Genomic DNA, 57,671 nt, shown 5'->3' on the forward strand with positions numbered 1-57,671 from the left:
AGCACGGGCACCTACATGGTTGGCTAAACGCAAACCCATTCCATTCTTTTTTAAATGGCAATGCACTCATACAATTCTAGACAGGTGAACATATCACCTTTAGCACGGGCACCTATATGGTTGGTTAAACGCAAACCCATTCCATTCTTTTTTAAATGGCAATGCACTCATACAATTCTAGACAGGCGAGCATATCGCTTTTAGCATGAGCTCCTACATGGTTGGTTAAACGCAAACCCATTCCATTCCTTTTTAAATGGCAATGCACTCATACAATTCTAGACAGGCGAGCATATCGCTTTTGGCACGGGCACTTATATGGTTGGTTAATCATTAACTCTGAGAATACTTCGTCTTTGCTTCAGGCTTAAATGGCTAGTTAGATTTATAAACTATATTCAAACGTATAAGCATGTGCACCGCCACTTTGTGTGATTGCTAATGTGCCAGTGATCCCTTCAAGTGCTCCGCTACCAGAGCCTTCAACAATCATAATGTTTAACTCTTGAGAAGATGCTGACATTTGCCCGGTATGAAACAATGAAAAGCTACCCTGTTTGCCATTTACCTTACCTTCAAACTCTTCTATAGCCGCATAAACTGATGCACCTGCCTCTGTTCTTTTGCTTAGCATTTGTCCAATACCCACTCCCTCAAGACCGCCTGAGTATTGTTTATTAATCAACATTCTACCCGCTGGGGACTGTTCATCTTGCTGCGGCTCAAGTGTAATTTCAAAACTTCCTGACAACTGCATAATATTTTCCTTTTAGCTTTATTTATTACATTACTTATTTAAGTAATATCCCATGTTTTTGTCACTTTAAAAACTATATAACTACTATTTCATGGCTAATAATAGCAAACAGTTTTCATGCACATAATTATGAATAGCTAAGATAACGTTACACTTTAGGTGAGTAGACTTTACAGTAATTGCTAAATTTCATTTATCCACAATACTTAGCTAACGTTTTCTCATGTTATAATGATTATCCATTCACTTAAACACGAACTTCTGCATGAATTCAGCGCAAAGCAAGCCCAACAATACAGAATCAAAATCTGGTATCTTTAATGCGTTAGGTGCTTACTTTCTCTGGGGCTTTGCCCCTATTTATTTTAAATTACTCACCGACATTGCTGCCGGTGAAATTTTAATGCATCGTGTCATTTGGTCGAGTGTTTTCTTATTGCTGATGATTTTAGCCATGAAGAAATCATCAGCCTTGCTGACTGTATTAAAACAACCTAAAGTCATTGCAAATCTGACCTTGTCAGCAAGTTTCCTTGCCGTTAATTGGTTTATTTTTATTTGGGCTGTCAATAATGATCACCTATTAGACGCCAGTCTTGGTTATTACATTAATCCGCTGTTTAACGTTGCCCTTGGCATGATTTTCTTTCATGAAAGATTAAGGAAAAACCAAGCCATTGCTGTCGGCTTAGCCACCCTTGGTGTTTTGATTCAAGTGATCACATTAGGTGAATTACCTGTGATTTCATTGGCTCTTGCAGGCTCATTCGGTATTTACGGTTTATTGAGAAAAAAGCTGCATGTTGATTCGTTTATCGGTTTATTTATTGAATCATTACTCATGCTGCCCATTGCGCTTATATATTGGTTTTTATTTGTCGAAAGTGAAACGGCTAACATGCTCGCCAATGAAACTAGCCTCAATATCACCTTGATCATGGCGGGGATTGTTACCACGGCTCCGCTTTTATGTTTCACTGCCGCAGCTAAACGATTAACCCTGTCTACCTTAGGTTTTTTCCAGTATTTAGGGCCAAGTATCATGTTCTTATTAGCCACTTTTTATTATCAGGAAACGATGAAATTAGCTGAATTGGTCACTTTTATTTTTATTTGGGCAGCTTTAGTAATATACAGTTTAGATTCTTTAAAGCATAAAAAAGCGAAGAAAGCTTAGCCTTCTTCGCTTTTTTGATTTGTCAGAGGTTATCCGTGAGGGTTGTAATTAGTGCTCTTCCGCGCCAAATACAACCACTTGATTTCGGCCATTTTCTTTCGCTGAATACAAAGCACTATCCGCTTCACTCATCTGTTTAGATAATGGCTCATGGCTACTAAATACTACACCTAAACTGATACTTGTAGATAAATGATGTTCACCCACAGGGATCGTCGCTATGGCAATTTCCCGTCTGAAGTCATCTAATTTATTGTAAAGGTTATCTGTATCAATGCCATGCATCAAAATGGCAAATTCTTCACCACCTAACCTAGCCGTTAAACCTGAGCCAAAATGCTTACGCATATAAAGTGCTAGTACTTTTAATACTTGATCACCACAGTCATGACCATATTGATCATTAATACGCTTAAAGTGGTCAATATCAATCATAGCCAAACAATAAGGCACCTGCTTTTTAATGTAACCTTGTATTCTTTGTTCTGCACTTCTAAAAAAGGCTCGCCTGTTTGCTAAATCAGTTAAATAATCGGTATTCGCTGCATGTTGAATTTTGGCGATATTATTCAAGCTTTCAATATTTTGCGTAATTCGACAGTAAAACTCTTCTGGGCAGAACGGTTTACGTAAGAAGTCATCAGCACCATTTTTGATAAAACGTGCAGAATGAATACCATTAGATGCGCCTGAAATACCGATAACCGCAAGCTGCTCTCTAGAATAGATTTTTCGAATCTCATTAGTCAGTTCAATACCATCCATTTCAGGCATTTCGAGATCAGTAATAACCATTTTAATATTCTTTTGCTGCTTGAGCTTTTCTAATGCTTGCACACCATTATTAGCGGTAAACACAGTAAAGTTTCTTCGCTTTAATAGCTCAACAACATGATTACGTGCAGAGGACGAGTCATCTACCACAAGAATCGCGTTGTCTTTATTGGTAATTTGCCAGCTTAAAATACGCTTCAAATAAAGAAAGGCTTGGCTATTTTCTTTAGGAATATAATCAATGACAGGTTGTGCTAAAATTTTCTGTCGTGTTTCATCATCCATCTTACCCGTAATAACCACGCCTGGAATACCATGAGATAACACACAAGCAATGGCTTCACCATCAAGAGCGTCAGGTAATGCAAAATCAATTGTGGCAGCAAAAAAGTCATTATCGGTTGATAAAAGGTTTTCGACCTCTGCCAAACTGGTGGTTATAACAACTTCATACTTTAACGATTGTGCTATTTGCTTAATAACCGTTGCTATGGGTTTACTGTCTTCAACCACCAATAATCGTTTTGTCATACCTTCACCTTTTATCTAATAAAACCTGCTATATTGCCGTTAGGTTCGCATATTCAACTACTAACCACTTAGTGCCAACATCAGCAAAATTCACTTGAATTCTACTCTGTGCTCCCGAGCCTTCATAATTAAGTACCACCCCTTCGCCAAACTTAGCATGAACAACGCCTTGACCCAAGCTAAAACCAGTATTTTCAAAGGTTTCCATTGTAATCGTTGAAGAAAACCGACCCTTATTTGCAGGTCGAGAAACTTGATTCTGCATACGTATTTCTTCAATGCAATCTTCAGGTAGCTCTCTGAGGAATCGACTCGCTTTATGAAACTTTTCTTGCCCATACAAGCGCCGACTTTCTGCATGGCATAAGTATAGCTTATGCATCGCTCTTGTCATGCCCACATAACAAAGTCGTCGTTCCTCTTCTAAACGCCCTATTTCTTCAACTGACTGCTGCGAAGGGAACATGCCTTCTTCAAGACCAGCAATAAAGACTAAAGGAAACTCTAATCCTTTAGCAGAGTGCATGGTCATGAGTTGCACTGCTGGTTCATAATCATCAGCTTGTGATTCGCCCGACTCTAATGCCGCATGGGTTAAAAATGCTGTCAGGGGCGTTTGCTCTTCTTCTAACTCAGGATCACTTTCAAAGGTTTGGCAGGCTGTGACTAATTCATTTAAGTTTTCAATACGTTGCGCTGCTCTTTCACCTTTTTCAGCTTGGTACATCGCTTTTAATCCGCTGTGCTGAATAATAAAGTTCGCTTGTTGATCTAAGTCTAAATTGCTTGAGTCATCTTCAAGTTGCTCAATTAATTCGATAAAGGCTTTAATGGTTTTTGCGCTGCGTCCTTTTAGTAAGTTCTCTTGCAGCATATGCTGACACGCTTGCCATAAAGTAATTTCTGAACCGCGAGCGGCATCTCTCACTAACGCGATGGTTTGATTGCCAATGCCACGTGTTGGTGTATTAATAATCCTTTCAAATGCAGCATCATCATCTCGATTGTTAATTAAGCGCATGTACGCCAGCGCATCTTTAATTTCTTGACGCTCGAAGAATCGTTGTCCGCCATAGATTCTATATGGCAACTGGCCTTGCAGTAAGGCTTCCTCGAGTAAGCGCGATTGGGCATTAGATCGATATAAAATCGCCACTTCATCTAAACTTTTTCCGTCTTCACGCCACTGTTTAATTCTACCGCTGATAAATCTCGCTTCATCTATTTCATTAAAAGCCGTGTAAATGGCAATTTTTTCGCCAGCATCATCATTAGTCCAAAGCTCTTTACCCATACGATTATTATTGTTGCTAATGAGTTGGTTGGCAGCATTGAGGATATTGCCCGTTGAACGATAGTTCTGCTCTAAGCGAATGGTTTGGGCATCTTGATATTCTGTTAAAAAACGCTCTATATTTTCAATTTTTGCGCCACGCCAGCCATAAATTGATTGATCATCATCACCAACAATCATCACTTTACTGCGCGCCTTACCTAGCATGGTTAACCAAGCATATTGAATGGCATTGGTATCTTGAAATTCATCGACCAATATTTGACTAAAGCGCTGCTGATAATGTGATAGCAATTCAGGATTATTTAGCCACAGCTCATGGGCACGTAATAACAACTCAGCAAAATCGACTAGCCCTGCGCGATCACAGGTTTCTTGATAAGCTTTATATACTTTGACAAAAACCGCTTCACTTGGGTCAAATTGTGCATCAATGTGCTGTGGTCTTAGCCCTTCATCTTTTTTGCCATTGATGTACCAAACAAATTGTTTTGGTGGCCATTTTTTCTCATCCAACTCCAGTGAACGCACAATTCTTTTCACCAAACGCACTTGATCGTCACTATCAAGCACCTGAAAGCTTTGCGGCAAATTAGCCTCTTGAAAATGCATGCGCAGTAGTCGATGAGCTAAGCCATGGAAAGTACCAATCCACATGCCATGAGTATTACCATCAACCGTTTGCTCTACACGAGCACGCATTTCAGCGGCCGCTTTATTGGTAAAAGTTACCGCTAAAATACTATGGGGAGAAACCTGTTCAACTTTCATTAGCCATGCAATACGTTGTACCAAAACACGTGTTTTACCTGAGCCAGCACCCGCAAGTACCAACATATTTTGTTTAGGTGCAGCAACCGCTTCACGTTGTTTATCATTCAAAGAATTAAGTAGTTCAGAGACATCCATAGGAGGTAAGCCTTAATCGGTAGCTTAAATAGGGTAATGAAAAAGCGATGGCTTACCCATATAACCGGGAGCATCACTCAAAAATAATACTAACTATGTGCAAAAAGTAGTATTCACTTGTTGATTGCCCATAGTACAAGGCTGTTATTATATACAGTAGATTATGTTCTGTAAATCAGCGTAAAAATTTGCAACTAGAGCAAACGTAATAGCTCATTAACTTCGTTCAATTCAATATGAGGTAGAACTTTTATGGCTTTACCTACACCATATTTAGGTAACCAAGCGGTTTGACAGCCCGCATTTATTGCCCCAAAAATATCAGCGTTACCACAATCACCCACATGCAACAATTCTTCAGGCTTAATATGTAATTGTTCGCAGGCAACATGAAACATATCATGGCGAGGCTTTTGTTTAAAAAGGCTACCTTGAGCAAGGGTTGATGTATGATTAACTTGAAAGCCCGCATGATATATAGCAGAAAAATAAGGTGCAATACCTATTGCATTAGCGTCCACATTGCCATTAGTTATCGCTACTATAGGTAACTGCTCACTTAACTTTGCTAACAAGTGATGACTTACCTCAGGCACAGTAAAGTCACTGCGTAAACTAATGAAGTAATCCAATGCTGCTTGTGCTTCTGTGCAGGCAACAACTTCGCTGTAGTTTAACGACAGTAAGCCTAATCGATAGCATTCAAAACGCACCGCCACCACATCATGAGCTAAATCACCATGCTGCTGAATAGCTTGTTGGCGAAATGGCCACCAAAATTTCACATCAAAAACCTGAGCTTGCTTTGGCATTAACTGTGCAAAATATTGCACCATCTTTATATCAATGGCAGCCATAATTGGGCCATTGCTATATAAGGTATCATCTAAATCAAAGCTAATGGCCTTAAACGGCTTCAAGCGTCGATGAAACTTCACTGACGTGGTTCCTTTTACTTAACCTTTAACTGTTGGCTAATTAATTTTGCAGTTAAGCGTTTGAATTGACTTAATAATAAAGTATCCATACGAGGATCAAAATGGTGAGCATCTTGACTGCTGATTGCAAGAAAACCAAGTTCAACGTCATCATGCTCCAACTTAACTAGCACCACTGAACCTGAACATTGCTGAGCAAAGATCAATTCTTGCTCTGTGCCTTGTAATCGACCGAAATAATAGTCTTCATTTGATAATCGATTTTGCATTACTCCAGCACAGTCATTTTCTGAAATACTTTTATGGGAGCTTACCGCTTCGTTAAGTAAATCCGGCTTTAACCAAACCTTAAATGCCGATAAAGATAGCAATTCTGTTGTTGTTTGGTGCAAACAATCTAGCAATTCTTGCGCCGATTGACAGTCAATTAACCTAAGGTATAAATCGCTATATAAGGTGAATAATTCTTCATTATGATTTGCAACAGAAATTAACTGGGTTATTTCATCTTCAAGTGATTGCACTTTTAAGCGCAGTTGCTGTTGTTGACGCTCAACCAACGATACAGTGCCTCGTTGCTTATCGGCAAGTCGTAAGTTAGCGACTAACGCTTCATTACGCTGAAAAAACTCTGGATTATCTTGGAGAAATGTCACGATAACTTCGTCTTCCAAAGGAATTTCATCACGGTTGATGCTTTCTTGAATTTCATTCATTTTATTGGGGTCTTTTTTATTCATTAAATTGATAACTGGCCATCAAATACGTGTACGGCAGGTCCTGACATTTTTACTGGGTGTCCAGGCCCCTTCCAAAAGATTCTTAATTTTCCACCGGGTAACTCAACGGTGACTTGTCTTGCTAATTTTTTTTGCATTTGCCCAATAACAACAGCGGCACAAGCACCACTTCCACATGCTAACGTTTCGGCAGCTCCACGTTCATAAACGCGCAGTTTTATTTGATTATCAGCAACCACTTCCATAAAGCCAACATTGGCTTGCTTTGGAAAGCGTTCGTGCTCAGATAATTCTTTCCCCAACACATCAACATCAGCCGTAGCAACATCATCTACAGTTACCACGCAATGAGGATTGCCCATTGAAACAACGCCACATAACACCGTTTCAGATTCACTACGTAGAATATAAGTACCTTCTGTTTTTTGTGCGGTAAAAGGAATTTTACTTGGTTCGAACTGAGGTACGGGCATATTAACCGACACATTACCGTCTCGCTCAATAAATAAGGTCATTTTTCCAGTGCTGGTTGATACCTTAATTTTATTTTTTGTACATAAACCTTTCATGCGTACAAAACGAGCAAAACAACGTGCGCCATTACCACACTGACCTACCTCACTACCGTCAGCATTATAAATACGATAATGAAAATCCAAATCCGGATCGTATGGCGGTTCAACAACCAATAATTGATCAAAACCTACACCAAAATTTCGGTTTGCTAATTGCGCTATTTGCTCATTTGATAAATAAACATTTTGGGTAACATTATCTAATACTAAAAAGTCATTACCTAAACCGTGCATTTTGGAAAAGTTTACTAACATTTAATTTGTTGTCTCATTTGGTGAGTTACTTTGGCTGCCCTTTTCTTTATCAGGCTGTGCTTTTTCCGTTTGTTCAACTTCAGGCTTAGCGGGCTCTTGTGTTTGATACAAGTCACCTTTAACACCACAAGCCGACATAACCACCGCAGTGATTAAGCACAGTATTATTTGAGCAATTGAGGTAGAACCGTGTCGAGTTAGTTGCATAATTACAGTTTTTGCTATGAAAGTCGTTCAAATCAAGCTTTTTAACTTAACTTAACCACTTAGAGTCTATATTTATTTTGTCTGATTGCTATTATACTCACATCTACCTAGCCAAGTGAATTACTTAGAAGATATTATCTGCTCAACTAATCGTAGAGCACATGACAAAGGATAGAGAATGAACGATAGCCAATACAACTTAATCGCAGATGAGCTACTACTTGCCGTTGAAGAAGCGATTGAAGACTGTGGTGTCGATATAGATTATGAAGGAGTTGGCGGTTTACTCACGCTGACCTTTAAAAACGCCAGCAAAATAATTATTAATAAACAAGCACCATTGCATGAGATATGGGTCGCCACTAAATTTAATGGTCACCACTTTATTTATGAAAATGAGACTTGGCATGATAAGCGTGCTGGCGATGAATTTTGGCAGTTTTTATCACAAGCCGTTAGCCAGCAAGCTGATACTGAGATAAAACTTAGCGCCGAATAACCATTATTTAGAAATTGGATACGTAAATGAACAATAAAACTGTACGCATTGCGACGCGTAAAAGTGCATTAGCCTTATGGCAAGCTGAATATGTAAAAGCCCAACTTGAGCACTTTCACGCTGATATCAACGTTGAACTAGTCCCAATGACAACTAAAGGCGATATCATTTTAGATACCCCGTTGGCAAAAGTTGGCGGTAAAGGCTTATTTGTGAAAGAGCTTGAAGTTGCCATGTTAGAGAATCGCGCCGACATCGCAGTGCATTCAATGAAAGACGTACCCGTAGATTTTCCTGAAGGTCTTGGCTTAGAAGTTATTTGCCCTCGTGAAGATCCACGTGATGCCTTTGTTTCAAATACTTATAAAGCACTTGCTGACTTACCTGAAGGTGCCATTGTAGGTACTTCAAGTTTACGTCGCCAATGCCAATTAAAAGCAAAACGCCCTGATCTTGATATTCGTGACTTGCGCGGCAATGTCAATACACGTTTAAGAAAATTAGATGATGGTGAATATGATGCCATTATTCTCGCCTCAGCTGGCCTTATTCGATTAAAAATGAGTGATCGTATTGCTCAATTTATCGAGCCAGAAGAGATGCTTCCAGCCAATGGCCAAGGTGCTGTAGGTATTGAATGCCGTACTGACGATGAAAATATTAAAGCTTTATTAGCGCCATTAGAATGTAAAACCACACGCGTGCGTGTTTTAGCAGAGCGAGCCATGAATAAGGCCCTTGAAGGCGGTTGCCAAGTACCTATTGGTAGTTATGGTGTTATTTCTGAAGATGGTAAAGACGTATACCTTAGAGGTTTAGTCGGTGCTGTTGATGGCAGCGAAATGATTGAAAGTGAAATCACAGGCCCTATAGAGCAAGGTGAAGCCCTTGGTGATGCATTAGCACAAGAATTATTAAGCCGTGGCGCTGATAAAATCTTAAAGCAAGTGTATAGTGACTCTGCTAACGACTAATAGGTAAGCCATTGCTAACCCAACCAGCAAATGTACTTGTGACAAGACCTGAGCCAAAAGCTCAGGTTTTAGTTTCTTATCTACAACAACAAAGTATCACGGCCAGTAGCCAACCTTTGTTTGATTACCAAAACTTTACTGACAGTCAAACAGTAAGCCATGCATTAAATACCAGCGACTCCATTATATTTGTTAGTGTTGCCGCGGTTGAGTTTGCTCATCGTAACTTTCCTTTAGTACAAGCTGCTAAACAATCCTTTTTTGCTGTTGGCAAAGCAACACAACAAGCTCTACTTAAGCTTGGCATCAATCGGGTTAAATCACCTAGCATTGAAAATAGTGAAGGCTTATTAGCCCTTGATGAGCTACTTAAGGTAAAAGACAAAAGAATCACGATATTTCGCGGTGATGGTGGTCGAGAACATTTAGCGCAAACACTTACCAAGCGTGGTGCAAGGGTAAACTATGTTGAAAGTTATCAACGTGTATGGCGAACATTCCCAAAAAGTATTGCAAAACAATGGCAAGCACAGCAAATTAATTGTATTGTCGTTACCAGTAACGCTATATTAACTAAGCTAGTAGACATTATTGACGCACTCTACAATGCCAATGAAGCGACAAATGATGATGCCTGCTCCCATGAGTACTGGCGAAAAAAATGTATTTGGCTCGTTGCTAGCCAAAGAATTGCTGATAATGCCCTATCATTAGGGTTACAACACGTCATCAATATGAATGGCGCTAGTGATAGCATAATTAGCCAACAAATAAAGCAACTTTAATTTTGCCATAATTGGAACAGAGCAATGTCGAAAAAGAAGATACCTCAGAGCAAAACTAATATGACTAAGAAAGACACCACAAATACTGATGCTGAGCATTCATCAACCGATACCGCATCACCTGTACCTGACAATAGCAATTCATTAGCCGCCAGTATTGAAACCAATAAGATGACCTCTGAAAAAGACGCAAACAAAACTCATGATACTCAAACAGAAGATGACAAACTAGCATCGTTAGAAAAAGAGCTCAGTGATGTTAAAAAACCTGAACCTGCAAACAATAAGGCAACGAGTAAGAATAAAACGAAAACGAATAGCAAAAGCAAAGTAAATAGTGAAATAAAAAACACTGCGGTTAATACCACAACGGCGAAGGCGAAAGGCAGTAATACGCTTTCAGCTATCGCATTAGTTATAGCTTGCTTAAGTATTGCAGCAAGTGCTGGTCATTACTTTTGGCAGCAACAGCAATCTACACAAACATTGAGTGACTTTAAAGCACAAAACGACTCAGTTATTGCAACAAGTGAACATAAAATAAAACAAGCCGTTACCACCCAATTAAAGCAAGCATTATTACAGCAGCAACAAGCATTTTCTGCTGAATTACAGCAAAAAACCGCACAAGCAGATAAAGCTAGCCAGCAAGAAATAGCTAAATTAACCCAAGAAATTAACCAACTAGAAACTCGTTTAGCCAACCGCCAACCAAGTGATTGGTTAATACATGAAGCAGAATACTTAATTCGCATTGCTGCTCGCACTATGTGGCTTGAGAAAGACACTAAAGCAGCCGTTGGCCTGCTTAATGATGCCGACAAACGTTTAAACGAATTAGATAATCCCGCATTTTTACCCGTTCGCGAGTTAATCCACCAAGATATTAAACGCCTTGAATTAATGCCAACATTGCAAACGCAAGAAGCGGTACTGTCACTCATGGCACTTAATAAGCAAAGTAGTGACTTACCCTTAGCGGGTGTTGATTTGGGTGAATCACTTACCCAAGAGCAGAACTTTGAATTGAGTGATGACATTAATGACTGGCAAGAAAACCTGAAAAAAACCTATCAAAAGTTCTTGAGTGACTTTATTACCGTCCGTCGTAGAACCGGTATGGTTGAGCCATTAATGGCACCAGAACAGCAGCAACACTTAAAGCAAAATCTTAGCTTAAAAGTTCAGCTAGCACTTTGGGCTGCAAGTCAGAAAAAAACAGAGATTTATCAACAAACCTTGTCAGATATTCAACTGTGGTTGAATGAATTTTTCGACATGCAAGCGCCTATCAATCAGAAATTTAGTGAAGCATTAACTCAGTTAAAAACTCACACTATTCATTATGATTACCCAAATAATTTGGCATCGTTATCAGCATTAACCATACTGATTAATGAACAAAATAGTTCTACATTACCCGCAGTTAAACAAGAAGAAGCAACACCAGTCATTGAGGCAAGTGGAGATGAGTTATGATTAGACTCATCTTAATTGCAATTGCTTTTTTTGCCGTACTTGCTTTTAGCCCAATGCTTATTGGTGAAAAAGGCTATATCTTAATCGCCATAGGTGAGACAACGATTGAGTCTACGGTTTTATCAGCGATCATCATGTTGATAATCGCCTTTATCGTTTGCTTTGTTGCATTTAAAGTGATTAAAGGCGGCTTTAAATTTAGTTTTGCTGCATGGAATACCGTGGTGTTTGCCAGCCAGCGACGCGGCATTGCTAACTTTAACAAAGCTCTAGCTGCGTATATGCTTGAAGATTATAGCCAAGCCGAGCAGTTGTTTGCTAAAAGTGCCATCCCCTCTAAACGCAAACAAAGCGCCTATTTAATGGCGGCATCAGCGTCAGCTAAATTAGCCCTTGATGATAACACCAATCACTATCTTGCCTTACTTGAACAAGAAACCAGTAAAGAAAAAGAACTAAACCTTGAAAGTGTCATCATTAAAGTTAAATTATTAATGAATCAGGATAATGAAGCCTCATATGCTAAAGCGCGCGAAATTATCGATGAGCACCATAAGCAAATTGGTCATGATGCTAGGTTATTATCACTAGAAATTGACTTGTGCCTGATTGAACACCGTTATCAAACAGCCATTGATTACTTACCCGCTGCCCGTAAAGAAAAAGCCTTGAGTGAGCAAACGATCATAGCTTGGGAGAATAGCGCTTTTTATGGCACCTTTAATCAAATTATCCAGCAAAAAGATAAGGATAGCTTACATGGCTATTGGCAGAGTATCGCACGTAAACTTAAGCACCGTGAAAATATCTTATTAGCCTACTGCACGGTACTTGCTGAACAAGATATTACCGAACCATTAAACAAACTATTAGTGCCGTTAATTAAGAAATCACCAAGTGAGCAATTTTTAAAGAGCATTCGCTCGTTACCTATCAAGCAAGCTGATGAACTCATAAGCATTGTACAAAAGCACCTTCATAACAATATGCAAAGTGCGAAATGGTTAAGCTGCTTAGGCCACCTTGCGGTGAATGCAGCACAATGGTCAATGGCTGAAAAAGCATTTGGCAGCTTGATAAAACTAGAAGGCGAACAATATGATCGCCAAGATTTAGTCGCATTAGCCATTGCTCTCACAAACGATAAGCGTACTGAAGATGCGAATAGGATCTGGCTTAAGGTCCATCAACTATAAAGCAATATGCCCCGTTAAAATAAAATAGTACTTAGGAAGAAATAATTCGTTACTAAGTATTATTTTACATTCTGTTAACACTGGCTATAGTATACAATTACTATTTTATCATGTCAGGAGAACAGCCTTGAAATACTGGAACATTTCACTCTTGGTTGTGCTGCTCACTGCTTGCCAGCAGAGCAATACCATTAGCCAACAAAATACATCAATCAATAACATTGCAACCTCCCCCCTTGAGCAAACCACCATTGTAAAAAGCAATAAAGATAGTCGTCAGTACAAGGCTATTGTGCTAGAAAATGAGCTTGAAGTTATGCTGGTATCAGATCCCTCTATAGAGAAGTCGGCTGCTGCATTGAGTGTTGCTGTCGGTTCATTGCAAGAGCCTGAAGAGTTTGGTGGCTTAGCGCATTATTTAGAACATATGCTATTTCTAGGCACAAAAACCTACCCTGATGTTAACGAATATAACGAGTTTATCAGTCGCAATGGCGGTAGTGAAAATGCTTATACGGAATTAGATCACACCAACTATATGGTGTCAGTGAATAATGATGCTTATGATGAAGCACTAAAGCGCTTTAGCCGCTTTTTCTATGAGTCATTGTTAGATGAGAAATATGCCGATAAAGAGCGTAATGCTGTACATTCAGAGTGGAGTCAAAAAGGGCCAAATGACTGGGTTATTATGGGTCAGCTTGACGGTTACACTCTTAACCCAGATCACCCTATATCACAGTTTAACTGGGGTAATTTAGAGTCACTATCTGACAAAGAAAATCAAAAGCTGCAAGATTTACTGGTTGCTTTTTATGACAAATATTACTCAGCAAACTTAATGAAAGCAGTCATGATCAGCCATTTACCTTTAGCTGACATGCAGAAATTAGCGAAAGAGCATTTTGGCAAGATTACCAATAAAAACACGCCAAAACCCATAATAAATACCCCTGTTGCTAATGAAGAACATTTACAAAAACTCGTTCATTACGTGCCACAAACTGATATGAAACAGTTACAGGTAAAATTTGTTATCGACGATAATTCTGAGCAATTTGCAGTAAAACCTAATTTCTACTTACGTTATTTGTTAGGTAATGAAATGCCTGGCACATTAGCATCAACTCTTCGAGAATTAGGCTATACCGAAAATTTATGGGCTAGTAGCAATGCTAGTGAGTATGGCAACGCGGGTAGCTTCACTATATATGCGATGTTAACAGAAACAGGGCTGAAAAATCGTGATGCCGTTGTTGGAGCTATCTTTGATTATCTTGCGTTAATTAAAGAAAAAGGCATTGATGCTAAATACTTTAAAGAGATTAAGCAGTCGTTAAGCAACTCTTTTCAGTTTAAAGAAAAAATTGATGACTACTCTTATGCCATGCAAATTGCTGCTAACCTGCAAGATACTCCGGCTAGTTATGTCTTAAGTAGCAACTACGAATACCAACGCTTTAATAGCGCTGCGATTAATGCAGTACTCGAGCAGCTTACCCTTGAAAATGCACGTGTTTTCTATATAGATAAAGCCCAACCAACTAATACAGAAATGGATTTTTTTGTTGGCAAATATCAAGTTGAACCTATTAGCAAAGAATTACGCCAGCAATGGCAAAAAGCTAGTGTAGAAATTAGCTTATCTCTACCGACACCGAATACCTTAATGCCTGAGAATTTCGATATTGTTACAGCGCAACATACTGAAAAACCAAAAACATTAATCAATGAAACAGGGTTAAACGTTTACCTTGCCCATTCTAAACACTTTACCCAACCTAAAGGCAGTTTTTCAGCAAACTTTAATAGTGGCTTTGACAAAGAGTCTGCACGTAATCATGTGCTAGCCGCGCTACTTTCAGATGGCTTACGTATGAATTTAACCACATTAAGCTCTGAAGCCTCGGCTGCAGGTATGCGCCTAAACGTAGGTAGTTATAATGGCTTGTATTTAACGGCAAGTGGTTTTACGAATAAGCAGCAACAACTATTATCTAACGCCTATCAAAGCATTTTAGATTATCAAGTCAGTACCGCTCAATTAGATAATTTAAAAGCTTCATTTGTTTCTGGCATTGAAAGCAAACAAAAACATATGCTTTTAAATCAGCTTTTCCCTCAGTTTAATAAGATTGTTAACTTAGATGAATTTTCAGATGAGTCATTATTAGCTGAAGTTGCTAGCATTACGCCAGCAGAGTTACATGCCTTTAGAGATCAATTACTCAATAAAGCGAAGTTAAATATTTTTGCCTTTGGTAATTACAGTGAACAACAAGTAGTAAAAACGGCTAAATATTTGGAGAGTTTATTACCTAAATCTCGACAAGTTTTAGAGATTTATTTCACCAAAACATTCAAACCTCAAACGGGTAAAACTTTTAATTGGCAACAAGATGTCGATATGAATGATATTGCGGTGGGTGATTTCTATATGGCACCTTTTGATATTAATCAATATGCCGCTGCCAAAGTGCTACAAAAGGTTTTAAAGCCTGCGTTATTTAATCAAATACGTACTGAAGAGCAACTTGCCTACTCTGTTGGTTTCTTCAGCCAAGCTTTACGCGAGCAAATATTGCTTGGGTTTTATATCCAGTCACCAGCGAAAGGACCTGCTGCCGTTATTGAACGTATCGCAGCATTTCGCGACTCGTTCACAGCTGAGTTAGCTGAACTGACTGCAGAAGAGTTTAATACTATACGTAAAAGTGTTTTAATCTCTTTAACTCAACCACCTAAAAACTTAGCAGAAGAATCATCTGCCTTTATCAGTGACTGGCGTAAAAACAAACTTAGTTTTGACAGTAAAGCCAAGCTGATTAAAGCGATTGAGGCGCTAGAGTTGACCGACATTAAAGATTTATATAAGCAGCTAAATCAAACCGAAGCTTTTGGTCGAGTGATGGTACAAATGCGCGGCAAAAACTTTAAAGAGCAACCTTTTGTTGAAACAAATAATGCTAAGCAAATAACTGATGTAAATGACTTTCATCAGTCTGTATCACAATCGCATTGAGAAAATAGAATAGACTACATGGCCAGTTTATCTGGCCATTTTTATTTCACAGGCAATAACATGAAACCTAATATCTATATAATTACCGGAGCAGGCAGCGGCATAGGTGCAGCGATCAGTTTGCAGTTGGCAACTAAGCACAGTGTACTTATCTTGCATACCAAGCAAAATAAGGCTGGTTTAGCAGAGGTTGCCAAGGCATGTGAAAACAAAGGCGCAACTGTACATTGTCATTTTGGTGACCTTGCTAATGAGCAAACGATACAAGCGATTAAAACAACTTTATCTAATCTTACCAGCCACCTTAGCGGCCTGATTTGTAATGCAGGCTTTCCTGTTTGGCGAAACTTTGATGAGTTAGATGAACAGGGCCTGTTGCATTCATATCAAGTAATAGTGCAAGCAAGCTTTAATTTATTAACTCAAACTACACCTTGGTTACTCAAAACAAAAGATATCACAGGACAAGCAGGTAAAGTTGTCGCGGTTAGCTCTTTTTTAGCACATAAATTTATTGTAGGAAGCAGTATTGTACCCGCTTGTTCAGTGGCCAAAGCAGCCCTTGAATCCCTAATAAAATCCTATGCTGGGCAATATGCTAGCCAAGGTATTACCGCTAATATTATTGTACCGGGTTATATTAAGAAAAATTCACCTGACCACCAGCCATTATCTGAGCAATCTATACAGAATATTTTAAACAGAATTCCTGCTTCACGTTTAGGTCAGCCTGATGAAGTCGCAGATTTATGCCATTTTTTATTAAGCGATAAAGCGCAATATATTACTGGGCAACTTATTCATATTGATGGCGGCTTACTACTATAACCTCAACTCGAGATAAGAAATTAGCTAGCTATTTGAAGTGTATGTAAATTTAGATTTATCATCATTCTAGCTTGGCGGTAAAGTAAGAAAACTCAACTTGCTCATCAAAAAAAGCCGCTAGTGTTTACTAGCGGCTTTTCATGTTATGAACCCATTAAATAAGCTGAGCTTGGCTTAAATAAATGCGAAAGCATCAGCATACATATGCTCTAATAATGCGCCATGTTCAACAAAATCACTTCTTACTGCACCAACCATTTCAAAACGACCAGCAAGATAAATATCATAAGGTTCTAGGCTAATAATGTCATGCATGACCGCTTGGTGAACTAAGCCTGTTTTTCCTTGCCAATCAGCCGTAGGGTTTTCTACAACCGGAATAAAATTAGCATGGGGTAGCGACGCAATAATCTCGGCTGTTTCTTCAAGCTCATAACAAGCACTTGCCTCTCTTACTCCCCAATAGACCATGATATGACGTTCAGATTTTTGCTCTGCAAGGTACTCGAACATTGACTTAATGTAAGAGAAGCCCGTACCACCAGCTAATAATAACAGCGGTCGTTCACTACCTTCTCTCAACTGAGCTTGGCCTAGTGGCATTTCTATCGTTACTGGCTCTCCGCTTTCTTGGCAAGCTTTGATACGATCTATCACTTGCATCGGATAACTGTCAGCAACAAAAGCACCAATTTGTAGTTCAATTAACTCACTATTGGGTGAACTTGCAATAGAAAATGGTCGCTTATCCTCGTCACTCATAACAAAGTTTAAGTATTGGCCTGGGGCAAATGACACTTGCTCGCTCGGCTTTAATAAAACCTTATAAACGTGCTGCGTTAACGATGTTAACGATTGTATCTGACAACTAACTGTCTTCATTCAATTAACCTTCATCTTTTGTTGGTGACAGAATATCAAGATCATTCCAAATATCATCAACATATTGTTTAACTTCTGGGGTCATTTCTATCGGAACCCCCCACTCTCTATCCGTTTCACCCGGCCATTTATTAGTAGCATCTAAACCCATTTTAGAACCTAATCCCGACACTGGCGAGGCAAAGTCTAAATAATCAATGGGAGTATTATCAATTAATACCGTATCTCGTGTTGGGTCCATTCGGGTAGTCATTGCCCAAATAACGTCATTCCAATCACGGGCATTTACATCGTCATCACAGACAATAACAAACTTGGTATACATGAATTGTCGTAAGAATGACCACACCCCCATCATGACTCTTTTTGCATGACCAGCATATTGCTTTTTAATGGTAACTACCGCTAAGCGGTAAGAACAACCTTCTGGAGGCAAATAAAAGTCTTGGATCTCTGGAAACTGCTTTTGCAAAATAGGAATAAATACTTCATTTAAAGCAACGCCTAATATTGCAGGTTCATCAGGTGGACGGCCAGTATATGTGCTATGATAGATCGCTTCCTTTCGCATAGTCACATGAGTCACGGTAAATACAGGGAAATCATCAACTTCATTGTAATACCCAGTATGATCACCATAAGGTCCTTCTGGCGCCAACTCATCTGGTGCTAAATAACCTTCTAGAATAATTTCTGCTGTTGCAGGTACTTCAAGATCGTTACTTACTGATTTACAAACTTCTGTTTTCGCGCCACGAAGTAAACCAGCAAAGGCATACTCAGATAAGGTATCAGGTACAGGTGTTACCGCGCCCAAAATGGTAGCTGGATCAGCACCTAGGGCGACAGATACCGGGTAATTTTCCCCTGGATTATTCTTTTTAAACTCTTGGAAATCTAAAGCACCACCGCGATGTGATAACCATCGCATGATAACTTTATTTTTAGCTAATACTTGCTGACGGTAAATACCAAGATTTTGTCTTTCTTTAAATGGCCCTTTGGTAATGGTTAAACCCCAAGTAATTAGAGGTGCAACATCGCCAGGCCAACAACTTTGAATAGGAAGTTTAGTTAAATCAACGTCATCACCTGAAAGTACAATTTCTTGACATGGTGCTTTTTTTACCCTTTTAACCGGCATATTAAGTACTTGCTTAAATATCGGTAATTTATCAAGTGCATCACGAAAACCTTTCGGTGGTTCAGGCTCTTTTAACGTTGCCAAAAGTTTACCAACTTCTCTTAAAGCGCTAATTTCTGTTTGACCCATACCCAAGGCGACCCGTTCTGGTGTGCCGAAAAGGTTAGTCAGTACAGGCATATCAAAAGGATTGCCATGCTCATCAACAGCATTTTCAAACAATAAGGCAGGACCTTTAGCTCTAAGGGTACGATCGCTAATCTCAGTCATCGCTAAATGCGTAGAAATAGGCTGCTTAATACGCTTAAGCTGACCCTGCGCTTCTAATTGCTGTATAAAATCTCTTAAATCTTTGTATTTCATCGTGTTAAAGACTATTTAATTGAAATTAATATAACGGTTTTTAACCTTTTCCAAACAAAAAAACCAGCCATAACGACTGGTTTTTTTCTCTATTAGCTTTACTACTTACGCTTCATCGAATCAAAAAATTCATTATTCGTTTTCGTCATAGCTAACTTATCAATCAAGAACTCTATTGCGCCTACTTCATCCATCTCATGAACGATCTTACGAAGTATCCACATTTTTTGTAATTCATCTGGTTTAGTGATTAGCTCTTCACGACGAGTACCACTGCGATTAATATGAATTGCTGGGAATACGCGTTTTTCTGACACTTTACGCGATAAATGTAATTCCATATTACCAGTACCTTTAAACTCTTCGTAGATTACTTCATCCATCTTCGAGCCAGTTTCAATAAGTGCTGTCGCAATAATCGTTAAGCTACCGCCTTCTTCAATGTTACGTGCTGCACCAAAGAAACGCTTTGGTCTATGCAGTGCGTTAGCATCAACACCACCAGTTAAGATCTTACCAGAAGATGGGATTACCGTATTATATGCACGTGCTAAACGAGTAATTGAATCAAGAAGGATAATGACGTCTTTCTTATGTTCAACAAGACGCTTCGCTTTCTCTATCACCATTTCAGCAACTTGAACATGTCGACTAGCTGGTTCATCAAATGTTGACGCAACAACTTCACCTTTTACTAAGCGTTGCATCTCAGTAACTTCTTCTGGGCGCTCGTCAATAAGCAATACCATAAGCTCAGCTTCAGGGTGATTATGGGCAATACTTTGAGCAATATTTTGTAGTAATAAGGTTTTACCTGCTTTTGGTGGCGCAACGATTAAGCCACGTTGGCCTTTACCAATAGGAGATGCTAAGTCTAATACTCGAGCAGTAATATCTTCGGTAGAGCCATTACCACGTTCCATGGTAATACGATCTGTTGGATGAATTGGCGTTAAATTTTCAAATAAAATCTTATTGCGAGAATTATCTGGGCGATCAAAGTTAACTTCATTGACTTTTAATAACGCAAAATAGCGTTCGCCATCTTTTGGTGGACGAATTTTACCGTGAATCGTATCACCCGTTCGCATACTGAATCGACGAATTTGGCTTGGAGATACATAGATGTCATCAGGCCCAGCTAAGTAAGAAGAATCGGCTGATCTTAAGAAACCAAACCCATCTTGAAGTATTTCTAATACCCCACCACCAAAAATATCTTCACCTTTTTTAGCATGCGATTTTAAGATGGCAAATATGATGTCTTGTTTGCGACTGCGAGCAAGGTGTTCTAGCTTCATAGATTCAGCTAAGCTAACTAAGTCGCTTATGGATTTTTCTTTCAGTTCAGTAAGGTTCATAGTGGATTTTCTTAAACTATTTTAAGTGAATATGTTTCGGCGATTGCCAACATCTGTATTGTTAATTTTTTAAAAATTAGAATAGGGGTAGAGATATGTATTTTTTACTCAGGTTTTAAATTTAGCATTAAATGCTGAAGAGGTAAAGGCAGCATTAAAAATGTAAGCAAATATTTTAATCTTTCGCTTCTCAACAGTACGGTATTTCATTATCCGTAATAAAAAAGCCCAACTAAGAAGTTGGGCTTTTCTTTGAGTGCTATAGGTTTTTATCTAAAAACTCTTTTAACTGAGTTTTTGATAAAGCACCTACTTTAGTATCAACCATTTCGCCATCTTTAAATAATAATAACGTTGGGATACCACGTACACCATACTTTGGTGGTGTACCTGAGTTCTGATCGATGTTTAGCTTACCAATAGTAACCTTGCCTTCATATTCATCAGCAATGTCATCTAGTACTGGTGCTATCATTTTACATGGGCCACACCATTCAGCCCAAAAATCAACTAATACCAAACCTGATGCTTGTAGAACATCTGTTTCAAAACCGTCATCAGTTAGCTGAACAATTTTATCGCTCATTTCTTTCTCCGTAACTTATGGCACATGGCCTAAATATTCTTAAATTAACAATAGTATACCCATTAGGATATTTATTGCCTATGTTTTCCAGCGTGTTTTTTAGCTTACTAGCCGATTAATTGGTTATTAATTAGTTATTAACTAACTAAGATGTTAAGCTAGCGCTATGAAAAAAACACATTTAACTCAAACAAAATTCGCTGACCTAAATCTTGCCCCGCAAGTAGTGACCGGATTAGAGGCCATGGGCTTCGAATATTGTACGTCTATTCAGGCAAAATCTTTACCTGTACTTGTCCAAGGCACTGATATTGCTGGCCAAGCACAAACAGGTGAAGGCAAAACAATTGCTTTTTTAGCCGCCACTTTCCATCAATTATTACAAAAAGAAGCACCTAATCATAATCAACCTCGTGCTTTGATCATGGCACCTACACGTGAATTAGCTATTCAAATTCATCGTGATGCGCTAGAAATGGCTAAAAGCACAGGCTTACGCCTTGGTATTGTATATGGGGGCGAAGGTTATGAAAGTCAACGTCTAGAATTAGAACAAGGTGTAGATATTCTTATTGGCACTTGTGGTCGACTCATAGACTACATGAAACAAGGCGTTTATAACTTAAAAAATATTGAAGTCATTGTGCTCGATGAAGCAGATCGCATGTTCGATTTAGGCTTTATTAAAGACATTCGTTATATGTTCAATAAAATGCCACCAGCCACTGAACGTTTAAGCATGTTGTTCTCAGCAACATTGTCATTCCGCGTTAAAGAGCTTGCTTTTGAGCACATGAATGAACCAACCAGTGTTGAAGTAGAGCCTGAACAAAAAACCAATACACGTATCACTGAAGAACTTTTCTATCCTTCAAACGAAGATAAAATGGCACTTTTACAAACCTTGATTGAAGAAGAGTGGCCTGAAAAAGCAATTATTTTTGCTAATACTAAACATACTTGTGAAAAGTTATATGATCACCTAATCGCCGATAAAATTCGTGTTGGCCTATTAACCGGTGATGTTGCCCAGAAAAAGCGTTTAAAAATACTAGAACAGTTCACCGAAGGCCATTTAGATATTTTGGTGGCTACAGATGTTGCTGCCCGAGGTCTACATATCCCAGCGGTTACTCATGTATTCAATTACGATTTACCGGATGATTGTGAAGATTATGTACACCGAATTGGTCGTACTGGTCGTGCAGGTGCAACAGGTCATGCCATAAGCTTAGCTTGTGAAGGTTATGTATTTAATTTGCCTGCCATTGAACAATATATTGAGCACCCTCTTCCTGTAAGTAAATACGATCATGACGCTTTACTCACTGATTTACCAAAACCTAAGCCAAGACAGCGTCGTCATAGACCAAATGGCCAACGAGGCGGTAACCAAAATAGAAGAAGCGGTAGTAATCATCGACCTCGACATAACTAAGTCCTTATAGAGTAACGGTAATAGGTAAAAGCAGTGACTGTAGATAGTAATATTCCACAATACGGTGATGATCATTATGCTGTGGTTGATTTAGGCTCTAATAGCTTTCATTTACTTATTACCCAACTCATTAATGATGAAGTTTATATTGTTAATAAAGTTAAACAGAAGGTACGTTTAGCTTCAGGTCTAGATCATCAAAATTTTTTAAACCAAGAAGCAATAAATCGTGGGCTTAAATGCCTCAGTTTATTTGCTAAACATTTAGCCAGCATTCCAAAAGACAATATTAAAATTGTTGCAACCGCGACATTACGAATAGCCACTAATGCTGAAGACTTCTTGCAGACAGCTAATAACATTTTGCCTTTACCTATAAATATACTTTCTGGCATTCAGGAAGCTCATACTATTTATGCTGGCGCATCTTGTACAAGTGCTGCGGGCTGCTCTTTAGACAATCGTTTAGTGCTAGATATTGGCGGTGCAAGTACAGAACTAATTGTCGGTAAAGGATGTTCTGCAACACAGGCTGTAAGCCTTAATATTGGCTGTGTTAGTTACAAAAGCCATCACTTCAGCGATAATTTACTCAACGAAGAAAACTTCAGTAAGGCTATTGCCGCAGCATCATTTGAAATTAATACTGTTGCTCAATTATATATTCAACAAGGTTGGCAAATTGCCATGGGTAGCTCAGGTACCATGCAGGCTTTAGTTGAAATATTATCTCACCAGAACAAAGAACCCGTTATTTCCTTAAGCGTTCTTGAAGACGTTAAAAACCAATTGTTAGGTTGTCAGCAGATGGATAAAATTTCGATTGCGGGTTTAAGAGCTGACAGAATACCGGTATTAGCCAGTGGTTTGAGTATTTTAATTGCCCTATTTAATTGCCTCAACATTACAGAATTAGTTCTCTCTACAGGCGCTTTACGTGAAGGCTTGCTGTTCTCTATTCTACCTGAAAGGCATTCGTTAACGTTGCTTAAAAAATAACTTTCTAAAGTAGAATAATGCAACGGGTATTTCTAATAACGCATAACTAAGCAAGGTAAACCAAAACCAATTCACCTCAATAATCAACAAGTTAAATGTCTGTCCTGTTCCCCAGTACTTATAACCCACAATGACTAATGCCAGACATGATGCCAAGGTATCTAACCAAGCCACTTTATTCATATTCAGGCCTGCCACTTTAGGATATACCGAAAAGTACGCAACAAAAATAATTACAATATTTAATAAAACAACGGCTAACTCTACATCAAAATTCACTAGCAATACCTTCAATTAATCTATTTGCCACAAACACTACCAAGCTAACATTAATCGCATTTATTAGCTGAATCTTTTACTGCATTTTGACATGCTCTTAAAACTTCTGATCTCAATTCAGCATTTTCTAATGCACGTGCAATAGCCAGTCCTCCTATCATCAATACTGTATTTTGTATTGCCAACGCACGGTTCTGGGTTACATGTTGAGCTTGTTGAATGAATTTTTCAAAAATCTCTGTATAGGTTGCCTTAACTTTTTCATCTTGCTGATTGATATCAGAAACTAGAAAAGCTAGTGGGCACGCTTGCTCAGATATATCATTTAAGTGCTGAGCGCTTAGGTAGTTGCGTGCAAGCTCCTTTATATCATTTCGTGTTCCTGTCGATATTCGCTGTTGTGCTAGCAGCGAAGCTTTGGCAAGTGCTTGAGCATACAATTCACTTTTAGACGCAAAGTGACTATAAAAGGCTCCTCGTGTCATCTCTGCTTTTTCCATCACTTGATCAATAGAAACTTGCTCAAAACCATGATGGGTAAATAACATCGCTGCACTTTGCAAAATTTTATCTTTAGATTGCGCTTTATGTTCTTTATTCCATGCCATGTCATTATCTCACTACAAAAATTAGATTATTTCACAAAACTAAAATATGTTCTTGAACATATTTTAAAGTAATCTAAATTGAAAGCTATCTCATTGATGCATAAATTATAGGATTAGTTATGTCAAAAAAGGTATTACAAGTATACGGACCAAGTTTCTCTAACTTTGTTCGCAGCGTTGCTTTGGTATGTGAAGAAAAGAATTTACTCTATAAAACAGGTTTTGAAGTACACGGAGAAAAGGTAGATTACAAAAGTGAGCAACACTTAAAATTACACCCTTTTGGTAAGTTGCCAGTGTTAATCCATAACGATTTGATGATTCCTGAAACCGCAAGTATTTGCCGTTACATCGATGTAAATTTCGAAGGCCCGCAACTTCAACCAGCTAGCGCAGAAGACAAGGCTTCACATGATGCATTATGTGCCATCATCTCTATCGACATTGATAAAGCCATTATAAGAGATTACATGCTTGAATTTGTTTTCCCAAAAGGGGAAAACTCAACCCCTAGAATGGAAGAGATCGAAAAAGCAAAACCCAAGGCGATTGAAGCTCTTGCTGTCCTCTCTCAAGAGCTTAAACAAAGAAGGCTGCTGGGTTCTGAGCAGCTTTGTATTGCCGATGCCTTAATCGCTCCTATGATCCATTACCTATCATGTTTACCTAGGCCTTATAACTTACTTAGCCAGTTTCCTGAAATTGAAGCCTATTTAACGCATTTGATGAAGCATCCTTCATGTCAGAAGGTTCTTACTGCAAAAGACCTTATGTAACACTGAAATTATCAAAAAAGGGAGCATATAGCTCCCTTTGTTACTTTTAGATATAGAAAATCGCCTAAGCGTCTTCTTTTAACCATTGCGCTACTTGCTTAGCAAAGTAGGTTAGGATGCCATCTGCACCCGCTCGTTTAAAGGCTAATAACCCTTCCATAACACACGGTTTTTCGGCGAGCCAACCATTTTGAATAGCTGCCATATGCATCGCGTATTCACCACTTACTTGGTAAGCATAAGTGGGTACTTGGAAAGTGTCTTTTACTCGGCGAACAATATCTAGGTAAGGCATGCCTGGTTTAACCATCACCATATCAGCGCCTTCAGCAATATCTTGTGCAACTTCATGCATCGCTTCATTACTATTAGCGGGATCCATTTGATAGGTATGTTTATTACCACCTTTAATATTTCCTGCAGAACCAACTGCATCACGAAACGGACCATAATAATTTGAGGCATACTTAGCTGAATAAGCAAGAATTTTTGTGTTTACAAAGCCATCGGCTTCCAACGCTTCCCTAATGGCACCAACTCGACCATCCATCATATCTGATGGTGCAACAATATCTGCTCCCGCTTGTGCATGCGATAATGCTTGTTTAACTAAAATATCCTTAGTGACATCATTAAGCACATAGCCTTCACAACCGGCTTTATTATCTTCACTTTCACTTAAGATGCCGTCTTGACCATGAGTTGTAAAGGGATCTAGTGCCACATCTGTTATAACAGCTAGCTGTGGAAATTTAGCTTTTAATGCGCGAACTGTTCTTTGCGCAAGCCCATCAGGGCTGTACGCTTCTTCTGCCATTAGTGATTTTTTATCTGCTGGCGTAACAGGAAAAATTGCAATAGCAGGAATTCTTAAATCCACAAGCTCCTGTGCTTCTTCCAATAATAAATCAATACTTTTACGTTCTACACCAGGCATCGAAGGCACAGCTTCTCGTTGGTTCTCACCTTCTAAAACAAAAACGGGATAGATTAAATCATTCACACTAAGCTGTGATTCAGCCATTAAACGACGGGTATAGTCATCTTGGCGCATGCGGCGCATACGGCGTGCTGGAAATTGTCCAAATTGAGTATCGTTATTCATCTATTTTCCTAAAGTGCGTTATGTTACGTCTTGTTGATTAATATCTTCATCAACAAGTTTATGTTCTTGAGTTTGATTTCGACCACTGCGCTTCGCTGTATATAAGGCTTTATCTGCACCAGCAAAAATATGCTCTGGCTGAGCATCAGCTTGCTGCTGATAAGTACAAACACCACAACTGATGGTGATTGGTATTTCTAACTCTTGATACAAAAAAGCACGTCTAGCAATATTTTCTCGAAGACTTTCCGCCAAAGTAAATGCACCTTGGCTATCTGTTTCCGGTAATATCAAACAAAACTCTTCGCCACCATAACGAAAAGCAAGATCTGAATTGCGTTTTAAACACTGTTTAATATGACCACTCAACCATACCAAACATTGATCTCCAGCTAAATGGCCGTAATCATCATTTACTCGCTTGAAGTGATCTATATCAATTACCACAAGACTAAGTGGTGTCAAATTACGCTTACTTCGACGGTATTCTGCCAAAATTTTCTGATCGTAAAATCGACGATTGTGTAGCCCCGTTAACTCATCAATAATATTTTTTCGTTCTAACTCTTGGTTAACTTCTTCAAGCTCTTGTAAAGCAATATTAAGCTCTAATGTTCGCTCTTGAACTCTCTGTTCTAACTCTTCTTGATTCTCTTGTTGCAATGTCAATAATTGCTCTTGAGTACTTTCAGAAAGCTTTGCATTTTCTAAGGCTTCTTTTTGCGCTATTTCTTTATCTTGTACTTGGTAAAAGTATTGGCGGCTTAAAATAAAAGTTAGCAAAAAGGCATCAATCCAAAATATCGTAATATAAATTGCCGCTTTATAGGGAGCGATACCAATATCCACCCAGTTAGTTGCAATAATAATGACAATCATAGACATCAACTTAACAACCATTATGGTGCTAAATAACAACGCTAGACGTTGACGTAAACGATATAAATAAAAGCCAATGGCGGCGAGAAAGATGATCGTTAAGCTGTGCAATATCATTATTGCACTCACATCAATATAAACAGGTGTAAATAAACTCATTGGTAGAAATGCTGCAAATAACCAAGTAATCCACTGAATAAGGCGATGTAACCGCTCATTGATTTGCTTTAATTTAAAAACTTTGGCAGTGAATAACAACAATGCAATGGTTGATGCCGCGACAAAAATCGGTACTTCTATGCCTTTTAATGCATTATATTGAGGCAATAAGTAGTAAAGATTTAAGCCTAAAATAGCACTTAATGTACAGGTACGACATAGCAAATAAGCAAACAATAATAATACCGTATTTTTGCGTATTGCAAGGTACAGTAAAAGCATCGCAAATGTTAAACAAAATAACCCACCTAGACCTAAGCCCAATCTAAAGCTTGCTTCGCTACTATTTTCAATAAAACCAGATTGATTATATAAGACCAGTGAGCTTCGTAAGTGGCTAGTACTTTTGATGCAGAGTATAACTTTAATCTTGTCTTTAGCAGGTAGGCTAAGCGAGACCTTTAAAGTGTTATTGCCTTCTAACTCAAAGGGCATAAACTCTAATTCATTGTTATCATTTAAAAATAATATCTCTGCACTGGAAATTCTAATTTGATTCTTTAAGGTAATATACGCCAGCTGGCGTTCAAGAGAGTCATTGTCAACTTGAAACGCGATTAAGTTAAACCCTGGCTGGTAGGCCAAGTCCCCTTTCGACGCTTTTACCAATGGCCATTGACTCTTCCCTGCAAAGAAATCTGCAATGATTGTTTTATTCTTTTGCGCCATCGCGTGATAGTGAACTTTAGCAATGCCTTGTTGTGATTGACTTAATGAATAACTGGGGATGTCAGGTAGGCTTTGCTCTGCCCTAACCCAAGAGGTGGACATAAAGCAGATAACGAGTATAAATAATACTCTACCTAGGTAGGACATAGCCCAAACACCCTACGCGCATTATTGGTGGTACATTTTTCAATTTCATCAATTTCTTTACCTGTTATTGATGCAATTTCAGCAAGAATATAACTTAAATAGCAAGGTTCATTCCTACTGCTCTTAGGCCGGGGTCTAATAGTTCTTGGCGTTAGGTAAGGGGCATCTGTTTCAATCAGTAAACGATTCAGAGGGATTAAATTAACAATATCTCGTAAACTTTGACCTCGACGCTCATCACATAACCAACCGGTAATACCTACATACATATCAGCTGCGATACACTGCTCTAACTCATCTTTAGTGCCAGTAAAGCAATGTGAAACCATAGCAGGTAAACGATTAATATATGGCTTTAATATAGCAAACCAAGGTTCAAATGCATCTCGTTGATGCAAAAATAATGGCATTGAAAGCTTATGTGCCAACTGAACTTGTTGTTGGAAAACCACTTGCTGCTGCTCAGGGGTTGAAAAATTTCGATTAAAATCTAATCCACACTCTCCAATGGCTTTAACATATTTAGACTGGGCAAGTTGTTCTAACTCATCAAGATAATTACCAGAGACATGATCCGCATCATGAGGATGAACCCCAGCAGTACAAGAGAGAAATCGAGGGAAGCTTGCTTGATACTCCTGACATAAAGCCAATGCTTTTTGGCTTTCGGTTACACTAGTACCAGTGATAACAAGATGATTGATGTTAGCTTGCTGGGCACGTAATAGTACCTCTTTGCGATCTTTGTCAAAACGCTGATTGGTTAAATTGACGCCAACATCAATCAAAATGGGACTCGCTATTTAACTCGCCTAACGCGAATACGTTTATTTTCATCAACCTTTTTCAAGTAAATGGCGTTTAAGGCACCTGTTTCAAGTAGGATTTCTTGTCCTTCTTCTAATCTAAGCTTGCCACTATCTTTTTGTTGCCAAACTTGCCCGTTGTCTAAAGCGATTTTTAATTGTCCACGCATTAACTTAGTTACTTTAGTAACTGTTGCCGTTATTTCGGTAACTTCTTCAGCTTTTTCTTCTGCTGTTTTTTCTAAATGAGCTTTAGCAAAATTATCTTCATTTCGTATTGGCTTAGTGGCACTAGCTTCTGATTTAACCACAGGCTTTGGCTTACTCACTGGCGCTATAATTTCTTCTGGCTTTGCTGGTTGAATATGCTTTTTAGGAGCTTGTTTTGCTGAAACTTTTAGTTGAGAGGCAAGACGATCAAAACAATTAAGGCGAGCAAAATTATCTAACTCTTGAGCACATTGCTTTACCGACGTTGCTAGTTTTTGTTCATCTGCTGCATACACGATAGATACAGAACTACTAAGCACTATTGCACTTATTAGTAGATTAATCTTTTTCATTATTATTATTCCTTAACCTGTGAATCTGATTCTTCTTCATCTTCTTTATAATGAAGAGAAGCTATTATTATACCTACTTCAAATAATAGCAACATTGGCACGGCTAACATGGTTTGAGAAATAACATCAGGCGGCGTTAATAACATGCCAATAACAAATGCGCCAACAACAATATAAGGTCTCTTGGCACGTAAACTATCAGGGGTTGTCATGCCAGTCCAACACATCAAAATGATAGCAATTGGTATTTCAAATGCCGCACCAAAAGCAAAAAACAATTTTAATACGAAGTCTAAATAACTACTTATATCTGTTGCGATGACAACGCCATCAGGAGCAACTGAAGTAAAAAAAGCAAAAACCACCGGAAAAACAACAAAATAGGCAAAAGCTATTCCACTGTAAAACAATAATGTTGAACCAAACATCAAGGGTGCTACCAAGCGCTTTTCATTTTTATAAAGACCAGGAGCAACAAAAGACCACACCTGATACAGGATATATGGCATAGCAATGAAAAAAGACAGTACAATTGTAAGCTTAAACGGAGCGAAAAACGGTGAGGCAACATCAGTTGCAATCATTTGCGCACCTGCGGGCATAGTTGAAAGTAATGGTTGCGCTAAATATTGATAAATATCTTGGGCAAAATACACTAAACAACAAAAGACAATTAACACGCCCAGTACAGATCGCAACAAGCGGTTTCTTAACTCTAATAAGTGATCGAAAAGGGTAGCGCTAGGCTTGTGAATGGTAGTCATTATTTAGGCTTTTCAGTACTCTCTACTTGAGCAACCGCTTTTATAGGCTGCTCTATCTTTTCATTATCAGCTGAATGTTCTACGTCACTAGCTTCATTACTGGTTTGAGTTTTTGAAGAGGCGGCTAAAGAGGATGAGATCATTGAATCTAATGGTTCAGTATCAACTTTCTTAAATGGCTCAGTAACCATATCCGTTGCTTCTTGCAGAGACTTAAGAGACTCAGCCACTTCTGGACTCAAGTTCTTCATGTCTGCCTGTTCAGCTTTTTTCAAATTGGCATGTAATTCGTTAATACGTAATTCTTCTGTTAATTCAGTTTTTACTGCATCACTAAATTTACGTACCCCACCAATCCAACCGCGTATAGTGCGAATCGCTACAGGCAATCGTTCAGGACCTAATATCACTAGACCCATGATGCCTATGATCATTAATTCCCAAAAGCCGATATCAAACATTTACTACGCCTGATTTTTTTCGTTAACTTTTTCACTTTCACTAGCTGTTGTTGAAGAATTATCAGCCAATGTTTCTGAAGACTTTTCCGCTGCCTTTGCTTTTTCAGCGTCATCGCCAATGGCATTTTTAAAGCCTTTCACTGCAGAACCAAGATCACCGCCTAGGTTACGTAATTTTTTTGTACCAAATAACAATACAACGATAACGGCAATAATCACTAATTGCCAAATTCCGATACCACCCATAAAAGAACTCCTATTTACTAACTTATCGGGCATTATATACCTAAATTACTCCAGTAAACGAGCAAAAGCACACACAGAACGAAAAAATCATGAGATAAAACAAATTTTATTCCAATTGTTTGCTTGATAGCTACTGATAGCAATTTACGAGATCAAAAAAGCCGACAATATTGTCGGCTTTTAAACACACTACATAAAGTAATTATACCGCCATAGAGTGCTTTAATTTACTTAAGGCATTTTTTTCTAACTGCCTAACACGCTCAGCTGAAATTTGATATTTATTCGCTAGTTCTTGTAACGTAGATTTATCTTCATCTAACCAACGTGTTTTAATGATATCTTGACTACGGTCATCAAGTGTCACTAATGCTGTCGATAAGCGATTATTAGCATGCGTTTCCCAGTTTTCATTTTCAACTTCAACCGCTAAATCAGACTGTTTATCTTCTAAATACTGTGCGGGAGAGAAGTTACTCGCATTGGCATTGTCATCATCATCATTTGATAATTCAAACGCTTGATCATGGGTGCTCATACGAGATTCCATTTCCATGACATCTTTTGTGCTAACACCTAATGTTTCAGCAACAGTATTCACTTCTTCATTGCTGAACCAACCTAAACGCTTTTTGTTTTTTCGTAGATTGAAGAACAACTTACGCTGTGCCTTAGTTGTTGCTACTTTAACAATACGCCAGTTCTTTAAAACAAACTCATGGATTTCAGCTTTAATCCAATGTACTGCGAAAGAGACTAATCGCACACCCACTTCAGGGTTAAAACGTTTAACGGCTTTCATTAAGCCAACATTGCCTTCTTGTACTAAGTCAGCTTGTGGTAAACCGTAACCTGCATAGCCTTTGGCAACGTGAATAACAAATCGCAAGTGAGACATAATAAGCTCTTGCGCTGCTTGTAAATCATTTTCATTATAGAGGCGAGTAGCCAGCTCATGCTCTCTTTCTGCAGTAAGCATAGGAATGCTATATGCTGATTGCATATAGGCTTCAATACTTCCACTTTGTGGTACTGTCAGTTGCATTGTTTGACTCATAAAAAGATCCTCCATTTAACTCCGATAATCTTATTCTATTGGGATTTTAGCACAATACGGCTGTTACTCAAAAAGAACAAGGCTATGAACACTATCGCAATAGATAGGGCAACACAACAAGATCTTTCACTTTTTTAATGAATATTTTGTGTCAGTTTGTAATAGAAAAAATTACTGTCGAACAAACAAAGAGTTATAAAGAGAGAAATTTAATCGGCATTTGGCTCAATTGCCCTGATATGCTGGCGTACAGAGATGTAACTCCCCAATAAGCCCAATAAAATAGCAAAGCCAATGAGTGTTAATATTTCATTGAAAACCAGACCCTGCAATTCAAAACTACTATTGTATAAATCAGTTAGCTCAGCAATAGCACCTGTTAGATACTCCGCCAAGACGGCTACAGCAACACAGGATAACAAGCCACCAAAAATACCATACCAAGCACCTGAATAAAGGAATGGTCTTTGAATAAAACTATCTGTTGCGCCAACAAGCTTCATAATAGCAATGGCATCTTTTTGATTTAAAATGGCTAAACGAATAGTGTTACCAACAATAAGCACCACTGACAAACAAAGCAATAAAGCAACGCCAACAACAATATCTTCTATGAGCCGTGCCATAGCTTCGAGCCGAGTTAGCCATTCAACATCGAGTTTACCTTGTTCTACTTCTCTTTCTTTAAGTAACTTAGCTAACAATTCATTTGCCGCTTGAGCTTGGCTAGAGCGCTGTGTAGGCGTCACTAAAACCGTGGCAGGTAGCGGATTCTTATCGAGATATTCGAGAGACTGACCGAACCCTGACAATATCTTGAATTCTTTAAGTGCTTGCTCAGCGGAAATATAATGCACTGTGGCAATCTCAGGGTAAAGCTTAAGGCGATTGACAAGGTTTTGACCACTTTTCTCACTGGTTGATAGCTTCAAAAATAAGGTTATTTGTGAGGCGCTATCCCACTGTTCGCTTACATGTTGGGCATTCTTAACAAATAAATGTAATGTAGCAGGCAAGGCTAAACTGATACCGAGTACAAAAATTGTCATTACCGAAGTGAAAGGCGTACGCCATAAATCACCTAAACTACCAATAGCCTGCTGTAAGTGCCTAATTGGCAGGGTTAATAAACGACGAAAAAAGCCTTCTCTTTCGACCAAGCCACTACTATGTAACTCACTCATCAATGCCTCCTTTCGCCTGTAAACCATCAACGATGCCATCATTGATCATGGTGCCTTCTTTAAGGGTTAGCGTGCGATACTTCATGCGAGCAATTAACCCTAAATCATGGGTAGCAATTAATACGGTGACACCAGCAGCATTAAATTCTTCAAATAAGCGAATAATATCAAGTGATAACTTAGGATCTAAATTACCCGTGGGTTCATCGGCTAGTAGTATTGGAGGCTTATTAACAATAGCTCTGGCAATACCAACTCGCTGTTGTTCACCACCTGATAACATATGAGGATAGCAACGCAACTTTGCACTTAAATGTACTTTCTCCAATGCAGTGCTGACACGTTTACGAATTTCTTTATGGCTGACACCTTCAATAATTAATGGCAAGGCGACATTATCGAAAATCGTTCTATCTTTAAGTAAGTTATGGTTTTGGAAGATCATCCCTATACCGCGACGTACATAGGGAATCTGCTGATATTTTATATCAGCTAATTCATTATGATTAACACAAATACTGCCCGAGCTAGGCTTTTCCATCATCGAAATTAACTTGAGTAAGGTACTTTTACCTGCACCTGAATGTCCCGTTAAAAACGCCATTTCGCCCGCGGCTAATGAAAAGCTTACTTGCTTTAACGCTAAATAGCCGCCTGGATATGTTTTGTTGACATTACTAAAGTTAATCATGCAAACAGTAGATCTTGTTATTATTTTTATGAAAACAACTTATCATACTTTGTTGATAGTCTTGAACTATTTATTCTAAAAAATAGCTTACTTATGCTCAATTATTTGGTAAAGAGTGCTTCAATAAAGTCTTCGCCATTAAATGGACGCAAATCATCAATTCCTTCACCAACACCTAAATATCGGATTGGAATGCCGTATTTATCGGCCACAGCGAAAACAACACCGCCTTTAGCAGTACCATCGAGCTTAGTTAATGTTAAGCCAGTTAAGCCAACAGCTTCATTAAAGAGTTTGGTTTGACTCAGCGCATTTTGGCCTGTACCAGCGTCAATGGTTAGCATAACTTCATCTGGGGCGTCCACATCAAGTTTTTTCATAACACGAACAACTTTTTTCAGCTCTTCCATTAAATGGTTTTTATTCTGCAAGCGACCTGCTGTATCAGCGATCAATACATCAACGTTTCTTGCTTTAGCTGCACTAATCGCATCAAAAATTACAGAAGCGCTATCGGCACCTGTGTGCTGAGCAATAACAGGGATTTCATTACGCTCTCCCCACACTTGTAATTGCTCTACCGCGGCGGCTCTAAAGGTATCACCTGCAGCTAACATAACTGACTTACCCTGCGCCTGAAATTGCTTAGCAAGCTTACCAATCGTCGTGGTTTTACCTACTCCATTCACCCCAACCATTAAGATAACGTAAGGGCCAGAGTCTTTCGAAATATCAAGAGGCTTGCTAACATCTGCAATAACTTTTTGTAGTTCTTCTTTTAGTAACTCATATAAAGCTTCTGCATCTTTTAATTGTTTACGACTGGCAGTTTTAGTCAGTGAGTCAATCACTTTACTTGTTGTTTCAACACCAACGTCAGCTAGCAGTAGATGCGTTTCTAGCTCTTCAAATAAATCATCATCAATTTGTTTACCACGGAAAAGATCAAAGATTCCGCCACCAATATTCTGCCTAGTTTTAGTTAAACTTTGCTTTAATCGAGTGAAGAAACCTGCCTTTTCTGGCTCTGGCTCTGGCTCTGGCTCTGGCTCTGGCTCTGGCTCTGGCTCTGGCTCTGGCTCTGGCTCTGGCTCTGGCTCTGGCTCTGGCTCTGGCAAGTCAGTGTTTTGTATCACTTCAACTTCATCAACACTTGATGCTTGCTCTACTGTCGATTCTTCAGTATTTAACTGATCGTCAGATACCTGCTCTTCACTATTAGCTTGTTCATGCTCTTTAGCAGTTTGCTCTTCATCTTGGCCAAAACCCAACCAGGAAAACATACCTTTTTTCTTAGACATACGTATTTACAATATTAATTAGATTGGTATTACAACCAAACAAGGATAAAATTGCCGATATAGTAACACTTCTGTTTAAATCAAAAAACTAAACTAGCGCAATAGTAAGCGAATAAAGTATGAGCAAACACAAAAAAAGAAGCCCTAACGCATCAGCTACAGGAAATATTCGCATTATTGCTGGCTCACACCGAGGCAGAAAGCTACCGGTATTGATGGCAGAAGGTTTGCGCCCAACCACTGATAGAGTAAAAGAAACCGTCTTTAACTGGTTAATGCCTTATATACCTGGTGCTCATTGCTTAGATTGCTTTGCCGGCTCTGGCGGCTTAGGGTTTGAAGCACAGTCACGTGGTGCCGAACAAGTCACATTTATTGAGCTAGATAAAGCCGCAGCCAAGCAGTTAACTCATAATGCACAGTTATTAAAAGCAAGCAATGTCATCATTGAAAACAATAGCGCATTAACTTTTTTACAAAAACCAAGTAAAAAGTTCGATGTGGTTTTCATTGACCCACCTTTTAGAAAGCAGTTCGTGCAACAGACTGTTCAATTGTTAAATCAAGGCTGGTTGGCAGAACAAGCACTTATCTATATTGAAATGGAATCTGATGCCTCTTCTACAGAACTCGCAGGCCTTCCGATTAACTGGCAATTGCTAAAAGAAAAAGTCGCCGGTCAAGTGAGTTATCGTCTCTACCAATTCACCGCTTAAACACACGATATTAATATGAAGTTATATGTTTTATCAGGCTATATACAAGAAATCTTATTGGTTGAATACCCTGATAAGCTATTGCTACTTGATGGTTGCTCTCGAGCTGATGTAACAACAGTACTTAATTTTATTAGTAACACGCTCTCTCGTAGCCCAAGTGATTTAAAACTCATCACAGTAACTCATATGCACCCCGATCATGCGGGTGCAGCAAATAAATTAAGAAAACTCACTGGTTGTAATATTGCCTGCGCCAAAAAAGATACGCAATGGTATAGAGGGTTCTCGGGTAAGTTAATGCATATTACCGATATTTTATTAACACGCTATGTTGCCAATAAAATGCAAAAGCGTCAGCGCTGGTTATGGTATTCAAGCACGCTAAAAGCAGACATACAGTTAACTGATGGTGATTTACTTCCAGGGTTCGACGATTGGCAAGTACTTACTACACCTGGGCATACTGATAGAGATATTTCTTTATATCATTTACCTTCTAAACGTGTATATATTGCTGATTTAATTGTAGCGACTAAAAAAGGCTTTATTCCGCCCTTTCCTATTTTTTATCCCAATAATTATCAAAAATCACTCAAGAAAATAGCAAGCTTAGCGCCTAGCAGTGTCATTTTAGCTCATGGCGGTGAAGTCACAATCACGAATGAACAAATAAATTCAATACAAAAAAAAGCGCCTACTGAGCCGATGACTCATTGGCGCTTAATTCAAAGTAAACTAAAGCAAATATGCTTTAGTCGATAGCTACTTTTTAGGTAACAATTTCAAATCATGAAAATCAAAGCTAAAATCTGTAGCCTTAGACACTGCCTTCATCGTGGCATATTTTACAGCACCGTTTTCATCTAAATTAAAGTTAACAAAAGCATCGGCTTCTAATGTTCTATCATGCCAACGTACAATAAAGGTGTTATGCTGATGGTGCTCTACATCACCGACTAGCTCAGGTGTATTGCCAAACTGCATATGTAGCTTGTTGTTTTTATAAGTGATATGAATTTCACCATACCAGTTATCAACATAAGTCATTGCATAGTCTTGTAGCTTAAGGGAATGTTTGGCATTTTTATTAACTGACGCCTGCATTTCTGCCAAACGAGCTTGTTCTTTTGCTACTCTGCTTTGCTGCTTTTCATGGTAATAGCTCACCCAATCTTTAGCTTCAAGAGACAAGTATTCATTTAAGATTTGCTGATAAATCGCATTAAAAGCATAGCCCGATTGCTGGTTAGTTAAAATAACCATACCAAGATTCTCTTCTGGCACTAAGACCACTTTAGATACCATGCCCAAAATGCCGCCGCTATGATGAACAAGCTTTACACCATGATAGTCTTTTAAAAACCAACCCAAGCCATAAGCCGAAAAATGTGTTTTGTCATGCTTTGTAGCGGCATCAGAAACAGATAATAAGGTTCTCGCTTGCCACATAGCTTTACTTTGCTTGGCCGAGAATAGGCGTTTATCTTTAGTGTACTGACCTTGGTTAAGTTGCGCTTTTATCCACAAGCTCATGTCATTAACACTAGAAGCCACTGAACCTGCACCTTGGAATTTTTCTAAGAAGTTACCGCCAACAACGTTTAACTCACCATCTAAAGGTACATGCGCTCTAGCCACATTTTTATTAGCTGATTCAATCAAAGAAAATGCAGCACGAGTATTATCCATTCCTAATGGCATAAAAATATTTTCTTGGATCACTTCATGCCATGATTTACCTTGGATCTTAGCAACCACCTCGCCTGCAATAATGTACATTAAATTATCGTAGGCAAACTCACTTCTAAAGCTCGATACTTGAGGTAAATGTTTAAGCCCTTTAATAATGTCATCATTGGTTAATGTAGTATGTGGCCAAATCATCAAGTCGCCAGCGCCTAGGCCTAACCCTGAGTTATGCGCGAGTAAGTCAATGATAGTAAATTCTCTGGTCACGAAAGCGTCAGGCATTTGAAACTCAGGAATAATATCAATAACTTTTGTTTGCCAAGTTAATTTACCCTCATCCACTAACTGAGCCAATAAAGCTGCCGTCATAGCTTTAGTATTTGACGCAATACCAAACAAGGTATCGGTATTAACTTGAGTAGGTTTACCATGCTCAATAACACCAAAACCTTTACTAAAAACGACCTCGTCATCTTTAACAATAGCGACAGCAACACCCGGTACTTGAAAAACATCCATCGCCTTTTCTATTGCTTGCTCTACTTTCGCATTTTTTTCTGTCATGCTTGTTGCGTGCACACTGAAGGCTGCGCATAGCATGACAATGAAAAATAATGGTTTCTGCATTAGCTTCATTCTTACTTCCTATTCGTTATTATTGAAAACTTTACTCTAAAGATATGTTTATACGGTTAATTAATCTCTATGCCTAGGTTTGATAGACCTTCAGACAACACCATTTCTTTAGCCAATTGACAGCTTCGTTTGTTTTCTGCGGCAAACTTTAAGAAATCAAATAATTCATTTTGAGTCTCTTTTTCCCACTGCATTAACGGATGTGCTTCAATTTGCTCTGATGATACGTCAATATCTTCACTTTCGTTCACTTCTTGCTCTAGCTGCATCAAGGTTAATTCAACAAAGTAACTGACACTATTGACTGATAAGCGACTGATGGCTTGAACATCATCAGTAACTTCCTCTGCTTTTTTAGCCTTAGGCTTAAAATCTATTAATTGCCATAAAGAGCTCATCGCCATGCAAACATCTAACGCAGGAAACACGCCAAAGGAGTCAAACGCCTCAGGATCAGGGATTTGAGGTTCTAGTTTATTAAGTTGAGCTTCAACATTTATTTTGACTGACTGTGGGTTAGCAAGCCATTGCCAAATAATATTTAACTGATTACGCACCACTTGGCTATCACCAAACTGCTCAGCTTCACTGAACATTTGATAATTAGGTAACATACGTTCAAGCAAAGCCGCAGCAAACGTAATTTGCTGCCACTTACTTAATTTCTTGAATGGTAGATATATTGACACAAAAAAATTACTCACAAATAAAATTGTGAGTAATTATATACGGAATTGCAGGTAAGAATAGTTGAAATCAATAACAAGTTAATTAGCTAACTGCTTTTGCGCATATTCAAACTTCAAACGATACTCAGTTAACTTGTGCTCCATTTCTTGAATCTGTTCAGAATAAGTCGTGGTTTGTTCAGCCACTTTAGCACTTAGCTCGTGATTTTCATCACGTAAGAACTTAATCGTTTCTCTAACTTGGTTATTATCTTGTTCTTGCTTTTCTCGACTTGCATTAAAGCGTTTAAGTACGTTTTCTTCACCTTCTTGAGCAACTTTTACTTGGTCCTTCAGTGCTTCGACTTCTTTCTTATACAGTTCAATATCTGATTTTTCAGTTTCAACTTGCTTCGTCAATGCTTCATGAGCTTTTTCTAACTCGACAATTTTATCAATTGCAGCCGTTTTTTCCTGTTCAAGCTGCTTTTGATTTTCAGCAACAGACGCTTTAACTTCGACTAGTTGTTGCTGCTCTTTTGCTAACGCTTCACTTAATTGTGTTACTTGAGTTTGGTGTGCCTGTGCTTGCTGTTCAAATTGCTTCTCTTTATCAAGCTGGCTATCAATTGATTTTTGCATTTCAGACAATTGCTGCTGTAGCTCTGTTTTACTGCTTTGTTCTTTTGCTAATTGCTCTGTTAGTTGAGCCACACTGTCTTGCGTTGCTTGCTGCTCAGTTAATGACTTTTCTAGGGCAACAACTTTGTCAGATAGCTCGGCTTTTAGTTTTTGCTCAGACTGTAATTGCTCTGATAATTGGTTAAGCTTTTGCTCTGATTCTTTTGTACTATTCTCAATCGCTTGTTTATTGCTCTCCTGCAGCGTTGTTAACTCATTGTTTGCGATCGAAAGTTTTTGAGTTAACTCATCAATTTGCTTTTGCTGCGCATTACCAGATTCAGATTGCTCTTTATTCTTTTGCTCTAATTGTGTTTGTGAGGTTTTCAATTGCTCTGCAAGCTGATTACTTTGTTCTTGTGCGCTTTTTAACTGGCTAGTTAAACTTTGCTCTTGCTCAGTTAGCACCATTAAGCGACCATTCAAGCCATCAACTTCTTGGGTTTTTTCATTTAATGCTTGTTCACTTTCCAGCAATTTTTCTTCTAATTTGCTACCAATGTCTTTATTTTGATTTTCAACATTCGCTTTTGCTGAAGAAGCTTGAGCTAATTCTTTTTTCAGTTGGTCAATAGTTTCTGTATAATTAATCGTCTTTTGTGTTAACTCAACCTGAAAATTTTGTTTGCTACTCTCTTGTTCAGCCTGCTTTTCAGACAGCGCTTGTTTTAGGGTTTTAATCTCTTCATTACTTGTCTGTAATGTTTTCTCTAACGCTTGATAATCAGATGTTTGAGTCGAGTTTGCGTTAGCACCGTCTTCAATAGCAGCGCCAATTAACTTAGTTAGCTTTTCTTCTACTTGAATATAAACATCACTGGCTAAGCTTTGTATTTGCTCTTCCACATCCTTGGATAGTTTATTTTTATCGACCATATTATTCTCATTATTATAAACCACTACTGCCTTTAAACTACCACAACAGTTATTGCACAGGAATATCGAATTGACATTTTTTTTACAAAAAAAACAAAAAAGGGGCATAAGCCCCCTTTATATTATCTTTTTTGCTGTGCTGTTTGAAATTAGCTTTCAGCGCTTTCAGCTGCTTGTTGTTGACCAACAGGTGAAATTTGAATACCTACTACTTTAACTTCTGATGAATCATTTCGTAATTGAACTAAACGGTTTACTTGACCTAACGAACCAAGCATAGAGTAAATTGGCACAAACAAACCACGCTTATGGAAATCAACTACTTTATCTTCAGCTAGTGCTTTAACTTTTTCTTCATTTACCGTGAAAATACCAACTAGCTTTTTCTTTTCGCCAGTGCTTAAATCGATGTTTAATTCAAGCTCTTGTAATAAATCATTCTCTTCAAGTTCTTTAATGAAGTTTTCAGTCATCTTCTCACCTTCATATAAGCGGCCTAATGACTGTTGGATATTAGTGAATATCTCTGATTCTTTACCGTCTTCAAATAAAGCTAAATCTTTATCTTCACCAACAAATTCACTGTCTAAATCAATACATGCAGTTAGTGTATTTTCACGTTCAGGATCTAAACCTAAGGCAAATGGGTACATACCTAAACTTTGTGGTACTGTTAATGCTGACCATTTGTCATCTTTAAAGAATAAGTTTTCACCACTTTCTAAACCAAGCATCGCAACGCTACGGTAACGTGGAGAATCTGGGTTTTTTACTAATACTACAGGAAAGCTTGATGTCGCTTGTGCATATTCGCCAGCAGTAATAGGTACAATATGTTGACCTGCTGTATGTGATAAATTGCGTTTGTTAGTTAACTTAAGGTTTTGATGTTGATCTGGTTTTACTGGAACAAAATTCGCCATGACTATTTCTCGTTTTTACTGCTTTATTAGCATGTTTTTATATTATTGTAATTTTACGCTAACTAGCTTGAAGAAAATAATGCAACGACGGGTTACAAACACTTGCAAGGTATTTAAGTAAATTACTGCCTTGTATAAATTATGGTGACGGTAAGTTTGCTTTCAATGCTAAACTTAAAAAAAGATCAAAATAATCTGAGCTATATAGAAAAATGTTAAAAAAATTAGTTTGTTACTCCTTAATTTTATTTTCCTGCTTTGCGCTTGCGATGCCGAAAATTACAATAAAGCACCAAAGAACAGCTGATGATTATGCTCAAATTCAAGTTATGAACGAGATTAACCTACCTTTAATCTGCCATGTCGCCATTGATGGTCACAAAATACGCTTTCAACTCAAGCCATATCAAGCATCAAAATGGTACAAAGCAACGGATAAACGCTTTAATTATGAACACTTTAGTGTATGGTGTGATTATTTAAGTTTGCACCCAGAATATCAAAAAATAAAATAGAAGGACTTAATGAAACTACCATTTATACCTGTATTAGCCGCTAGCTGCTTATTACTATCTGCAGCATATCAAGCTAGCGCAAGCCAACTATTTGATCCTTTTGATGGTCAACTCGATGCTTCTCAATATTTAAGTGAGAATGCCTATGGTTTTTTACCTGTACCAATAATCATAACAGACCCTGCTGTTGGTGGCGGTTTAGGATTATCTGGCCTGTTTTTTCATGAAACAGAGGAAGATCGTAACAAGCGTTTACAGTCTATGCAGAATGCCGAAAATGCTGCACAGCATCTTATGCCGCCAAGTATTTCTGTAGCGATAGGCGCCTATACGGGCAATGATTCCTATTTTGCTGGCGGCGGCCATATGGGCTTTTTTAATCAGGGAAACATTCGCTATATGGGTGGTGGAGGCTATGGCAACTTAAATATAGATTTTTTTGGCTTTGGTGACATCACATTAAAAAAGCCTATTCAAATTAACACACAAGCTAAAGTTATTATGCAAACACTTAAATTTAAATTAGGTGATAGCTCCTTTTATTTTGGTCCAACACATAGATATATAAATGCTGCCATTTCACCTAGCAACCTCAATGACTTAATCGGTAATTTACCTCCTAACTGGCAAGATACTATTACCCAACTATTAACAAAAGATGTCACAACCTCAGGCGTTGGCTTTACCTTAGAATATGATTCTAGAGATAATTTTTTCTCTCCCAATGAAGGATTAAAATATGAGTTAAGCCATCTTTGGTATGACGATAAAATTGCGTCAGATATTGATTATCAACTCACTGAATTTTCAGCTTTACATTATTTCAAGTTAACAGAAAATTGGCAGACCGCTTTTAAAATTGATATGCAATACGCCAATTCAGATGATTTATTACCTCCCTATGCTACCCCCTTTATTTCCATGCGTGGTATTCCAGCAATGAGATTTCAAGGTAATGCCATTGGCGTGAGTGAATTAGAGGTGACTTACAACGTAAACTTTCGCTGGAAGGTCAACGCATTTATTGGCATAGGTAAAGCGACTAATGAGTTTTCAGATTTAACGTCTAGTGCTAGTAGAATAAGTAAAGGGGCTGGCTTTCGATATTTAATTGCCCGCCGATACGGTTTTAATATGGGTATAGACTTAGCATTTGGCCCAGAAGATAACATTTTTTATATTCAAGCAGGCACTGCGTGGTAGTTTTTAGCGAATAATTGCATACCAAAGCCTTTATTTGGCCTGTTTGGGCAACAATTTGATATTTTCTATTGATTCGCTCGATTTTCTTTTTTAGTATGTTGTTGGCAATAATAATAATTGATGAATTAAGGATAAAAAATGAATAAAGGTGAATTAGTAGCAAAAATCTCTGAAGGCGCAGATATCTCTAAAGCTTCAGCTGGTCGTGCGTTAGATAGTTTAATTCAAACAATCACTGAAGAATTAGCCAATGGCGGCGAAGTTGCTTTAGTTGGTTTTGGTACATACAAAGTTAACGATCGTGCTGCTCGTACGGGTCGTAACCCACAAACTGGCGCAGAAATTCAAATTGCTGCAGCAAAAGTACCAAGCTTCAAAGCTGGTAAAGCCTTAAAAGATGCTTGTAACGCTTAATTGATAAGCTACATGCATTAATAAAACAGCGCCTAAGGGCGCTTTTTTTATATCTGCAATGTCATTTCATAGCATTCGCCAACGTTATATTTTACTATTTACCTACCTCATCGTTAGTAGAGACTGTTTTGACTTTATCATCACCGAATACTTCACCTGTTTTTGACCGCCCTGTTTTTATTCTGGCTTGCCCGCGCTCTGGTAGTACTTTATTTTATGAAACACTAGCTAAAGCTAAAGGCTTATGGACTGTGGGTGGTGAAAGTCATGCAATCATCGAGGAAATTCCAGAGTTCAGTACTATATATAATGGCTCTGTATCGAATTCATTAACAGAATTACATGGTAATGACCGTTCAATCGCCTTACTAAAAAGCCGATTTGCCCAACAATTAAGAGATATAAATAATACTCCTTATAATTATGAGCAATGTGGCGCAATTCGCTTCTTAGAGAAAACGCCTAAAAATGCCTTGCGTATTCGCTTCTTTAAAAAGGTATTTCCTGACGCTTTATTTATTCATTTAGTGCGAGACCCAAGGGACAACATAAGCAGCATCATTGATGGCTGGAATTCTGGCCACTTTATTACCTATCCTCACTTACCTGGTTTTAATAATCGTTGGTCCTATTTATTGCCAGATAACTGGCAATCACTGCAAGAAAAGCCTGTAGAACAAATAGCAACTTTTCAGTGGCAAGCAGCAAATCAAGCAATTGTCGATGACCTGCAGTCAGTGGCTGATAAGCAAAAGTTCACAGTACATTACCAAGATTTTCTTGATAATACTGCTGACATTATTGAGCAGCTTTGTCAGTTTATTGGTATAGAATTTGATTCGGGTTTACAGCAGTACTGTCAAACACCATTACCTTATTCTCGATATACTCTAACCAAGCCAGAAAAGAATAAATGGCATAAGAACAAGACGTTACTTGAACCTAATATGCCTAAATTAACTACTTTAGTTGCACAACTAAATAATAATTTACAACCTTTTACCGATTATCGAGTGAATAATTCATTATGAAATTAGCCCATGAATTTATCAAATTACCTTTGCATTTTGATGTCAGTAAAATGCAGGAAGAATTAGCAAAATTTTCACCGCAAGCATGGCGAGGCCATCATGAGGGGTTTCCAGGTAACAGTGCAATACCTTTAATCAGTGTTAACGGACAACTCAACAATGACTTTAAAGGTGAAATGTTAGCCACTGACGCTTTAAAACAGTCTGAGTATTTACAACAAGTTATCGCCTCATTTAATGAAGTATTTGGTCGTTCAAGATTAATGAAACTTGATGCGGGTGCTAAAGTACCTTTGCACTCGGATATTAATTATCATTGGTATAAACGCGTCAGAATTCATATACCGATTATTACCGATCCCAAGGTGATTTTTCATTGTGGTGATAAAAGTGTTCACATGGCAGAAGGTGAGTGTTGGATTTTTGATACTTGGAAAAATCATCAAGTTGATAATGATTCAACTGAAGATCGCATTCATTTGGTCATTGACACTGCAGGCTCCAGTGCGTTCTGGCAACTTATTAGTCAATCTTTTGTTCCTTGGTTAAATAAAGCTGAGGGAGCATCAAAACTACTGCAGTACCAAGCAGACTTTTCTCCAAGTATTTTAATGGAAAAACATAATGCACCAGTGGTAATGGGGCCTGGTGAATTAGAATTTATGATAGGTGAACTTAAACAAGAAGTCAGCAAGACGCCTACTAATAATAGTAATGTTGCAACACAACTTTTTACGGTACTTGAAGGTTTTAGCCAAGATTGGCGAAGGTTATGGTCACTTCATGGCGAGAACAAAGCTGGTTGGGATTTATATCATCAATGCCGAGATAATATCTTTCATCAAGCTAAACAAAGCGCATCACAATTGAAAATATCAAACGGCGCATCAGCACTAGATATGTTAGCTCACTGTATTATTGTGCCATCATTTAACCCTTAATTTAAACACACTACTGCTCGCATAATGCCTGAGCTTGAGCAACGATTTGTTCAAAAGCAGGCATGTGCGTTTTAATATATGGCTGATATTGCTGCCAAGAGTTCACTGAACGTTTGTTAATAGGTTGCTTCACTTGGCTTACACTTGGTGTCAAAACAACTCTGTCTGATTTGTAAAACGACAAGCACTGTGGTTCAAACTCAAGCTGGCAATATTCGAGTAATTTTCTTATTTGGGTTTCTGCATCATCAGTAAGTAATTCATAACTTAGGTGATAAACCTCTTTCCCATAAATTTTCTTCCAGTGTTGCATCAGTGCCAAATAGCCCTGCCAATAAAAAGAAATGTTATTTAGAGAGTATGAATATTCATGGCCTCGGCTAAAGTATTGTTTGAATACACTTAAAGCATTATCTAACGGATTTCGCACCACATTAATAATTTTTGCATGGGGAAATAAGGTTTTAATCAAGCCAATATGAAGAAAGTTATTAGGATTTTTATCAATGGCAATAACTTGGTAATCATTAAAATACTGTTGAACTTGCTGACAATAATGATCAGCAAAGGCTTGCCGCTTTTCTTCAGATAAACTATTTAACTGTTTAACATAACCACCTGAACGTTCTAATTCTAGCCCGATTCGTTCAATATATTGCAACTCATCCGTAGCACCGACTTTTGAGTGGCTAGCAAGAATTTGTTCAACTAACGTTGTGCCTGAACGTGGCATACCCACAATAAAAATTGGTGAAAAATCATTAGATACGGGTAAATTTAATTGACGATTGGAGGCACCTGAAATCATATCATTCACCATAGAATGATATAACTCGCCCCTAAAAGGCCTATGCTGTTCAAAAATTCGGTTTGCATTACTCATGGTGACAAAAGCTTGCTCGAAATCTTTCTGTTGTTCATACGCTCTGGCACAGGCAAAACCTATTAATGCTTTATTACCTAAATCGATCGTATTATCTGCTAGTAATGCTTGTAACTTTTCACTATCTTCAGGCGTAAAAGTGAAATTTTTAATATCTGCCATACTCCAGTAACCAACACCGCATTGGCTGGGGTTATCAGCAATAAAGTCACGATAGTGTTGTATGGCTTTCTCGCTTTCACCTTTTGCTTTATATACATGACCTAAATTTAGCAGTAGGTGTGGCAATGATTTTTTCTCAGCCAACAGCATGAGAAAAGATTGTTCAGCTATCAATATTTTTCCTGCAGCCAAGGCAACTAATCCATATTTAAAGCGCATTTGACTGTCTTCACCAAAGTCCGCTAAAAACTGTTCAAGCGCATTAAGTAATGAAAAATGTGCTTCTTTCGCTTCTAACAAAGCAATCAACCACAATTGCTGTTGTTTTGTGTCATCGCTGTCTTTGATCAATCTTTGATAGTAGGTTTGCGCATGAGAAAAATTTTGACAGCGCAAATCAATATTAAAGGCGAATTCAAGCACCGCTTGATTATCTGGATATAAGGACAATAACCCCGATAATTTGTTTTTTGCATCAAGAATACGGTTTTTTGCCAATAACTGATGACAATATGCCAGGGTTTGCTGATCAGTTTGGGATAATAATAAGGCTGCTTGATTCATAAGGCACTATATACGGGATATCAACTAAAGCTAAATGATATGGGAGCAGTAATGCCTTGGCAACAATAAATAACTATCGTGCTTAAGTTAAGTCATCTTCCTTGGTCTTAATAAGCAAAATGAAGTGAAAGCGCTGAAAAAACAAGCTCCTTTTAATCCTTGATAATGAAATGCCCATTAATTGCTGGCATGATAATAACTCATTTCTCTGCTGTGAGTTTATCAATGAAAAATACCGGCAATATCACCCAAGCAATGCGCTTACCTTTCTTAGTTCTCACGCCATGTTGTGTTTTTTTAGCCGTTGCAATTGCTATTAAGCAGCAAGTAACTTATTCATTAAGTTATGCCTTTTTATGTTTAATAGGCGCATTAGCTGCCCATATTGCAGTGAACACCTTAAATGAATATCAAGACTTTACCAGTGGCTTGGATTTAAAGACAAAGAAAACCCCGTTTAGCGGTGGTAGTGGTTTATTACCAGAGCAACCCCACTTAGTGACAGCAGTATTTTATACCAGTGTCATATCATTAGTGACAACAATTGGTATCGGCAGCTTTTTTATCTACGTATTAGGTTGGCAGATTTTACCCATAGGTTTGATTGGCGTCTTATTGATAATCACCTACACCAAATGGATTAACAAGAATGCTTTTTTATGCTTAATTGCACCCGGATTAGGTTTTGCCACCTTAATAACCGGTGGTACCTACTTTTGCATTAGCCAACAATTTACCAGTGACATGTGGCTGATAAGCATCATTCCCTTTCTGTTAATTAATAACTTACTGTTATTGAATCAATTCCCTGATTTACACGCAGATAAACAGGTAGGTAGAAATCACTTTGTTATTCGATTTGGCATACCAGCCAGTATTTTTGTCTATAGTTTATTTGCCATCATGAGCCAATTACTCATTGTTTGGCTTGTCTTCAATAATACACTGCCAGTTGCTTCACTCGCTACGCTAGCACCTATGTTGCTCAGTTATTTTTCTATCGTTGGAATGATAAAACACCAGCAAAATATTGGTGAATACCCGCACTTTTTAGCCGCAAATGTTGCATCATGTATTCTTAGCTGTGCCGTGTTAACTCTCACGTTGATCGTTTAATCACTTGATTGTTTACTGTGATTTAAAAATAAAAAAAGCATTAAAGACTGGCTTTAATGCTTAAATAACCTGAACTCGGTTTAAGAAGTAAATTAACAATATAAAATACAGAACGTTATATTCAACTGATTTTCTAGCTTGATAGTTTTACTTAATTCAAGGCAAATTTCGCGTCAATAGCTAGCCTATTGCAAGTAAATTTAACGAAGAAGTCAGTAAAAATAGCTGCTAGAGAGTTATTTATTAAGCCGAACTCAAGTTAAATAGCATTAATTTACACTTTTCGTCGTGCCGCTAAACCAATTAAAGCAATCATGAATAAAGCTAAGGTAGGCGGAACAGGGATCTCAGTATTCTTCGCTGCACCATATAAGAACTGAATATAAGCAATATCCGCTGCTTGTGGTCCAGAAAACGCCTCACTATAAAATGGGTCCATCAACGCTGGTCCTGGTGGTAATTCAGGTATTATAAAACCATCATCACTATGACCTAACCCTAAAGCATGACCTAATTCATGTGCCATCACTTGAAAAATATCAATGCCAACACCGGCAAACCCTATTTTCCATATATCGGTACTATCAAAGTGAATATCTCCACCCACAGGAGAATTACTTGGGAAATAGCCGTGAGCTAATACACCCGATGGGCCATCAAATGCGTGAGCACCCACACGAATAATACCTGAAGTACTCGGAACATTAACATCTTCACCTTGATCTAGCACTTCTATAAAAGTTAAATCAGCAACAATGCTCCATGCATCAAATGCACGCTCTATTTCAGACTTATAGCCTGCAGGCATAAAACTGTCTAATGAAGAAGTAACGCAGCCTGCTGGCTCCACCGTCCCTAATTCACAAGATAGTCCTCCATCCATTATGCTCCAACTAATGGTTGCACCTGTACCTAAACCAGCTCCCCATTTCGCTATCGCGCCTGCATTTGCTTGAACTGAAGCTAACAGTAAAATAGCCACAGTAAGACAGTTAACAACTCTAACCATACCTTTATCCTTATTGTTATGTTTACATTGAATTGAACAAACCATTAGACACAAATGCAAAAGCTAAACCAACCAAGTAAAGTACATTTAAAACAACATGTTAATAAAGTTAATTTTCTAAAAAATCATCCTTTGTAAAAAATACTGACAACAGAAATAAGTGAAATACTGAAAGATCACAAGAAAATACCTTTTAAAGGAGGTGACTTAAGTGATGTTTTTTAGCGAAAGCTAAAAGTACAATGCCACAGGCGACAATAACAGCCGTTAGGAGCAGCGCGGCATTATAGTTTCCATAATAATTAATCAAAGCAACGCAATAAAGCGGTGCAACGATTTGGCCAACACCATAAGCAGACGTGATAGCCCCCATAATTAACACTGGATTTTTAATAGACTGTTGACCCGCAAAATTCATGAATAAAGCAACTAAACCAATAAACGTCGCACCAAACAACATACCACTAAGTAAGTTCATAAAGATATTGGTTGAAAAAACGGGAATTAATATACCAACGATTTGTAGCGCCAAAGCGACCATCATCATTGTTAAACTATCGTATTTATCAGCAAGTCTCATCCAAATGATACATGATGGTATCCCTGCTAGACCTACGGCAAGCCAAACATAACCACCATAACCTACTAAGCCATCTAAAGAATTAATAATATCGGGTAAGAAGGTCGCTTGCACAACCATACCAACACCTTCGGTAAAATAGGCAATAATTAAAATCACCACCATAGGAGTAAATAACGAACGCTCAAAGCCATGATGCTCAGCCCTTTGATCAGGTTGCTTATCAAAGGTTAAAATATATCCTGAATAACAAGCCAGTATTGCCCCAACAAAAGCAAGGATAAGCCAAGCATCCTGCCAACTTGAACCGTAATAAAAGGCTGCTCGCACGATAAGATCACTAACTACAATAGAAAAGCCTAAGCCACTAAAGTGAATTCCCATGGCTTTTGTTTTGTTTATCGACTTTAGTTTTAACATCACTATTGATGAACCAACAACCAAGGCCATCGCAGCACCAAAGCCAGCTATTAACCGTGATAACAGCCAAATAATACCATTGTCAGTAAGGCCTAATAAAGCTGAAGAAAAAACACATATAACAAGGCCGAGCCTAAAGAAGCGAACCTTAGTATGAATATTTTTCAGAAAAACCGAAAAAATTGAGCCGGATAAATAACCAAAATAATTTATTGAAGCCAAAATACCAGCAAAAGAAATGCTTAAAGAGTCTTCAAGCATAGGTGGCAATAACGAGGTAAAAACAAAGCGAGCAACCCCTACCCCGACAATTAAAGCAAAAATACCCGCGAGTAAAATTGCGCTATTAGCACTTCGTTGCCACAACACCAAATAGCCCCTTTTCGATGACTTGTTATTGTAATAGCCAGTTTATGAGGTTTAACCGACAATAAGCAAATCAATCTAGGCAATAAAGATTATTATAAATACCTATAAGCTTTCAGTAGATAAATTATTCAACTTGAAGTACTTAGTATATTCACCACATTAAGCAATGAATAATGAACAGCTAATCAATATCAAACGAATAATACAAATCGGTAGATTGCTCAATGCCACTTACCACTTCAAGCCATAAGCGGTTAAGCAAGAATAACCTCACGGTAAGCTCATTAATTGGCTCATAGACACCAATACCATACTTCATATAAATACGTTCACCTATATAGCCACTAACCGTTGCCTGGGTCTTTTCACCCTCACCTTCAGTATCCACAGCAATATTACTGATCAATGGGATTTTCTCAATTTGATCAAAAAGCCCTACGCTATTAGTCACGCCAAAACCAACCAGAAAACTTGCTGCAACGGTACTATTCTCTGTACCAGCATCGAGACTTCGTCCTCGCACTAAATAAGACAATATCTCTGGCATCTCCATGGTCGGTGATGAAAATAATTCCATTTCAAGAGCTTCGGCTAATCCGGTAATTTTAATGCCCACATCGATGTCTTCTGATTTGATATGACGATTCGCGCTCAGATTAAAATATGGGTTATCTATCGGGCCATTGAAGGTAATTTCGCCTGTTTCAATTTGCAACCTTTGACCATAAGCTTGAAAGGTGCCTTCACCTGATTGAATACGACCAAACAACTGTAAAGGTTGCTTACCTTGTTGGCTGATCTGCAAGTCGCCATATAGCTTACTTTGCAAACCTTGCCCCGCTATAGTAAAGCGATCGGCAATATTCACCCGTATATCGGTCTTAATATTTAAACCCATACCTTCATGGGTAACAGCTTTACCCTCATTATCAATAATAATGACATCATCACTTAAAGAAACGCTACCTTCAGGAAGCTTTTCAAAAGTATAGTGGCCATCTAGCACATCTATATTTCCGCTGATTGTCAGCATCTTATTAGCCAGGGTGGCATTAATATTAGGCGCAACATTCATCACCAATTGAGGAGGAAAAACAAAGGGCAATTCATCAGCTTGAAGGTTTATATTCAAGGCTAAATCATCTTGCCAAGAAGCTGTACCACTTAGCTTTGCCTTTTTATCTTTAAGATAAAAAGAACCATCCATCACTGCAAAATTATTGTCTATGCGCAATGTGCTCTTAATATTCTCAAAATTATTAGCATTCTCTCTTAGTAGGAGCCTACCTTTATCTAACGTTACATCACCATTAACTAATGGCTTATTAAGGCTTCCCTCCACTGCTATATCTGCCGTTAACTCACCTTGCAAACTCACTACATCGGCTAAAATAGCCTGAAAAGGTTGCAGGTTGAGTTGCTTCAATACGACTTGCGCTTTTATTGGCGACTGCTCTGTTAAGCCCAGAGTTGATGTAGCCTGCATCAGCACTTTATCTTCATTTTCTAACAACAAGCTACTTGAAAATGATTGCTCATTAACAGAAAAACTAAATTCACCGTTAGTCCACTGCGAGAGTTGGAATTGATTTAGCTCATCTAACATTCTGACATGGCCTGCAGACAAGGCAAAATGTGCCATAGCATTTAACGGTTGCTCAGGTGACCAGTAAGTATTCACTTCGCCATGTAATTGACTTTCAACTTCAATATCATCAGGAAGGATGAGCTCATCGACCTCAGACAAATCAAGGGCAAGTTGCACTAAAAAGTTACCAGAGTCACCTAAAGAAATTTGATTAGGTAAACAAGCTGACAAACCAATACCTTGCCAACAATGTCCTGAGATATCAAATTGCTTATTGGTCATATCAGCAGCAAGGCTAAAGGCTTTATCATTTTGTAATGTAACGTTTTTATAGCTGATTACACTTTGTGTAACTTCACTATGCCATGATGAAAAATCATCATTGAAATGGCCATTAAGTTCAACATGGCTCGCATAATCACCTTGCCAGTTAAATTTAACCTTATGATTGTCAGCATTGCCCACTACCTGAAATTCAGCTTCATGCAATAAAATAGGCTGCTTCGCCAGCCATTGTAATGAGTTATTTGCCACAAAGAGGTCTAAGCGATGATTCTGTTTAGGTTGGTATTCACCCCGCAAAACGATTGAATCAGCCAACCACTCTTGCTGCCAATTGAACCCTTTTACTTCACTATTGACACTAATTAACGGGTTATCAGCCTCACCCGTAATAGTAAAGTCACTGGTAAATGCCCCTTGAATGGCCTGACTCCAATGATTAAGTTCGTTAAGTGTTAACTGTCCTTGTATGTGCCATTTTGCTTGATCGCTTGATTGTGAAACTAACGTTAATTCACTATGATTAAATACGGCAACTAACTCGCCAGCCTGCAGCTGTCCTGACTGATTAAAACCAAGATCTCCCTGTAAACTAATAGGGGTATTATTTACTTGTCCAGAAATGTCAGTCTCGGTTAGAGAAAAGTGCCAGTTATTTTTTTCCCACTGCCCAGCACTATTAATTTTCCCTTGTATGTTTCCAGTCAACTCTGTAGGTAAATCAATCAATAACATCTGGCTATCGATATTAAGTAACGTAAGTAATTCAGCCACATTGGTTTCAGGTAATGACAGCCCCGTAGACTGTGCTTTCAGCTGCCATGATGACGTATCTTCTGAATGTAAGAACTCTCCGTTAATGACTAATTCACTCGCCGAACTTGGCTCACTGACTTTAAGATCTTTTATCTTAAAATGCCCTTGCTGATGACTAACATCTAAGGAGACCTTGGTATCTTGATAGCCATAGCTACTAAGCTGACTTGAAAGCTGTAATGATTGTTTTTTGAGATCGCCTGACACTGACGCCTTCAGCGTTGAGGGTGTACCATGAGAAGCCAATGATAATGGCATAGGAATTTGTTGTGCTACTAGCTGAATATCAAAAGGCAAATCTACATCGACTAAGTTGACAGCTCCATGGCTAGTAAGTGACAACTTACCTTCATTAATGACTTTAAAAGTTAAATCATTAAGTGCGCCATTAAGGACAATTTCTTGCTTATCACCAACAATATTTGGCCACCAATCTAACTTTTTAAGCTGAGTTTTTAGCTTGGCATCAAATTGATATGGTGGTGTTAACTCTGCCTTTGCAGTCATTTGTTGGAGTGAAAAATCAAGCGTTGAGCTAGCTAAATGACTAACATCTACCTGAGTATTTTGCCATGTTCCCGTCAAAGCATTTTCAAAGGCATGCCATTTCACTTCAGTACTTGCTTCACATGATGTTGTGCATAGCTCACTCGGTCTTTCAACGGTTTGAACTAACAATTCAGCAAGTGATAACTGCTCAACTTTCAATAGCATCGGCAAGGAAACACGTGGCAAATCTAGTAATTTATCTGTAGATTCTTCTGATATTGATGAAGTTTCATCAGTTACTGAGCTATATAAATCAACAGATAGAAAACGTGCCGATGGTTGATAAAAACTAAAATGACTTGCTTCAATATCTACTCGGCTAGCCAACTCCTTAATTTTTAGCTGTGTATCATTTATAATCAGTTTACTGTTCAGTATTACGACTTGATCAGCTGTAATCGCGAAAGGCAGTTCAATTAGCTGCCCTGCTGACTCATCAACATAGCTTTCACTTACTTCACTGCTTTTACTTTGGTAATTTAAATTAAATTGCTCAGCATTGAGGGAATTAATGCAGAGCTTTTTCTGCCATGCGCAAGAAAAGTCTATGCTTGATTCTATTTCAATCAGTTCTATAGCTAAGCTATCTAACTGTAACGTAAACTCATGCAGCGCTAGATCTCGCACTAAAGCACCACTACGATATTCAACAGAAATAGCGTTGGAGAAGTTCAAGAAAAATAGACTGAATTGTGCTCCAAACGGTGTTGTTAAAAGCAATGCCAATAAACATAATCCAATGGCTAAATATTTTGCAAGCCATAAACTCAAGCGGCGAAACATCATAACTCAGCCCCTAAGTTAATATGTATCCGCCAATTTTTATCATCGTCATCAATGCCATAAGCCACATCAAACTTTACCGCCCCAACAGGCGATATATAATGTAACCCTGAACCAAATGAATACACTGGCTCATACTCACCTTTATTGGCAACACTGCCACCATCAGAAAATAATGCTAAACGCCATTTATTATTTAAGTAATATTGATATTCAATGCTGGCTACAAATAATCGCGTACCACCAACAACAATTGTCTGCTCTTCATTAGGATCGGAAGAGATCGGAATTGTTGAACCAATCGATTGATAGGCAAAGCCGCGAATACTTTGATCACCACCGGCGTAAAAACGCAACGAAGGGGCAAGTTCGGCATCTCTATCAATATAAATTGCACCAAACTCGGCACGTGTTACTAACCTATGATTAGGTTTTAAGGTGTTAATGTAATTCCAGCGCCCATGAACCCTAAAGAAACTATTATCAGAGCCTGCAGCAAGGTGAGCGCCTTCAATACTATAAGTTTGTCTAAACCCATGACTAGGATCGAGTGCAGCACCACGTCGAATCGTTCTAGACCAAAAAACACCAGGGATAATGTACTTAACACTATCTTCTTGCGACCAATCAATATTAGGATCAGACTCATCTAAATCATACTGCCAGGACTCTTGGTGATAGCGAGTATAAATTTTTCGGTGCCAGTTATTATAGGTAATTACCCGACCAATTTGTGCTGAATAAAATTTAGTGGTGAAATCAGCATAATCTTCATTTTCTATAGAGGCTTGTAGCTGCAATACATCTTCGGTGGGATGCTCTAATGGAATACTATAAATAAACGTGCCTGTCGGATTTAATTCAGAGTATTCAAACTTTGTTTCTTGAAAATGACCATATCGATTAAGTAAAGGAGTACGCCAACTCGCTGATAAACGAAATTGAGTATCAGTGGCATAGCCAAGACCAATATCAAATTGATGACTCTTAGCAGGGGTTAGGGTTACTTCAAGAGGTACATTATATTCACCCTTTGCTTCATCAACCACTTTCTCACCCGGCACCGCCATCACAGAGCCAAAGTACTTAGTTGACTGCAATTGTTGTTGTAATTGATGAAAAGCTTTAGTGCTGTAGTAGGTATCACTTTCAAAAGGAATTAAACTCGATAGTAGTGCGGGTTCTAAAGCAAATTCACTAAAGTTAACCTCACCAAAACGGTAGCGAAAGCCACTATCATAACGAATTTCTATATCAGCAAAACGATAGTCAGCTTTTATGGTGATACTAGCATCAAGTAGCACACCATCAAAATAACCTCGCTGCAATGCCAAAGATAAAATATCTGCTTTTAAATCCTCATATTTACCATGATGTAGCGTATCACCCTGCTGAATAATATGATGCTCAATTAAATGGCTAAATTCAGGATCAGCACTGGCTTCCCCTGTAATCTCCACATTAATTTTATCAATAATGGTTGGCTCATTTAAGGTGATATCTATAAGTAAATGCCAAGGTGTTTGCTCAACACTAAGCTGAATGTCTGCTTGATAATAACCTAATGATTGTAAAGCATTTTCAGTATTGCTTTTAGCAGAGTAAATATAGGCCGAACGCTCTAACTCAGTTTTAGGTAACTGACCTAAGTGTGAGTAAATATTATTCTTTAATGCTGTCGGTAATTTACCCTGTAGTGTCACGGTCAAGTTACTCGCGAATACACCATGACAAACACCTAACATCAACACTGAGAAAGTTAAGTATTTAACGCCTTTTAACCAGCATGTTTTAATGATCTTTAATAAACCAACCAATAGTGTAACCATCAAAAAGTGTGAAGAAGCTATTGTACTAACAACTCAGCATCAGCATATAAATCTGATGAAGTACTTATATAGAATAAATGATACCACTTATAGATGAAAACAAAGATTAAGCCTGTTTATAAATTAATGTATAAAAGGAAAATAAATTTTGTATAGATAGTAACTTATAACAATTACCATAAGTCACTTTTAAATTAGCCATCGATTAAAACAAAACAATCTTTAGATGCTTTGGCATTTCATCTTTCTTTATTCGAGAACCCACAAACTCATTCTTTCTTCTTTTTTCCATTAATCTTAATTCTTTCGCAAGATCTATTGGTTCATACTCTTGATCTATTCGCCTTCCTGAAGGAATTTTTTGAACAAATACTAAAAAGTTTTTATCTGCGTTAACACGTTGTGAATTTGTCAATTGACCGGCTAATTTATCAACTAACAAAGATTTCTTACGACTTTGTACTTGAGAGTTCGCCAATTTAGCCCATAAATAAGCAAACTCTTTGTCTACAGAAACATAATTTTTAATACCTTGGCTATAAAAAGACGCCAACTTATATTGAGCTCGATAATCGCCATTAAAAGCTAACTGACAATACATATTAAATGCTTCAATAATATAATCAGATTTTTCAGCCTTTTTAGCCGCTTTATAAGGAAAAAATTTGTCCGAACTATTACAAAGAGAGCCATTAACTTCTGACGATAATGCAAATGAAGAAAAAAGCGTAAGTATGAATAAAATAGCTAACTTCATACATTACAGTCCTCATTGACAAACGCAGTACAAAGTTCTGGTAGATCTTGTTTCAGTAAACTTACATAGCGAGAATAATTTGAAAACGTATTAGTTATCGGATCTCTTACAACAAACTCTGCAAAATAATTCAATTCTCCAGCTTCAACGTAAGTACAAGAACCTTGATTTTCATAGTCAACTCTGAAGTTATAAACATC

General features: G+C 38.1%; 54 protein-coding genes (1 of these 54 running past the window's edge). 19 read left to right on the forward strand and 35 right to left on the reverse strand.

The genetic code is table 11. The features are described 5' to 3' along the window. Positions 1-385 precede the first annotated feature (385 nt). Positions 386-757, reverse strand: a complete 372-nt coding sequence (locus EPA86_RS08825; RefSeq protein WP_140603066.1) for a DUF3224 domain-containing protein — start codon at positions 755-757, stop codon at positions 386-388. 265 nt (positions 758-1,022) lie between these two features. Here EPA86_RS08825 and rarD point away from each other — a divergent pair, with 265 nt between their 5' ends. Next, on the forward strand, positions 1,023-1,934 hold the full coding sequence (gene rarD, locus EPA86_RS08830) for an EamA family transporter RarD (RefSeq protein ID WP_140603067.1): 912 nt from the start codon (positions 1,023-1,025) through the stop codon (positions 1,932-1,934). A 48-nt stretch (positions 1,935-1,982) separates the two neighbouring features. Here rarD and EPA86_RS08835 read toward each other — a convergent pair whose 3' ends face one another. The 6 genes from EPA86_RS08835 to lptM all read right to left on the reverse strand — a co-directional run bounded on the left by EPA86_RS08835 (position 1,983) and on the right by lptM (position 8,157). Then, complete coding sequence (locus tag EPA86_RS08835) at positions 1,983-3,239, reverse strand: diguanylate cyclase (protein ID WP_140603068.1); 1,257 nt, start codon at positions 3,237-3,239, stop codon at positions 1,983-1,985. 28 nt (positions 3,240-3,267) lie between these two features. Further along, positions 3,268-5,442, reverse strand: coding sequence for a DNA helicase II (uvrD, locus tag EPA86_RS08840; protein WP_140603069.1), 2,175 nt, complete (start codon positions 5,440-5,442; stop codon positions 3,268-3,270). A 194-nt stretch (positions 5,443-5,636) separates the two neighbouring features. Further along, positions 5,637-6,380 (reverse strand): HAD-IA family hydrolase, encoded by a 744-nt coding sequence (locus EPA86_RS08845; RefSeq protein ID WP_140603070.1) that lies wholly within the window; start codon positions 6,378-6,380, stop codon positions 5,637-5,639. A 14-nt stretch (positions 6,381-6,394) separates the two neighbouring features. Next, complete coding sequence (locus tag EPA86_RS08850) at positions 6,395-7,120, reverse strand: DUF484 family protein (RefSeq protein WP_246058322.1); 726 nt, start codon at positions 7,118-7,120, stop codon at positions 6,395-6,397. Further along, positions 7,120-7,950, reverse strand: coding sequence for a diaminopimelate epimerase (gene dapF, locus EPA86_RS08855; protein WP_140603071.1), 831 nt, complete (start codon positions 7,948-7,950; stop codon positions 7,120-7,122). Before dapF ends, EPA86_RS08850 begins: the two co-directional genes overlap by 1 nt. Then, complete coding sequence (gene lptM, locus EPA86_RS08860) at positions 7,951-8,157, reverse strand: LPS translocon maturation chaperone LptM (protein WP_140603072.1); 207 nt, start codon at positions 8,155-8,157, stop codon at positions 7,951-7,953. 178 nt (positions 8,158-8,335) lie between these two features. Between lptM and cyaY the strand changes: the two genes are divergently transcribed. The 7 genes from cyaY (at position 8,336) to EPA86_RS08895 (ending at position 16,940) form a co-directional block, all read left to right on the forward strand. Further along, complete coding sequence (cyaY, locus tag EPA86_RS08865) at positions 8,336-8,656, forward strand: iron donor protein CyaY (RefSeq protein WP_140603073.1); 321 nt, start codon at positions 8,336-8,338, stop codon at positions 8,654-8,656. A gap of 26 nt (positions 8,657-8,682) precedes the next feature. Beyond that, the gene (gene hemC / locus EPA86_RS08870; RefSeq protein ID WP_140603074.1) at positions 8,683-9,630 is read left to right on the forward strand and encodes a hydroxymethylbilane synthase; all 948 of its coding nucleotides are present in this window, start codon (positions 8,683-8,685) and stop codon (positions 9,628-9,630) included. Between the two features lie 11 nt (positions 9,631-9,641). After that, positions 9,642-10,415 (forward strand): uroporphyrinogen-III synthase, encoded by a 774-nt coding sequence (locus EPA86_RS08875; RefSeq protein ID WP_140603075.1) that lies wholly within the window; start codon positions 9,642-9,644, stop codon positions 10,413-10,415. 24 nt (positions 10,416-10,439) lie between these two features. Beyond that, entirely contained in the window at positions 10,440-11,894 is a 1,455-nt protein-coding gene (locus EPA86_RS08880) for a uroporphyrinogen-III C-methyltransferase (protein WP_140603076.1), read from the forward strand. Then, positions 11,891-13,090, forward strand: coding sequence for a heme biosynthesis HemY N-terminal domain-containing protein (locus EPA86_RS08885; RefSeq protein ID WP_140603077.1), 1,200 nt, complete (start codon positions 11,891-11,893; stop codon positions 13,088-13,090). Before EPA86_RS08880 ends, EPA86_RS08885 begins: the two co-directional genes overlap by 4 nt. Before the next feature lie 127 nt (positions 13,091-13,217). Next, complete coding sequence (gene ptrA, locus EPA86_RS08890) at positions 13,218-16,112, forward strand: pitrilysin (protein WP_140603078.1); 2,895 nt, start codon at positions 13,218-13,220, stop codon at positions 16,110-16,112. A gap of 60 nt (positions 16,113-16,172) precedes the next feature. Next, complete coding sequence (locus tag EPA86_RS08895; protein ID WP_170309608.1) at positions 16,173-16,940, forward strand: SDR family NAD(P)-dependent oxidoreductase; 768 nt, start codon at positions 16,173-16,175, stop codon at positions 16,938-16,940. Between the two features lie 174 nt (positions 16,941-17,114). Here the strand turns inward: EPA86_RS08895 and fre are convergent, their stop codons facing one another. The 4 genes from fre to trxA all read right to left on the reverse strand — a co-directional run bounded on the left by fre (position 17,115) and on the right by trxA (position 21,276). Next, the gene (fre, locus tag EPA86_RS08900; protein ID WP_140603080.1) at positions 17,115-17,822 is read right to left on the reverse strand and encodes an NAD(P)H-flavin reductase; all 708 of its coding nucleotides are present in this window, start codon (positions 17,820-17,822) and stop codon (positions 17,115-17,117) included. 4 nt (positions 17,823-17,826) lie between these two features. Beyond that, the gene (gene ubiD, locus EPA86_RS08905) at positions 17,827-19,329 is read right to left on the reverse strand and encodes a 4-hydroxy-3-polyprenylbenzoate decarboxylase (protein WP_140603081.1); all 1,503 of its coding nucleotides are present in this window, start codon (positions 19,327-19,329) and stop codon (positions 17,827-17,829) included. A 101-nt stretch (positions 19,330-19,430) separates the two neighbouring features. Then, positions 19,431-20,690, reverse strand: coding sequence for a transcription termination factor Rho (rho, locus tag EPA86_RS08910; RefSeq protein WP_140603082.1), 1,260 nt, complete (start codon positions 20,688-20,690; stop codon positions 19,431-19,433). A 259-nt stretch (positions 20,691-20,949) separates the two neighbouring features. Further along, positions 20,950-21,276 (reverse strand): thioredoxin TrxA, encoded by a 327-nt coding sequence (gene trxA / locus EPA86_RS08915; RefSeq protein ID WP_140603083.1) that lies wholly within the window; start codon positions 21,274-21,276, stop codon positions 20,950-20,952. Between the two features lie 166 nt (positions 21,277-21,442). Here trxA and rhlB point away from each other — a divergent pair, with 166 nt between their 5' ends. Further along, positions 21,443-22,714 (forward strand): ATP-dependent RNA helicase RhlB, encoded by a 1,272-nt coding sequence (gene rhlB / locus EPA86_RS08920; RefSeq protein WP_140603084.1) that lies wholly within the window; start codon positions 21,443-21,445, stop codon positions 22,712-22,714. A gap of 33 nt (positions 22,715-22,747) precedes the next feature. After that, positions 22,748-23,713: a Ppx/GppA phosphatase family protein gene (locus EPA86_RS08925; protein ID WP_140603085.1), complete on the forward strand. Its 966-nt coding sequence runs from the start codon at positions 22,748-22,750 to the stop codon at positions 23,711-23,713. On the opposite strand, the gene EPA86_RS08930 is transcribed toward EPA86_RS08925, so the two are convergent. Next, positions 23,693-23,992 (reverse strand): hypothetical protein, encoded by a 300-nt coding sequence (locus tag EPA86_RS08930; protein WP_140603086.1) that lies wholly within the window; start codon positions 23,990-23,992, stop codon positions 23,693-23,695. The genes EPA86_RS08925 and EPA86_RS08930 overlap by 21 nt on opposite strands. Before the next feature lie 50 nt (positions 23,993-24,042). Then, positions 24,043-24,600: a TetR/AcrR family transcriptional regulator gene (locus EPA86_RS08935; protein WP_140603087.1), complete on the reverse strand. Its 558-nt coding sequence runs from the start codon at positions 24,598-24,600 to the stop codon at positions 24,043-24,045. A gap of 119 nt (positions 24,601-24,719) precedes the next feature. Between EPA86_RS08935 and EPA86_RS08940 the strand changes: the two genes are divergently transcribed. Further along, complete coding sequence (locus EPA86_RS08940) at positions 24,720-25,376, forward strand: glutathione S-transferase family protein (RefSeq protein WP_140603088.1); 657 nt, start codon at positions 24,720-24,722, stop codon at positions 25,374-25,376. A gap of 64 nt (positions 25,377-25,440) precedes the next feature. Here the strand turns inward: EPA86_RS08940 and hemB are convergent, their stop codons facing one another. The 11 genes from hemB to ftsY all read right to left on the reverse strand — a co-directional run bounded on the left by hemB (position 25,441) and on the right by ftsY (position 35,468). Beyond that, positions 25,441-26,481, reverse strand: coding sequence for a porphobilinogen synthase (gene hemB / locus EPA86_RS08945; RefSeq protein ID WP_140603089.1), 1,041 nt, complete (start codon positions 26,479-26,481; stop codon positions 25,441-25,443). Between the two features lie 18 nt (positions 26,482-26,499). Further along, positions 26,500-28,395 carry a sensor domain-containing diguanylate cyclase gene (locus tag EPA86_RS18355; RefSeq protein ID WP_246058323.1) on the reverse strand — a complete coding sequence of 632 codons (1,896 nt, stop codon included), beginning with the start codon at positions 28,393-28,395 and terminating at the stop codon, positions 26,500-26,502. Continuing rightward, positions 28,383-29,183, reverse strand: coding sequence for a TatD family hydrolase (locus tag EPA86_RS08955; protein ID WP_140603090.1), 801 nt, complete (start codon positions 29,181-29,183; stop codon positions 28,383-28,385). Before EPA86_RS08955 ends, EPA86_RS18355 begins: the two co-directional genes overlap by 13 nt. Before the next feature lie 11 nt (positions 29,184-29,194). Beyond that, complete coding sequence (locus EPA86_RS08960; RefSeq protein ID WP_140603091.1) at positions 29,195-29,764, reverse strand: hypothetical protein; 570 nt, start codon at positions 29,762-29,764, stop codon at positions 29,195-29,197. A 5-nt stretch (positions 29,765-29,769) separates the two neighbouring features. Continuing rightward, positions 29,770-30,528 (reverse strand): twin-arginine translocase subunit TatC, encoded by a 759-nt coding sequence (gene tatC / locus EPA86_RS08965; protein WP_170309609.1) that lies wholly within the window; start codon positions 30,526-30,528, stop codon positions 29,770-29,772. Further along, positions 30,528-30,989 carry a Sec-independent protein translocase protein TatB gene (gene tatB, locus EPA86_RS08970; protein WP_140603092.1) on the reverse strand — a complete coding sequence of 154 codons (462 nt, stop codon included), beginning with the start codon at positions 30,987-30,989 and terminating at the stop codon, positions 30,528-30,530. Before tatB ends, tatC begins: the two co-directional genes overlap by 1 nt. Positions 30,990-30,992: 3 nt before the next feature. Continuing rightward, complete coding sequence (gene tatA / locus EPA86_RS08975; RefSeq protein ID WP_140603093.1) at positions 30,993-31,235, reverse strand: twin-arginine translocase TatA/TatE family subunit; 243 nt, start codon at positions 31,233-31,235, stop codon at positions 30,993-30,995. Positions 31,236-31,437: 202 nt separating this feature from the next. Beyond that, positions 31,438-32,292: an RNA polymerase sigma factor RpoH gene (rpoH, locus tag EPA86_RS08980; RefSeq protein ID WP_140603094.1), complete on the reverse strand. Its 855-nt coding sequence runs from the start codon at positions 32,290-32,292 to the stop codon at positions 31,438-31,440. A 209-nt stretch (positions 32,293-32,501) separates the two neighbouring features. Beyond that, a complete protein-coding gene (ftsX, locus tag EPA86_RS08985) occupies positions 32,502-33,476 on the reverse strand; it encodes a permease-like cell division protein FtsX (protein ID WP_140603095.1) in 975 nt (324 codons plus the stop codon). Continuing rightward, positions 33,469-34,167, reverse strand: a complete 699-nt coding sequence (ftsE, locus tag EPA86_RS08990; RefSeq protein ID WP_140603096.1) for a cell division ATP-binding protein FtsE — start codon at positions 34,165-34,167, stop codon at positions 33,469-33,471. Before ftsE ends, ftsX begins: the two co-directional genes overlap by 8 nt. A 101-nt stretch (positions 34,168-34,268) precedes the next feature. Continuing rightward, positions 34,269-35,468 (reverse strand): signal recognition particle-docking protein FtsY, encoded by a 1,200-nt coding sequence (gene ftsY / locus EPA86_RS08995; RefSeq protein WP_211664919.1) that lies wholly within the window; start codon positions 35,466-35,468, stop codon positions 34,269-34,271. Between the two features lie 119 nt (positions 35,469-35,587). On the opposite strand from ftsY, the gene rsmD reads away from it, so the two are divergent. Both rsmD and EPA86_RS09005 read left to right on the forward strand, forming a co-directional pair. Continuing rightward, a complete protein-coding gene (gene rsmD / locus EPA86_RS09000; RefSeq protein WP_140603098.1) occupies positions 35,588-36,184 on the forward strand; it encodes a 16S rRNA (guanine(966)-N(2))-methyltransferase RsmD in 597 nt (198 codons plus the stop codon). 15 nt (positions 36,185-36,199) lie between these two features. Continuing rightward, complete coding sequence (locus EPA86_RS09005) at positions 36,200-36,949, forward strand: MBL fold metallo-hydrolase (RefSeq protein WP_140603099.1); 750 nt, start codon at positions 36,200-36,202, stop codon at positions 36,947-36,949. Here EPA86_RS09005 and EPA86_RS09010 read toward each other — a convergent pair whose 3' ends face one another. The 4 genes from EPA86_RS09010 to EPA86_RS09025 all read right to left on the reverse strand — a co-directional run bounded on the left by EPA86_RS09010 (position 36,950) and on the right by EPA86_RS09025 (position 41,660). Beyond that, on the reverse strand, positions 36,950-38,512 hold the full coding sequence (locus EPA86_RS09010) for a serine hydrolase (RefSeq protein ID WP_140603100.1): 1,563 nt from the start codon (positions 38,510-38,512) through the stop codon (positions 36,950-36,952). It abuts the gene before it with no gap. 56 nt (positions 38,513-38,568) lie between these two features. After that, the gene (locus EPA86_RS09015) at positions 38,569-39,201 is read right to left on the reverse strand and encodes a YjaG family protein (protein WP_140603101.1); all 633 of its coding nucleotides are present in this window, start codon (positions 39,199-39,201) and stop codon (positions 38,569-38,571) included. A gap of 78 nt (positions 39,202-39,279) precedes the next feature. Then, complete coding sequence (locus tag EPA86_RS09020) at positions 39,280-40,737, reverse strand: coiled-coil domain-containing protein (protein WP_140603102.1); 1,458 nt, start codon at positions 40,735-40,737, stop codon at positions 39,280-39,282. A 149-nt stretch (positions 40,738-40,886) separates the two neighbouring features. Beyond that, on the reverse strand, positions 40,887-41,660 hold the full coding sequence (locus EPA86_RS09025; protein WP_140603103.1) for a SapC family protein: 774 nt from the start codon (positions 41,658-41,660) through the stop codon (positions 40,887-40,889). A gap of 269 nt (positions 41,661-41,929) precedes the next feature. On the opposite strand from EPA86_RS09025, the gene EPA86_RS09030 reads away from it, so the two are divergent. The 5 genes from EPA86_RS09030 (at position 41,930) to EPA86_RS09050 (ending at position 45,764) form a co-directional block, all read left to right on the forward strand. Continuing rightward, on the forward strand, positions 41,930-42,175 hold the full coding sequence (locus tag EPA86_RS09030; protein ID WP_246058324.1) for a hypothetical protein: 246 nt from the start codon (positions 41,930-41,932) through the stop codon (positions 42,173-42,175). A gap of 9 nt (positions 42,176-42,184) precedes the next feature. After that, positions 42,185-43,378 (forward strand): BamA/TamA family outer membrane protein, encoded by a 1,194-nt coding sequence (locus EPA86_RS09035; protein ID WP_140603105.1) that lies wholly within the window; start codon positions 42,185-42,187, stop codon positions 43,376-43,378. A gap of 138 nt (positions 43,379-43,516) precedes the next feature. Beyond that, positions 43,517-43,792 (forward strand): HU family DNA-binding protein, encoded by a 276-nt coding sequence (locus tag EPA86_RS09040; protein WP_118960365.1) that lies wholly within the window; start codon positions 43,517-43,519, stop codon positions 43,790-43,792. 128 nt (positions 43,793-43,920) lie between these two features. Then, positions 43,921-44,823 carry a sulfotransferase family protein gene (locus tag EPA86_RS09045; RefSeq protein ID WP_170309610.1) on the forward strand — a complete coding sequence of 301 codons (903 nt, stop codon included), beginning with the start codon at positions 43,921-43,923 and terminating at the stop codon, positions 44,821-44,823. Beyond that, on the forward strand, positions 44,820-45,764 hold the full coding sequence (locus tag EPA86_RS09050; RefSeq protein WP_140603107.1) for an aspartyl/asparaginyl beta-hydroxylase domain-containing protein: 945 nt from the start codon (positions 44,820-44,822) through the stop codon (positions 45,762-45,764). Before EPA86_RS09045 ends, EPA86_RS09050 begins: the two co-directional genes overlap by 4 nt. A gap of 10 nt (positions 45,765-45,774) precedes the next feature. Here the strand turns inward: EPA86_RS09050 and EPA86_RS09055 are convergent, their stop codons facing one another. Beyond that, positions 45,775-47,373: a tetratricopeptide repeat-containing sulfotransferase family protein gene (locus tag EPA86_RS09055; protein WP_140603108.1), complete on the reverse strand. Its 1,599-nt coding sequence runs from the start codon at positions 47,371-47,373 to the stop codon at positions 45,775-45,777. A gap of 165 nt (positions 47,374-47,538) precedes the next feature. Here EPA86_RS09055 and EPA86_RS09060 point away from each other — a divergent pair, with 165 nt between their 5' ends. After that, on the forward strand, positions 47,539-48,489 hold the full coding sequence (locus EPA86_RS09060) for a prenyltransferase (protein WP_140603109.1): 951 nt from the start codon (positions 47,539-47,541) through the stop codon (positions 48,487-48,489). 274 nt (positions 48,490-48,763) lie between these two features. On the opposite strand, the gene EPA86_RS09065 is transcribed toward EPA86_RS09060, so the two are convergent. The 6 genes from EPA86_RS09065 to EPA86_RS09090 all read right to left on the reverse strand — a co-directional run. Beyond that, complete coding sequence (locus EPA86_RS09065) at positions 48,764-49,498, reverse strand: matrixin family metalloprotease (RefSeq protein WP_170309611.1); 735 nt, start codon at positions 49,496-49,498, stop codon at positions 48,764-48,766. A 193-nt stretch (positions 49,499-49,691) separates the two neighbouring features. Beyond that, entirely contained in the window at positions 49,692-50,867 is a 1,176-nt protein-coding gene (locus tag EPA86_RS09070) for a YbfB/YjiJ family MFS transporter (RefSeq protein WP_246058325.1), read from the reverse strand. A gap of 181 nt (positions 50,868-51,048) precedes the next feature. Beyond that, complete coding sequence (locus EPA86_RS09075; RefSeq protein ID WP_140603112.1) at positions 51,049-54,888, reverse strand: translocation/assembly module TamB domain-containing protein; 3,840 nt, start codon at positions 54,886-54,888, stop codon at positions 51,049-51,051. Next, on the reverse strand, positions 54,885-56,702 hold the full coding sequence (locus EPA86_RS09080) for an autotransporter assembly complex protein TamA (RefSeq protein WP_246058326.1): 1,818 nt from the start codon (positions 56,700-56,702) through the stop codon (positions 54,885-54,887). Before EPA86_RS09080 ends, EPA86_RS09075 begins: the two co-directional genes overlap by 4 nt. Before the next feature lie 217 nt (positions 56,703-56,919). After that, entirely contained in the window at positions 56,920-57,471 is a 552-nt protein-coding gene (locus EPA86_RS09085) for a hypothetical protein (RefSeq protein ID WP_140603114.1), read from the reverse strand. Next, positions 57,468-57,671: the end of a hypothetical protein gene (locus tag EPA86_RS09090; RefSeq protein ID WP_140603115.1), read on the reverse strand. 255 nt of this gene lie beyond the right edge of the window; the window shows 204 of its 459 coding nt (coding positions 256-459); the start codon falls outside the window, past its right edge; the stop codon is at positions 57,468-57,470. The genes EPA86_RS09085 and EPA86_RS09090 overlap by 4 nt, the downstream gene beginning before the upstream one ends.

The organism is Litorilituus lipolyticus (assembly GCF_006439335.1).
Classification (GTDB): domain Bacteria; phylum Pseudomonadota; class Gammaproteobacteria; order Enterobacterales; family Alteromonadaceae; genus Colwellia; species Colwellia lipolytica.

What these genes read in the sequence shown, in the direction of transcription:
- dapF (WP_140603071.1), bottom strand. Translation starts at nt 7,950, where the DNA reads ATGTTAGTAAACTTTTCCAAAATGCACGGTTTAGGTAATGACTTTTTA.
- EPA86_RS09025 (WP_140603103.1), bottom strand. Translation starts at nt 41,660, where the DNA reads ATGGCGAATTTTGTTCCAGTAAAACCAGATCAACATCAAAACCTTAAG.
- rsmD (WP_140603098.1), top strand. Translation starts at nt 35,588, where the DNA reads ATGAGCAAACACAAAAAAAGAAGCCCTAACGCATCAGCTACAGGAAAT.
- tatC (WP_170309609.1), bottom strand. Translation starts at nt 30,528, where the DNA reads ATGACTACCATTCACAAGCCTAGCGCTACCCTTTTCGATCACTTATTA.
- lptM (WP_140603072.1), bottom strand. Translation starts at nt 8,157, where the DNA reads ATGCAACTAACTCGACACGGTTCTACCTCAATTGCTCAAATAATACTG.
- fre (WP_140603080.1), bottom strand. Translation starts at nt 17,822, where the DNA reads ATGAAGACAGTTAGTTGTCAGATACAATCGTTAACATCGTTAACGCAG.
- EPA86_RS08880 (WP_140603076.1), top strand. Translation starts at nt 10,440, where the DNA reads ATGTCGAAAAAGAAGATACCTCAGAGCAAAACTAATATGACTAAGAAA.
- EPA86_RS08825 (WP_140603066.1), bottom strand. Translation starts at nt 757, where the DNA reads ATGCAGTTGTCAGGAAGTTTTGAAATTACACTTGAGCCGCAGCAAGAT.
- EPA86_RS08835 (WP_140603068.1), bottom strand. Translation starts at nt 3,239, where the DNA reads ATGACAAAACGATTATTGGTGGTTGAAGACAGTAAACCCATAGCAACG.
- EPA86_RS08895 (WP_170309608.1), top strand. Translation starts at nt 16,173, where the DNA reads ATGAAACCTAATATCTATATAATTACCGGAGCAGGCAGCGGCATAGGT.
- EPA86_RS09055 (WP_140603108.1), bottom strand. Translation starts at nt 47,373, where the DNA reads ATGAATCAAGCAGCCTTATTATTATCCCAAACTGATCAGCAAACCCTG.
- rhlB (WP_140603084.1), top strand. Translation starts at nt 21,443, where the DNA reads ATGAAAAAAACACATTTAACTCAAACAAAATTCGCTGACCTAAATCTT.
- EPA86_RS09030 (WP_246058324.1), top strand. Translation starts at nt 41,930, where the DNA reads ATGCCGAAAATTACAATAAAGCACCAAAGAACAGCTGATGATTATGCT.
- EPA86_RS09065 (WP_170309611.1), bottom strand. Translation starts at nt 49,498, where the DNA reads ATGGTTAGAGTTGTTAACTGTCTTACTGTGGCTATTTTACTGTTAGCT.
- ftsE (WP_140603096.1), bottom strand. Translation starts at nt 34,167, where the DNA reads ATGATTAACTTTAGTAATGTCAACAAAACATATCCAGGCGGCTATTTA.
- EPA86_RS09075 (WP_140603112.1), bottom strand. Translation starts at nt 54,888, where the DNA reads ATGATGTTTCGCCGCTTGAGTTTATGGCTTGCAAAATATTTAGCCATT.
- ftsY (WP_211664919.1), bottom strand. Translation starts at nt 35,468, where the DNA reads ATGTCTAAGAAAAAAGGTATGTTTTCCTGGTTGGGTTTTGGCCAAGAT.
- EPA86_RS09005 (WP_140603099.1), top strand. Translation starts at nt 36,200, where the DNA reads ATGAAGTTATATGTTTTATCAGGCTATATACAAGAAATCTTATTGGTT.
- EPA86_RS08885 (WP_140603077.1), top strand. Translation starts at nt 11,891, where the DNA reads ATGATTAGACTCATCTTAATTGCAATTGCTTTTTTTGCCGTACTTGCT.
- EPA86_RS09010 (WP_140603100.1), bottom strand. Translation starts at nt 38,512, where the DNA reads ATGAAGCTAATGCAGAAACCATTATTTTTCATTGTCATGCTATGCGCA.
- hemC (WP_140603074.1), top strand. Translation starts at nt 8,683, where the DNA reads ATGAACAATAAAACTGTACGCATTGCGACGCGTAAAAGTGCATTAGCC.
- ftsX (WP_140603095.1), bottom strand. Translation starts at nt 33,476, where the DNA reads ATGAGTGAGTTACATAGTAGTGGCTTGGTCGAAAGAGAAGGCTTTTTT.
- EPA86_RS18355 (WP_246058323.1), bottom strand. Translation starts at nt 28,395, where the DNA reads ATGTCCTACCTAGGTAGAGTATTATTTATACTCGTTATCTGCTTTATG.
- EPA86_RS09050 (WP_140603107.1), top strand. Translation starts at nt 44,820, where the DNA reads ATGAAATTAGCCCATGAATTTATCAAATTACCTTTGCATTTTGATGTC.
- rpoH (WP_140603094.1), bottom strand. Translation starts at nt 32,292, where the DNA reads ATGAGTCAAACAATGCAACTGACAGTACCACAAAGTGGAAGTATTGAA.
- ubiD (WP_140603081.1), bottom strand. Translation starts at nt 19,329, where the DNA reads ATGAAATACAAAGATTTAAGAGATTTTATACAGCAATTAGAAGCGCAG.
- EPA86_RS08940 (WP_140603088.1), top strand. Translation starts at nt 24,720, where the DNA reads ATGTCAAAAAAGGTATTACAAGTATACGGACCAAGTTTCTCTAACTTT.
- rho (WP_140603082.1), bottom strand. Translation starts at nt 20,690, where the DNA reads ATGAACCTTACTGAACTGAAAGAAAAATCCATAAGCGACTTAGTTAGC.
- tatA (WP_140603093.1), bottom strand. Translation starts at nt 31,235, where the DNA reads ATGGGTGGTATCGGAATTTGGCAATTAGTGATTATTGCCGTTATCGTT.
- EPA86_RS09040 (WP_118960365.1), top strand. Translation starts at nt 43,517, where the DNA reads ATGAATAAAGGTGAATTAGTAGCAAAAATCTCTGAAGGCGCAGATATC.
- cyaY (WP_140603073.1), top strand. Translation starts at nt 8,336, where the DNA reads ATGAACGATAGCCAATACAACTTAATCGCAGATGAGCTACTACTTGCC.
- uvrD (WP_140603069.1), bottom strand. Translation starts at nt 5,442, where the DNA reads ATGGATGTCTCTGAACTACTTAATTCTTTGAATGATAAACAACGTGAA.
- EPA86_RS08935 (WP_140603087.1), bottom strand. Translation starts at nt 24,600, where the DNA reads ATGGCATGGAATAAAGAACATAAAGCGCAATCTAAAGATAAAATTTTG.
- EPA86_RS09020 (WP_140603102.1), bottom strand. Translation starts at nt 40,737, where the DNA reads ATGGTCGATAAAAATAAACTATCCAAGGATGTGGAAGAGCAAATACAA.
- EPA86_RS08960 (WP_140603091.1), bottom strand. Translation starts at nt 29,764, where the DNA reads ATGAAAAAGATTAATCTACTAATAAGTGCAATAGTGCTTAGTAGTTCT.
- tatB (WP_140603092.1), bottom strand. Translation starts at nt 30,989, where the DNA reads ATGTTTGATATCGGCTTTTGGGAATTAATGATCATAGGCATCATGGGT.
- rarD (WP_140603067.1), top strand. Translation starts at nt 1,023, where the DNA reads ATGAATTCAGCGCAAAGCAAGCCCAACAATACAGAATCAAAATCTGGT.
- hemB (WP_140603089.1), bottom strand. Translation starts at nt 26,481, where the DNA reads ATGAATAACGATACTCAATTTGGACAATTTCCAGCACGCCGTATGCGC.
- trxA (WP_140603083.1), bottom strand. Translation starts at nt 21,276, where the DNA reads ATGAGCGATAAAATTGTTCAGCTAACTGATGACGGTTTTGAAACAGAT.
- EPA86_RS09060 (WP_140603109.1), top strand. Translation starts at nt 47,539, where the DNA reads ATGAAATGCCCATTAATTGCTGGCATGATAATAACTCATTTCTCTGCT.
- EPA86_RS08850 (WP_246058322.1), bottom strand. Translation starts at nt 7,120, where the DNA reads ATGAATAAAAAAGACCCCAATAAAATGAATGAAATTCAAGAAAGCATC.
- EPA86_RS09085 (WP_140603114.1), bottom strand. Translation starts at nt 57,471, where the DNA reads ATGAAGTTAGCTATTTTATTCATACTTACGCTTTTTTCTTCATTTGCA.
- EPA86_RS09035 (WP_140603105.1), top strand. Translation starts at nt 42,185, where the DNA reads ATGAAACTACCATTTATACCTGTATTAGCCGCTAGCTGCTTATTACTA.